This window comes from Janthinobacterium sp. SUN176, assembly GCF_030587335.1.
In the GTDB taxonomy this organism is placed as follows: domain Bacteria; phylum Pseudomonadota; class Gammaproteobacteria; order Burkholderiales; family Burkholderiaceae_D; genus Janthinobacterium; species Janthinobacterium kumbetense.
Map to the genome: position 1 here is coordinate 112,947 of NZ_JAPWIA010000002.1, position 57,671 is coordinate 170,617.

A 57,671-nucleotide genomic window follows, 5' to 3' on the forward strand; every position below is an offset into this window, starting at 1 on the left:
GAACTTGCATCCCCATTTTTTCGAAATATTCATCCGTCGAGGAAAATTCATTCTGTTGATACTCGACGCCCAGGATGGGGTGCTGATTTTCAGTGCGCTGGTAGGTCTTGCTGCTCGAGGCGCTGATGCAGATAACGGGCGCCTTGTTGAAGTGTTCCTTGTAAGTATTTGACCTGACAAAGTGCTTGAACAGCTTGCCATGAAAATCGCCGAAATCCTCCGGTGCGCTGAATGCAGATTGATTGTTGTTGTGCTCTGGCAGCAACACGCTGAAGTCGTAATCGCGGACGTAAGAGGAGAAGTTATTTCCTGCAATGCCGGCGATGCGTTCGCCGGTTTTTTTGTCGATGATGGTCGGCTTTAATATCTCGATCAAGGGGATATTGCCGCCTTTGACATCAATATTCAATTCGACGGAAATGATTTCAAGCTCGACAGAGTAGCGGTCCGCCTTCGGGTTATCCCAATGCGCCAGGCTGTTGAAACGGCTGTCGATCATTTTCAGGGTGTTGCGCAAGTTCTCCTGGCGGCTCGTTCCCCTGGCCAAATTGGCAAAGTTGGTCGTCAGGCGCGTATTGTCCGATGGATGATAGTTTTCATCGAAAATAATGCTTTTGATGCTGAATGCAAAATCTTTGCTCATGGTGATCTGGTGTCCTGAATTCTGCGAAAGGATGAATGGGGTAATTGCTTGGTGACCGTGGCGATGCGTATCAGGCTGCGACCACCTCTTCAGCGGTGACCGGGCTCGCATGGCGCGTCAATGCGATCAATGGCAATGCCCGTTGCACGGCCAGCGCGGCCCGCTGGATCAGGGCCTCGTCCTGCACGCGGTAGTCGGCGAAATCCTTGTCGGTGGCATACACGCCCAGCGGCAATGTGCGCGCCTGGAAAAAGCTGAACAACGGACGCAACTGGTGGTCGATCATCAGGGCATGGCGCTCGCTGCCGCCGGTGGCCGCCAGCAGGACGGGCTTGTCGATCAGGGCATCCTGATGAATGAAGTCGAAGAAATGCTTGAACAGTCCCGTGTAGGAGCCGCGGTAGACCGGTGTTGTCACCACCAGGATGTCGGCTTGCTCGACGGCAACAAGGTCCCGCTCCACCGTCTCGGGCAGGTGGGAGCGCCAGACCGCGCCGGCCAGCTGGGGGGCGAGCTGGCCCAGTTCGACCAGGCGTTGTTCGCACAGCACTTCCTCGGCGATCAGGTCCATCAGGTGCTCTGCCAGGGCGGCCGCCTTGGAAGGGCGTTGCAGCCCGCCGGAAACCGCGACTAAACGAAGTGGACGTGTCATGTTTGCTTTCATGTGAATGGATGCGCCAGGGCCGTAAAAGTGCAGGCAACAAGGGGATCGATGATAGCGGCGGGAATCGATGAAGTATAATGGTCTTATTTCATACATCCATGAACATGGCTCATCTCAATGCTTGAACGCATCCACCTCAGCATCGTCCAGCAGGTCGAGAAACAAGGGTCGCTGACGGCCGCCGCAGGCGTGCTGCACCTGACCCAGTCGGCCCTGAGCCACAGCATGAAGAAGCTGGAGCAGCAACTGGGCACCGACGTCTGGCTGCGCGAAGGGCGCAACCTGCGCCTGACGCAAGCCGGCCAGTATCTGCTGGCGGTGGCGAACCGGGTGCTGCCGCAACTGGACCTGGCCGAAGAGCGCCTGGGCCAGTTCGCGCAGGGCGAGCGCGGCGCGCTGCGCATCGGCATGGAATGCCACCCTTGCTACCAGTGGCTGCTGAAGGTGGTGTCGCCGTATCTGGCCGCATGGCCCGACGTGGATGTGGACGTCAAACAGAAGTTCCAGTTCGGCGGAATCGGCGCGCTCTTCGGCTACGAGATCGACTTGCTCGTCACGCCCGACCCGCTGTACAAGCCGGGACTGACGTTCGAACCCGTGTTCGACTACGAGCAGGTGCTCGTCGTGGCCAAGGGCCATGCGCTGGCGGCGGCGGCCTATGTGCAGCCTCAGCAACTGACGCAGGAAGTGCTGATCAGCTACCCCGTGGACATCGAACGCCTGGATATCTATAACCAGTTCCTCTTGCCGGCCGGTGTCACGCCCAAGCGCCACAAAGCCATCGAAACCACCGACATCATGCTGCAGATGGTAGCCAGCGGCCGCGGCGTGGCCGCCTTGCCGCGCTGGCTGGTCGAGGAGTACGCAGCCAAGATGGACGTGGTGCCTGTGCGGCTGGGCGCGCGCGGCATCGCCAAGCAGATTTTCCTGGGGGCACGCGAGACGGACACCGCCATCGACTACGTGCGCGCCTTCATCGCACTGGCGCGCCAGCCTGCCAGTGCGTAGTGACCGCAGCGACGCCATGGGTCATCTCTTGATGCCTCCCGCTCAGCTCGGGTCCGCTGGCCACATCGCGCACGCCTATTCCCTGGAAGTCAGTGCCAGGGACATGCCGGCGTTGAGCGCGGCGGCGCCGCGGATAGCGCCCGCATCCACCATTGCCATTCCCTACCTGCCGCGCGAGGACAACGCCGCGCGGCTGGCCGCGGCCCGCACCGTGCGCACGCTCGGCTTCGAACCCATGCCGCACTTGTCCGCCCGCCGTATTGCCTCGTTCGCCGAATTTGAGTCATTCATCCAGCGCGCCGTCGCCGAAGCAGGCGTCGAGCGCTGCTTCGTGATCGCCGGCGATCCATCCACCGCGATGGGGCCGTTTTCCGACAGTGCCGCGCTGATCGACACAGGCGTGTTCGAGCGCGCAGGCATGCAGGTGATCGGCGTGGGTGGTCATCCGGAAGGCCATCCGGTCATGAGCAAGGCAGAGCAGTGGGATGTGCTCGAACGCAAGTGCCGCAGCATCGCGCAGCGCGGCATGACGCCCTTGATCGTCACGCAGTTTGCGTTTGATGCCGATATCGTGTTGACGTGGCTCAAAGCGCTGCGCGAGCGGGGCATAGAGCATCCCGTGCGCGTGGGCGTGCCGGGTCCCGCCAGCATCGCGGTGCTGGCCCGCTATGCCGCATTGTGCGGCGTCAGTGCATGCGCCTCGATGTGGTCCAAGTACGGCGTGTCCATCGGCAAGCTGTTCGGCACGGCGGGGCCGGACCTGTTTGTCGAGCGCCTGGCCGCCGGGCTGACAGCGGCACACGGCGAGGTCAGCCTGCATTTCTTTCCCTTCGGCGGCATTGCACAGTCCGTGAAGTGGATCGAGCAGTACCGTTCCCGCGCCAACCCGGCCCCTGGCTGACGAGCGCCTCGCCAGCGGCAGCGCGCCGCCGGCGACTATTCTCGCCAAATATAGTCATAAATTAGTCAGGGGAAAGACTCGGTACTGCCCTGACGCGTGAGCTTGCTAAAGTCGTAAATTGATACCTCAGCAAGCTTCAATTTTTTGGGAATTTGTACAATAAAGTCGTAAATTCAATCACCTATTGCCCGCCGTCTTTATAGGCCGGCGGCAAGAAGTTGATTGAGCAGCCGGGCTCCGAGTTCGATTCTGTCCTCCGTATCTACATCGGCATCCTGGGAGACGGCCAGCAACTGGCGATCGTCCTCGGCAGGGACCACTGTGCATCGAAACAAAGTTTGACACAAACTACGCAACTACAAAGTAGAGCAGCGTTCTTGCAACAATAAAGTTTGACACAAACTTTCGGATCTCCGATATCGCCCTCGGCGCAACCAACTTCCCCACCTAAGCAAAGAAGCGGCCGGCTTCATGCCCCCGCGCCGCGCCGCTTAAAATCACTTTGCCGGATTCGCCCGTGTCTAATATTGTTCACTGCGCATTGGCGCGACCTGGTGACCTGCTCCCCGAAATTAGTAATGCAGGATGTAGAGTCTGCCTCTGAGAAGGCTACCCCGCAACAGCAAATCCAGGAAGCCTCTATAGCGATATAGTCCTACAGCTTCTTCTTTGTAGTTGCCGTCAACCGACGGTCGTCAGTCGGTTGAGCGCATGCTTTCCTTGCATGAACGCATGGAAGTCACCACGGTTCTTGAGAACAAGTTCTTCGCGGACGCCAACGGCCACCGCCAGCTGGGCGCTCAGCTCGACCATGTGCAGGTTGGCTTCTCGGTCGAACGACAGCTTCATCAGGTCGTTCAGCCGCCGGTAGCGTCTCGCCAGAATCTGCTGGGCCACCTCGTAGCGCGCGATGACCTTCTGCAGCTGCGTCTCAATTTCTGCAACCTTGGGCTTGAGGTCCTTGATGACGTTGCCAGCCAGCTGATAAAGAACCTTGCCGGCCAGGGACCCAATCATGGCGCCTACGACAGGAATCGGGATAAGCGTTTGGCCAGCCATGGAAGCCAAGCTTACGACCGCAGTTTCACCGCAGACGTACAGGCCGCTCTCTAAGAGCTGGGTCAGCGTCATTTTACCCTCAAGGTAGTCGATGACAAGGGAGCCAACGCCCTTGGCAGCCGACGCGAGGGCAGCCGCCAGCGGGGCCGCCATGTCGGCACAGTTGGTCAGCACGTAGATGCCGCCGGCGGTAACCGCTGCGATACCCGCGTTGGAGCCAACCTCGACCCCCATCTTCTTCCAGTCGGCCTTGGTCAGCTCGCCCTTGAAAATGTTCCGGCCTTCCTTGTGGAAGTTCCAGGCCTGGGTGACGAAGCTGACCCCGCCGGCGATGGCTGCGGCCGAGCCAGCTACCTTCAGCCCCTCGCTCCAACTGGCTTGGTGCTCGGTACGGATGTCATCCTTGCGCTCCTCGTTATCCTTCTTCAGGCGCTCCTCGTGGCCATCGGTCGTTTCCTGGGCCTTGCCCTGCTGAACTTCGGCGTAGGTCGAGCGAGAGGTGGTAACCACCTCTTCGAACGACTTCCCGGTTTGCGCCTCGATTTCCTTAATGTGAGCGGCGAGGTTTCGCACCTTCGTGTCGCTCAGCCCCTCAATCTTGGTTTCGCCGGTGGCGATGCGCTTCAAAATCTCAAACTGGTCCTTCGGAACCGCGTACTTGCCGCCGTTGGCCACAAAGTCCGGATATTTCGCTCGGTGCTCGTCGATGTGGCCCAGCCCCTTGCGGACGCCGTTGATGAACTTCGATTGGTAATCGGTGTCGCCTATCCGATAGTCGGTCTTGTCAATGCGACCTTTTTCCAGGTCCAGGGTCGCGGACGGCTTGTTTCCGGCAAGAGCGTCCTCAGCGTTGGTGATGTGCACCTCAATCGCCTCGGCAATCTCGCCGTGCTTGGTCTTGTCGCTGCCGATGATTTTCGACGGGTCGCCCAGAAAGTCGTAGACCTTCTGCACATGCCCCATAGCGTCTGCCATACAGGCGTCCTGGCGAGCGAGCGCTGCCAGCTCGTCGGCGATGCGCCGAGCGTTGACAGCATCGACGCCAGCGCCGATAACCTGGTCGACTACAGAAGAGCCTTTCGTCTTGGTTTTGCTCATGCCTCCGCAGCCTCTCGCTCGGCTTCTCCGGCGGCCTCTGCGATAGCGTCGTCAGCCGTCTTGGTCATCAGCGCCGACAGCGTCAGCACGTTGTTGATGATGCCCGCCAGCAAATCTTGGTTTTCCTCGGCCATCATCCGGTAGTTCGTCGCCTCGTTCTTACGCAGCAGCTTCCTGAGATCCTTGTTGATGGCCTTGATAACTTCCGAAGTCTGCTCTTGCAGGTGCACCACATACTGGCCTTGCAACGTCAGCTTGGCAGTGTACTCACTGACTTCGGCACAAGCCGATGCAGCGTCCTCCGCAATCTTGGCGTTCTTTTGGGAGGTGTTATAGAGCGACCAGGCCGAATACGCCAACAGGCCCAGGCCAATGACTTGGCCGACGACAGGAATAGCCGTCGTTGGCGCCATCACGGCTCGCGCAGCAAGCCCAGAGCCCAGCGTACCGGCCAGAGACGCAGCCACGGCCGACGAGATGCCCATCGACAGCGCGGGACGGGCCAGCGTAAGTGCAAGGCTCTTGACCGTACTCACCCCCAACGCAGAAAGCAGCGCCTCCGATAGCAGCGCGCCATACAGAGCAGAGGTGCTGATGCCCAACAGCGTGGCGAGCGAGTCATCGTCAGCCTTCGCTGCCTTCTTGAGCGCCTCGTCGTAGACCGAATTCGCTCGCATCTTGGATTCTTGCGACCAGAACTTCCGGATGGCTTTGGAGAAAAACTGTGGAGCATCCGCCAGAGAATTGACGACCTCATCTACTGCCGTGATTGCAGTCACTGCGTTTACCGACCGCGCCATGTGCAGCGTGTCAGAAGAACTGCCGAGGGTAATGATGGCCTCGCGAAATTGTTCAAGAGCGGCTCGCAACTTTTTTTGCTGGGCCTTGGCTTCGTCGGAATTCAGCATTGTTCTTTTTCAATCATGAAGATCAAAATGGATAGAGCTCACGTCCCTGAACTTCACGGTTTCCCTTTCTTTCCGTGCTTCTCTTGTGTTCGCTTCTCGATCGTTCCGGACAGCTTCTTCATAGCGCTCAAGCACGTTTCAAAATAATCCTCTTTGACTTTTAGGCGGTCGCCCAGCTCACCGCGCGCAAGCGCCCCCGCCTTTTTTCTATATAGCTCATTCACAAGCAACGAGTTGTGCACTATAAGATCTCTCGTCGCCTTAATCTCGAAGAACTGCTCAAACGATTTTTCGGGAATCTCCAGCTCCGAAATCGTGTTGAAGTACGCGCAGTATTCCTTGGGTTCCGCATAGAAGATCGATTGAATCCGCTGCTCAATCAGCCCCTCATACAGATCTTCAAGGTCATCAGCGTCCACGACCATTTGCAATGGCACCGGCCTCCCAGAGTCCCCGCCCTTAGGACCTCTCAATAGCTTTTCTGGGTCTCTACGCAGGAACTCGCCAAGAACATCTGCAAGGTAAAACTCGAATCGCGATACAGCGGTCACCAGTAGGTTCGCGTAGAGCTCCTCATTCGCAAAGCGTTTTAGCAGCGCGCTAAGCTCCGTTGAGTTGCGACGTGCGATTCCGGGACGACCGTGTTTTCCTGGAACGGACAACTCAATGTCCTCGTCGGGATCTATGAACTCACCCTTGTGTTCGTCCGCGGCTGCCTTGAGCAGCGGAGAGGTCCGGGTTGCGAAGATGTGTAAATCATTGAGCTCCCGGTACAGCCGAATGTGGCGCCGGTAAATTTCTTCGTACGTGGTCCGTTTGCTCTTGGCCGCCATCTACTGAGTCCTAACGTGATTAAGTTAATCGGCGCGCTTTAGCGCGTCCGGGTTGAATGCTTGATTGCGCAATACCCGCTGAGCAAGAACTACAACAACGCTTTCCTCGCCACGCAGTGAGAGACCAATATAGGTTTCAGAAACCGCCTCGATCTCTCCCTGAGGGAGCGAGATTACATAGGTAAGCGCTCGATTCCCAGTAGGGTTGTCCATAAAATCTAGATGGTAGTTGTTGAACGCATGCGCGGCATCTTATTTGTATTGCGTGAATGGCTTCTGGTGGCCGTTCTAGGCCTGTCGTGCCAGCATAGCATGTTGCCGGTAAGAAAATGTCGTGGCCGGCGCCGACATGCCGTTGTCGCCGGCCACCTGCAACGAAAGTCCCAGCTGCATTTTCAATTTTTTATTAAAAAGACCAGCTATCCCATTCAGGTTTCTTTTCCGCTGTTCAAGTTTCTACTCCAACGTAACAGCAAGCTGCTTCATACGGGTTCTATGTTCGACGGTTAGCATGGTGTTTTCCTTGGGCGTTATTGCGCCAGTTCTTCGTTCAAATCTTCACCGACCTCGTAGCCGCGATTCCACCAATACGCCTCTTCCGATCCAACCGCATATCGGCATGAGTGCGGTTCCGCGCCGAACGCTGCCTTCTCGCCTTCCAGGTACTACTTTCGATATTGGTCAGGAACTTCTATCACGATATTTTCCTTTATTTTCGGCCAAGAGCCGTGTCGATGGCATATTGAGCCTCGCGGAGCCCGTCAGCTAGCGGCACGACCACCTGACAACCTTAGCCCGTCCGCTCATTTCGCGCGCACGCATGAGTGCCTTCAGCGAGAGCGCTCGATGCAAGCCTCGATGTAGTGTCCAATCTAACCATGTCATAATCTAATCTATCTTGCAATAATTTAGGCCCAGTTATCGCATACGGATTTTTGCCAGAATAGGCCAGCACCTCATCGACGAAATTTGGTCGTTCCGGCCAATACCGATAATTGGATCGTAACTCTTCAAGATACATATCCGGAGCTGCGAAACGCATATAAAGGTCAAGTTCTGCTTTTCTTAGATCTAGAGCGTACGGATTAACCGATGGTAGGTAAATTCTGTCTGTATAATCGAATTCGCCGTCGCTAACAATGCTTACTCTATTCGGCAATCTCTCCAGAATGTGGCGCAACATATCATCGGGTGACGTATCGAGAAATTCTGATTCGTGTCCATCGGGGAAGTGTATGCTCACGATGCGTGACTTCCAAGCAAGATATTTTTCAACATCACGCAATTCGGCTCGACTCATTTCGGGCATATGGAACGCCGCAAATAGCACGTAATAAGGATTTGTCGTCGTTTGTCTAACTCTAGAGAAAACGCTCCGTGTTGTCGTGCCGATTTTCGTCTGTCCGAGACGATGATAATCGTAAGCTAAATAAAGCCAGCCGCTCATAGTGGGGTTTGGGCCTCCAAGATGTGAAGGTTGATCGGCGTTCAGGTAAAACATAATATTCCTTGCCGGCTACCGGCCGGACTTTCGGGCGCCACTAGGCGCGATTTCCTTGCGCCAGGCACGCTCGATCGCCCAAATCAACTCGTATAGATCTGCGCCGTGTGTCACAACCCTTGCCTCACTACCGAGGTCAATAAGGTATTCCCGATTGTCGCCCTTAATGGAGAAATATATGTCACCTCCCGACTTCCGGAAACTTACTTTGCTTCCGTCGAGATTGTTGCTGGTTGCCATGTCGCTTCCTATCAATAATACGTCCAGAATCGGATGATTCTACTCAAGTTCGCAACCACCCTTTTCGTCATTGGTCAGCACCACGCCGACTTTCCCTACCCCGAAGCCAGCTCGTGGCTGGCTTCGGTCACAACTGTGGGCATTTTCCTCTATCCGGCCGTGCCGAGATATGCTTGCATCCAGCGGATCAATGCAGCTTCACGCAGCCTAACCCTTGCCATGAAAGCGTCTACCCCACCACGGCCACGTAGTTCAAAATTAGTCGGCACCATATCCTCAGAACAAAACCCGTAGTCGTTGACCAGTCTGCCGCCGACGATTCGCGTCTCGTTCGTCGTAGGCTGTTTTCTTCTGCCCGAAAACGAGAAATAGACGCCAGTGTCGTAAAGGACGTTTGTACTGGGTCCTGGCCCATGCCATCTTCCTTTGGCATCGGTAGCGCGATCTGATTAACGTGATTGCCGTACTGAACCATGAACATCAGGTAGCAAACTCATGGCGATTCAGCCAAGAGGTTGCCTAAGAGGCATGAGCGGTGTCACACTATATATTGTAATCAAACACCACCAAAAGTTCCGAGGCAGCCTGAGCAGAAGGTCAATAGGAGACTTTCGGGAAAATCACGAGAATCGGTCCAGCAAGCATGCAAGAAGACAATTTGGAGACACTCCTTGTGCTCCCCCCGGAATTTCCTTACTCGCAATTGCGTGAAATCGCGACTCTACTTGAGGAAGCGGATATTTTTGTTCCCGGCTATATACCGCCAGAAGTAGGTTTATACGAGGTCGATGGGTTTATCCATCGCGCTTGGGTCGATAGTTTCGAAACCATCTTGCTGCCGGACCGGAACATTGTGTCCAGGTTGGCCCAGGCGGCCAAGGGAGAGCAGCTAAATGGCACCGATAGCGCACAACGAAAAACGTGTGCAGCGATATTGGCATTTTCGCAATGCCTAGACATCACAATTGAACCATCTATTGCGTTCCATGAACTAGCCCCTAATCAGGGTAACACTGCGGCACATGATGAGCTTGCATGGTTCCGGGTTGCTGATAACGGTAAACCTCAAGAATGGGTCGACGTGGCACTTGGGTTAGCTGATCAGGTTCGCACTGTTGGGATCCCCGTTCCAAATTCCGTTGGCCCTATTGACCTAGCTAAACCCTTAAGCCGGTGGCGACGTAATTACGCTGTGTTGCTGAAGATTGCTAAGCTTGAGCTCACGCAGGGACTTTCACCTGTTGATCGAGCGCTCGCACTGTTTCAATGGATGCATTCAGATTTCATAATGGCCGGACCAGCAGCGATACTTGCATGCGTTTATTTCGCCCCTCTCAATCCGCCACGACAGGGTCTGCTAAAGAGCCTACGATCAACCAATCGAGAAAAGGCCCTCGCTGGAATAAGAAATGCTGCGTGGGATATCACTCACATAAGCGATTTTGTTAAACGTATCAATGAAGCGCCAATCGAAGGAAATACTCAGTTCATCTTCACTACGTTGGATGAAGGGCTACGTACGATCGCGCGATTGGTGGTCGAAGAGAATCCCGATGATTCTCCATCTGAAGGCCTCGCCTCATCGCTTAAACGCTGGTGGCCTGACAAGAATGCTAAGCGGGTTGCAGATACTTTGCATGGTTACTTAAATCGAAATCGCCCATCGGATTGGTGGGAGCCGTACAAGGGACGGGACTATGTTGGAGAGTTGATTGATCAGGGAGAACGGGAAATCCTCGCTTACCGTCCATAACAGGTGCATCGAAATCTAATATAGATGAAAGAGCCAGCAAGCATCATCGGGATAGGTGTGTTCGATAACGCCTTGGCGACCGACAGCTAGGGAAGCGCTGATTAAATCAATTTCTGGAATTTTTCAGCTTTAAAAATCAAAGACTTACCTTTGATGTTCAAGTGAAAACCCGAATAAATCAGCAGTTCCCTAGGCCCCTTCCTGCAGCTTTTTCTCGACCAGCGAAATAATTTTGGATGCAGGGACGCCAAGGGTCTGAGCAAGTTTGAAGACCACGCTTATCCGAGTGAGGGGGAAACCGCTGGAGTGTTCCTTTTGACGTCGCCGCCTTCTCAGATGTTGCAGCCAGGCGCCTCCACTTTTGCTGGTGAGATTTCGCGTATTTTCTAGATCGGCTAGATGTTATGCTCTATGGTTAACGGCCAAATTAGGCCATATCGACGCTCAAAATTTTTTGAAACTTCCCCTCCAAAACACAAGCTCGAAAAAAATCTAGGAAATACGTGGATCGATACGATATCAGTGACCTGCTGACCAAGGCTCCATTGGAGGACGTAGTAAGACGACTCGGTATAGACACTGAGCGACGCGGCTCGCAGACTCTGGTACTTTGCCCGTTTCACCAAGACACACGGCCATCGCTGACTTTGTATCGAGCTGATGGCACTTCTCCCGCGCACTTTCATTGCTTTGCTTGTGGTACCCATGGTACTGCCATTGACCTAGTCAAGCAGGTTGAGGGACTGGAATTCCTGCCGGCGGTAGCGTGGCTGGCCCAGCAATTCGGTGCCAAGCCTTTGCGCCTGAGGTCAGGGCGACAGGATGAGCGAAAAGCTAGCAGTGAAACCGCACTGGACTTTGCACTACGCACTTTTGATGCGCAACACGACGCCGAGCGATTCAAGTCTTGGTGCTTTGAACGTGATTTCAATGACGGATTTCTCTACCGCCAAGGGCTGCGTTGCATCACGCGCAGTGTCTTGGTTGAGGCCTTGCAGGGCAAGGATGTAGGCGAACGTATCGAGCTGCTTGATGGGCTGGAGAACCTTGGGCTGATCAAACGCTTGCGTTCCCGATCCTCTTCCAGCCAATGGAAGCTTGATTTGCTCGACCAGTTTCAAGACTGCTTTCATGATGGACGCGTGATCATCCCCATTCGTAGCTCCGATGCCAATAAGCCCAAAGTAGGCGGCTTTGCGGGGCGCGCACTACAAAATGTGCCCCAAGAAGGTGTGGCGAAATACCTGCTAACGGCGGGCTTCGATAAGAGCAGTCATCTATTCAACGCGACAGATGCATTCAAGGCAGTCAAAGAAGCATTGAAGAACAACCAACAGGCCACGCTTTATCTGGTTGAGGGCTTTCTGGATGCGCTACGACTTCTGGCACTGGGCCAACCCGCAGTGGCGCTGATGGGGACCAGCCTGAGTAATCAACAACTTGGTCTGCTGAAAGCGCTAGCAGAGAACGCGCCCGGTAAAGGCGAATTGGTGTACAGCGTTTTTTTAGACAGCGACTCTGCCGGTTTCGGTGGTGCCGGTCGCTTGGTGCGGAGACTGCTTGACCTCCAAGGCGTGGATCTACGTTGGGTAGGTCTGCCCTGGCGAACTGATCCGGGCGTGGGAAAAGACCCCGACACCAGTCTGCGCAGCTTGGCCTCGTCCGAGCAAGCCACCGCTTGGTTGCGGAGCTTCGAGCTGCCTGCCGAAGGGCTGCTTCTTGCAGCTGAACTGGGAAGTCAAGACGCATCAGAGCTTCAAGCATCCCGCTGGAATCAGTTGGCTACGACCAGCCGCGAAAGGGCTTTATTTAGAACTGCTCTTACCGTTAAGAGGCTCTACGGCCACCGCTTGCCGGAAGTGCCTGCGACAAGGCTTCGCGACAGCCAGTTGCCATGGGCGCAGCAACTTCATGGGATGCTGGCAGTATCCAATGAAGCCAAGCCGCCCATGCAACGCAGCTTGTACCTCGACGATGTCCTTCCGCGCGCAGCATTGGCCAGAAGGCTTGCCTATCACGGCGCGCGGCGCGGCGAACTACCTTGCGATGAGGAGGCTTGGCAAACTTTAAATAGCAATGAGTACCTGTTCGATCAAACAGCGTTGCACCGCTTGGAGGCCACTCTTCAGAAAAATTCATGGCACCAGGCAGCACCCTTCGATGCAGTGCATCTGCCACGCAAGCTCACTGGGGACAAGAACGTACTGGACGATCCACGTCTAAAGGTGATGCCTCACCCGGCAGACCTGCATGCGCAGCAGCTGCTTCTCAACGAGTTGCTCACCTTACGACACGATCGCTTAACCGCGGGAGGCCAGACGTTCTCAGCGTGCATTCCCGCCGTGCGCTGGTACGCATCTCGGCAGGAAGTGGTAGTTACGGGCACTTATGAAGAGCTCAACGAGCCCGATCTTGAATTGGATGAGCCTAAGACCTTAAGCTTCGGCTACCAGATCGACATGGACGTTCTGGAGGGCGATAGGATCCCAACAGACCAGGGAATGTTCCGGCCGTTCGGTCAATGCTGGCGTGACTTCATGACGAGCTTGGCGCATCAGTGCCACGCCATCGGCCCCCGGGTGCATGTACTGCGCCTGGACGCCAAGCGCTACTATGATTCCATCCAGCGCTACGTAGTTAGAGATGAGTTACTCAAGCCGCTGTCAGCCGCATTGCGCGACCACAATCCGGAAGGCTTCAAGAGCATGTTCGGCCTACCGGCCGATTCGCCTGAACTGGATGGAGCACTTGAGCGCCTTCTGACCGGACTCATTTTTGGTTACGAATACCACGATCCCGAGATAGTGGAGCGAACCCGACAGAGCAAAGAGACAGTCGGCATTCCTCAGGGACCGGTGCTGTCAGCCTACATTGGCACCATTGCGCTATTTCCTGTGGACCATGCAGCTCGCAAGTTCATCCGCCGAACGCGCTCCGAAGAAGCCGGCTCCGACGGCAAGCGACGCCCGCGCGCTGGCTACGCGCGCTACGTGGACGATGTGGTGCTATTCGCCGATAGCGAGGAACTGCTGAAGGAGTTGCGCGAAGTGCTGCAAGCGAAGGCCGCTGAGCGTTCCATCGCATTGATTCACAAGGGTGAACGTGTCCGCTCAGGGACGCCCATCCAAGTGATGCGTCAGCTCAACGACGGCCGTGGCTTAGCAGCGTCTGTACCGGCTTGGGCCCACCCCATTGTCGGTGACGGCGAGGCTGACTGGAGTCTCGGCGACGACCTGCCCAAAGTTGATCGTCAGTGTGCCCTTCAGATGTTGCGAGACCCAGCGCTCATGGAGCGACCTGAGGACATTGCCAATCACGTGAAAGCGGCAATGACCGCGCCCGATCTGCGAGCCAATGACTTGGGCCTCTGTGCGCGGTGGCTATGGTGGTATGTGGCGGCAGTGCGCCAACCGGCCGATCCCGAGTCCGCTTGGGCATCCTTCCGAACGCTTTGGGACGACGTGTGTGAGAACCACGACTGGGCTGCAGCTTTTGCGAAGTGTGGCTACGACATGCTCTTTGCGGTCGAAGGTCTAGACAGGCTGCTAGATCCCAACCCTTGGCAGGCGAACGGTCAGTTCCTGGCTGAAGTTGACAAGAACCGGAACCACCGTATCGCTCTGGCACGCTTGGTTTGCAAGGACGACTTTTTTCGAAGCGTAAGACCGGCTACGAACCGTGACCACGTAGCACGGCGGGCGCGGCTAATAGCCCGTAAAGCTCGGCGTTTGGCTGGCGAGGGGCCGGTGCCCCCTGTTTTGACGCCGCAAAGCGAACGTAGTGTGACTGACATCGAGTGGCTGTGTCTGGCAGGTACGGTTTTGATGAGCCCGGAGGGTGATCGACCGTTGGCTGCACTTCAAGACCGCGAACTTGTTTCATATGATGAGCTAGGACTCGCGCATGGCGTCATTGAGCAGTTGAGGAAGCACGATAGTGATGTAAGCGCTTGTGCCGAAGCCGGTCTGGCTATCGACTTCGTCGTGAGAAGCGCACCTCCCCAAGAGCGACTGAACGTATTGTCCAAATTCCGAGGGCTGCTTTCGAACCTCGGCAGTGACCAGGAGCGCAGGCTGATTTCGCACCTGCCTGTCCTCAGTCACCAAAACGCCGCGTTTTATGAGATCGACGCAAAACCTGGAACTGACGGCAGGTATCTGTACCGTTGCGCGCTGCGCCAGGCGACTCAAGACAGCCATGAAGTAGCGTCTCAATTCGTACATGCTGCACTGTTTGCGGGGCCGTCAGGCGGCACTGAGACAACGCAAGTCAGCTTCGAGTTGATAGGAACCATTGCCTCTACGGTTTCCTGGGGCAGGAGCCTTACACCTCAGGCATGGAACGAGGTAACTGCAGTGGGAACAACGGGTGCAGAAGCCCGAACCCATCAAGCGGCACACCTGTTCCTAGCGCTGCTCTCCATGCACCAAGTGCAAGGGGACGAGAAAGGGGAAACGACCTATGTCCCGTTCTTGCCTCAGTTGTTCCGAGAAGGCGAGGGAGATCAGACGACGCTCCATCTGGTAGCAGACCCCGTTCCGCGCAATCTGTTGGGCGTAAGCGCTTGGTACCACGACCGAGATGAAAGAGTTCAGTCGGAGAACGTGCCACTGGCTGATGCAGATCTTTGGCGTGTAGGTTGGGCTGTCGCCGATATACTAGGTGTGGCGGCTGATATGGCGGGTGAAACCGGAGCGCGCGACGAGCTACTCGACGAAAGCGAAAGGTTTGATGACGAAGCGCATGCCAAGCATGCACTGGAAGGATATGTGCTGCGACAGCAACTGCGCAAGCTGCAGGGTAGCTACCTGTCCGGGGCTCCCACCTCAGTTATAAGCGACAAGGCCTTTTCGTTGCCAGGAACCGTAAAGCGGGCATTGAAATTGTTGCTGGACTTCCCAGCAGACAAAGGGTTGGACGCGCAGGTGCGCCATGCAATTCTGGTGGAAACCGAGACCCGGGCCATGGCCATGCGGATGCAAGCGCGCAGCGGGGACGACCTGCGACACGTTCTGCATCGCACGCTCCCAGATGCGTTGAACCGACTGCCATTATGGGCTCTAGAGGGACTTGAGTTGCGGCGCCCAACGAGCCAATCAAGCGAATTGCGCCCAGATTTGGCACTGATGTTGGCGCTGTACCGAGCGTTATATCCAATATCGGCGGAAACTGATATAGACAGGACGGCATCATCACTGCGCATGGCGCTGGCGTTGGCGGCCGTCGGTGTAGGCCTGCGCGGCAGCGTGGCAGCGCTTTGGGGATACGCTGCTGATCTCGGATCGCGCCGCATGGAAGAAAACCTGAGCCTGCCGGCGAAATGGGCAATGCCCGATATGGCGCGCCTGGACCCTGAGGGCGATTACAAGGCCATGCGGAAACTGTTGTTCGATGGTAATTGGCCGGAACTGAGCAAGGCCAGTCCCTGGAAATGGATGTTGGCCTTGATAGGTCTGTTGAATACCAGCTTTGCACAGGCTTTCGATCTTCCGTCGTTGGAAGCGCTCTACAAAATCCTCAGTGCTTGGCAAACCACCCCTGCCAGCGCCGATGACTCTGACCCAGCGAATGAGCCTTGGCCATTCGACGCTTTGCCTAGATTTACGCTGCAGCAATGCGAGGACTTGATGCAAGCGCTGCCATCGGCGATGTGCGACCTCGATCAGAAGCGGGGTATGCGCGTGGTGTGCGTTCAAGGAAGGACGTTTGGTCGTAGCCGGGACACCAACGAGTTTAGGGATGCTGTTGGAGCGGGCTGGCAAATGACCAAGCCGCAATACACCAGTCTTTACGCCAACTCGCTGGAAGAGCACCGTCCGTTTGACGGCAACCGGATATTCAAAGTCTGGACTGAGACACGCCGTATTGCTGACAATGATCTGCTGGCCGTGCATACACTAGACAACAAGCTGGGGAAATGGCTGCCATCTCAACCGGTGGCAGTCGAAGTAATTCCAATGGACGAGGCGGTTTCCTTGCAGCCAGTTCGCCAGCAAGATTTTCCGTCGGTGATAGATCAAGTAGCCGAAAACCCTGAAGCACTGGCGGATTCTCAACTAAAGCCCATAGCGGAGCAGCTTCCAGCCACTCAGCAAAATGATGCAATACCCAATGAAGGTTCGCCCCAGTCTAGATCTGGCACGACGGATGGTGTGGAAGAAGGCACGACCGAATCAATGCATTCAACAGGTGGAAACGATTCGTCGATGCATATGGATCGTGCAGCTGGCGATTCGCCGATACCACTGAATACTCAAGAAGAGATCGATTTATCCCAGAAAGCTAGTAAGTCGAATCACGAAACTTCAACCGTGCCGCTTCTCGATAGGTTGGGAGAATGGCAAAGTGAGTCGTGGAAAAATCGTCTTGGAGGCGAGACTAGCCACGACCAGGAAGCACGTATAAGCTCCCACTTTCGGGTCGCGTTATTCCAATGTCGCGTCGAGGAAAGTTACAGTCATCCAATAGCCGAAGTCGGGTTAGGTGGTTTGCCTTTAGCCAAGGCGTCTCAAGAAGCACTCCGTGCCCATCTTGAGGACAAGAGCCAGTTCAAGGACTTGAGCAAGGCGGCCCAGCGGCATTCTGAGTTTCGTTGGCAAGATGAACGGCGAGTTATCTCATGGCCCGAGCATCGGCGCCGGACACTTTTACGCCAAGCGTTGAGGGCGTGTCGAGACCTCAAAGTGCAACTTCTAGTCTTGCCTGAGGTATCGGTAAGACCGGATACGGTCGCGTGGTTGAAGGAGCAACTTCGAAATTATCCGGGATTGGCCGTGCTGGCGGGCACGTACCGGCAGTTCGAGCAAGTCGATAATAGCAATCACTTGACGGAGAAACTGACCCTGTTATGGCAGCCGGACAAAGCTTTGGAAGTGCCGTTTGGATTAGAAGGCGATATGGGAGTAATTGAACTGCAGCGCGGCAAGAAATACCGAGCCGTCGCAGCTCATGAATTGTTCCGGCCTGATACCAAGACTTTGGAACCACTGTACACCGAAGAGAAGATTGTGGAGGCCTTACGTGGCATCCGAGGTCGCGCGAAGAAGGGTGAATGGTCAGCGGACCAGCTGATTCCGCTGCTTGGCACTTTGATCCATGGTCCTCAGAAGCTGCGTTACTGCATGGAATTAATTTGCTCTGAGCTATTCATGCTGACAAGTCCGGCCAACCGATCACCGTTAGAGCAAGAATTGGCCAAAATGCTGCAATTGTTTGGAGGAAATCCTTCAGAAGCTAAAGAGCTTGTCAACGCAGACATTCTCGCACTCGGCGAACTACTGACTTCCGCTCAGCGAAATCGTGAGAGACGATCCGTGCTGATAGTCCCTGCCTGTACAAGCCGCAGCAATGATTATTGGCATGCAGGCCAGGCCAGCGTCCTAGCATCGGGTACAGCTACTGTATTTTGCAATGCCGCCAACAAGAAGCTTGGTGTCGGAGGCAGCTGCTTTATCGGCATTGACTCTGTCACCCACTTGAAACCTGATCACGCTGGCACGGTACGCCTCTTGACGCCTTACCACGGGTGGAGCAAGGGAATCCTGCAACCCGATTGCAAAGGGGCCCTTTCTACAACTGATCAAGCCTTAGTAGTTGTAGATATCGATCCTGTTCACGTAGTTAGTGGCAAGCCTCGCCCGCAATTGCTTCCCGAACCTATGTCGCTTGTAGCGTATCTGCCTATAGTAGAAGTGATTGACAAGATAAAGAATGCAAAGGGACTTGAGTATGCGCTGGGCGACCAATTGACTGTGGAAGGGGGCAAGCGGTTGCATGAGATGTTGACGAATGAAGTCTTTCCGGAAGCATGTGGATTATTGCACGACCGCGACAAATTCTTGAACGCATTCGAGAATTTGCTCGACGATAAAACGAACAACATCTTGAGTCCGGAGACAGGCGGAGAGAAAGTCGAGATATTCAAGGACTTTTTTGGTGATCCAAGTGCCGTGCGCGAGCGCATTCTTGCCTGGATCAGGGACCGTCATCAGCAGCCTGCACCAAAGGCTGGTGAGAGGAATCTGGAGCCGGCTTGGCTGGATTTTTTGATCGCGGATCTGACGTGGAGACCCAGCGATGATCCGCCAAAAATCCGAGTTCCACCGTGGATTGGCGGGCTGTCAAGTGCTTCTACAAAAACGTAAATTTATTTGAGTGGTGGCTTCGGGAGTAAGCCGCCGGTCAGGTTGGGTACTCACACAATCTCGTCTCCGCTATGGAGAGTCTTTGAGCGACAAGTAAAGGTTGACGGTCTTTCTATTTCACCTGGACTAACGACCATGACACCGCTTGTACTTTACGCCGCTGCCACACGAACAAAGATCATTCCGCCCCGGTTTTTTTATCTTCGCAGGAAGGATGACATTTTTCGGTTGGTTGAGATTCACCGCCCGCGAGGGTTGAGACATTCGCGTGGCGTCTTCGTAAATGTGGACGTTTTCTTCCGTTTGAGCGGTCGGTATGTTGACCGTGAAAAACTGCGCCCGGTAGTATGTTCCATGAGCGTCAACCTCTGCCACGACCCCGATGACATTTGAAGCCTTGACGGCCAATCCAGCTGCGCTGGCCTTGTCATTCACCTTAGTCCAGTCAATTTGGTGGTCGTATTGTTGAAGCCAAACGAAGAGTGGCCCACCGTCCCCAGACAGAAGAAAGTAGCGAGCGGGATGCTGGTTCAGGGTTTGGCGAAGGTCGCTCAGCATCTTGGCCAAATTACACCGGCCTTCCTCTCCCAGGTCTCGGAGATGGCTTTCCGCTGAAAGCCATCTGGATGCTCGGGTGGCGTCGAGCGCTCCAAGCAGCTTCAGCACCTCTTCAGGGAAGTCCTGAGCTGGAAATGGCCGGCTTTCCCAGTCTTCGCCTTCAAAACTTTTGTCGACGACGTCGCTCATGCCGTTCCAGATGACCATGCTCGTCTTGCCGCCCTTCAGTTGGTCGGCAATGTCCTGATCGAAGCGGTTCTTCTTCAGGTATGCGCCCAAGTGGTCGAACTCATCGAATAAACTAGAGCGGCGCATCCCCGCCACAGCCTGCCGCACCTCCATATAGTGAGCGAACTCGCCTGGTGTCGGCAGGAGCCGCTTGAGCACAAACAGGTCGTCGATGGACAGAGAAATGAAGGCATGCTTTCCAAGTAGCGGCTCAATCTGCGGCAGTTCCTTGCAATACGTGGAAAAGGGCGAGAACGATTCCACCGTTAGCCCGATCGGTACCATCACGCGGTAGTCGGCGCGGCGGACGCGGCCGCACTCTTCGTACTTGCCGTCCACCAAGTAATAGAGGGGCACTTCGTCCGCCGAATTCAGATAAATGAAGAAGCGCTCACATTGTTTATAGGCCTTAAGTACCAAGTCCTGTACGGACTGGGCGTGGCGGCCGAAATCAAGTGCTGGCGACGCGATGGTGGCCGCCGCGCCGGCCTTGGCTTCAACTAGGAACAGTACGTCATCGACTAGGATGAGGGTGTCGTTTTCCGACCACTGCCTGCTAGCAGAGTCCTTGTAGTACACCTCCTGGAAAATCGTGGCACCTGAAAGCTGGGCGGCCAGAATGTCGGCGAATGCAGCCTCGCTCATCGTCTTCTGCCGATTTTCAAAGGTCTTCTTGTAGTCCGGTTTTCGCTGAAGGAGGTTATAGAGAAGTGCACGATATCCCGCATCGCGGGTGAAGCACGGGTCTACGGCGTAGTAGTCCGATCCAAGCTGGATTAATGGTTTTTTCCGGGCAGGCAATGTCCGGTAGGGTGTCCCCGCATAATCGCCCGCTGCGAAGAACTCGGTTTCTTCGCCCCGCTGGTACGCCAAGTCCGCAAGCAGCGTCGGCGGCAGCTTCGTGTGACGGCTCACGTTGGCAATACCGCCCCGAAACATGTCCTCCATTGCCTGCCCGGCGGTTTTTGATTGCTCCACATTGGCAACAACCCACGCCTGCATGACATCTTCCAAAGGCTTGTCCTGTGCAGCCGCGAAGGCCTGTGACGCCTCAAATTGCTTCATCATCACCGAGATAGCGTCAGCATGCCCAGAGCGCGTGGCGTTTGCCATGGACTGGAAGCCTTCGGCGATATCGATGGCACCGACGCCATACACTTCTTTCAAAACATCATCGTGAGGCGCCAGGACGTAGCGGTAGAACTCACCTTCCAAGACTTGGTAGCGGTTCCCGCGTAGCATGACCCAAGTAGATTTCGCGTGGAATTCAATATCGCCCGTATTGGGACCAAAGGCGCCGTCTTTGATATCAGCTGACGTGGCCATAGCAAAAAACAAGGCCTGCTCTCGCAGTTTGCTGCCTAATTCATACAACTCGGCGCACTGGGCTTCGTCGAATGCGACGTCCGCTGAGGCGACATCTGACGCGAGAACCGCGTGCACGTACTCCAAAAGGAACTGGTTTTCGTTGATCAGATCATCCGTACCATGCGATTCGGATTGCTCCTGATAGGCACTTTGCTCTGCTATTGCTTTCATCGTGTGCTGGGAGTAGATGTAGCCGAGCAGGTCGTGCGGAGGCATTGCGACAATTAGCTCACGCATGTGGGCGGCAGTGGCTTCCATGTCTTTTAACAAGGAAACGGTCGCCTCTTTTCGTTTTTTTTTGTCCATAGTTGGCCTCACCTTGAGGTAACAAAGTCACGTGTTCGCCAGCGGAGAGGCCAACTCGCCAAAGCATTTATCGTTTCAGGTAAAGAGTGGCGGATTGGATGTGAATACTACACATAAGGAGTGAGTTGGCCCGCCTTAGCTTCCGCGATTCCTATAGCATGTCTTGAACAAATTGGCCGCTACGTTCCGTTCTCCTCATCATCAGCTTCTTACGCTCTCGGTTTTTCATATTGCCCCTTCCCTCAAATAACTTGCACATTTACCGAGCGGGGCTGCTCCTTAGCCCCTGCGTGGCAGCCTATTTTAAGCCGGAAAACACGTCTGGCATCGATCAAAAGTCTTGGTCTAAAAGTAAGACACGCTCACTGATTTTTACAAAAAACTAAATTTTATTTTGTGTTGCAATTATTGTCCGAATAATATACTTGCTTTCATAGAAAATTTGGACGAAAATTTAAATGGCGCGCCTTCTAATGCCACCGGCGCGGCACGTTACAACTTTTGCCACAGACCCAATGACCCCTGATCAATCTGCAAAAAATTACTTTCGTATTGCCGGTGTGACCGTCGCAGATTGGGCGGTAGCGAACGGATTTAGTCCGGCTCTTGTCTACGCTGTGCTGAGCGGCCGTCGCAAGTGCTTACGCGGCAAGTCTTATGAGATTGCAATGGTGCTACGGGCCAAAATTCAAGAGGTCGAACAGTCGGAGGAGAAACAGGTGGACTAGTACTCTGTAATAGAAAAGCGCCGCCGGTTTGCAGACCAGCAGCGCTTGGGGATTGATAACTTCTGTCCGTAACAGAAATTTACGCGCCGGTCCTCGGCACGTCAATCCCCTTTTTGTTCGTTTTTGTCTAGTGCTCGCGCCGGCAAGGCCCCAGCACGCCCATTCGATCGAAATAAGGGAGAAATTATGTATCAAAAGTACTTATTAGGATGCCAGCTAACTGTGTGGCACAAACCAAGTTCTGCAGCTCGGTTGAGCAATAAAATTTCCTGCGTTTTGCCGGTGCGCTAAAGGAGCGTCGGCATGCGAACACAAAAACGATTTACGCCAGCGCTACTGGAGCGCTTTGAGAAGCTGGGACGAGGAAAAGGGGTCTATGGGAACTACGTTCCGTGGCACCGGGTTAGTAGAAGCGACCCATCAAGCATTGGGACCTCTCACTGCCCGGTATGGCTCGGGCGACATATGGAGCTGCTAAGCACCTTAGAGCGGATAACTTTCTACTTCTCCACAATGGCAACCGGCGTCATCGACATCCGTGATCAATTTCCGCTCAGTACTCAGCCGTCTGCACATGAGCTATGCGCGTATAAAGATGGCTATTGCGCAACTGAGCTCTTTGCCGGAACCATAGAGATTGCTGACGAGCTTGAGATAGCACATCCACTCGTTCGCGGAGATGGCCGCACCGCACATTGGGTGATGACAACTGATCTATTAGTAACAATCAAGACGCCCACGGCGAAACAATTACTCGCTATTGCAGTCAAACCGAAGGGAGCTATCGTCGATCCTCGAACAAAGGAAAAACTGTCATTAGAACGCGCATATTGGATGAAACGAGGGGTCGAGTGGATCCTCATTACTCCTGAGTTATACGAAGAACTCGTTGTAGACACTCTCATGAACACGTCCGCATGGGCCCTTGATGAAAAATGCGATGACAATCAACTCCAGTTCGTCGCGGCAAATCATCGCAAGCTTTCCGGCAAGTCACTCACAAGCGCGTTGAATATCCTCGTCCAGGAATTTCAGGACATCGATGTAGCGCAGCGTGCCCTTTGGCAAACGGTTTGGTCGGGGTTAATGCCGATGGACTTGCGGCGAGGCTGGCGGCCTCATCTGCTCTTATCCTTGTTGGAACCATCGGTGTTTTTTGCATTGAATCCTGTTGAATCGCGGAGGTCAGCGTGGGCCTCCTAATGCACAATCAATTAATCCGAATTGCCAGTCCTGCATGGGAAGGGCTCTTCAGGGTCGTCTTTGACTTTCCGTGCATAAGCAAAACATGCCTGGTGAGATTATCGCCCCCTCCGCCTGACCAGCCACCGCGCCGCGGCCGCGCTAAGTCAACGTCTACGCGCTCTAAGAAACCACCACCACTGCCATTAGTGGGGACCCTGATTTGGGCAGAGCGAGAGGAATTGCTTTCTCTGGAAAAAGATAGGTTGCTTGTTGCAGTAGAACTTGAGCGGGATCAGATCAACCTCTCGGAAGCCAGTAAAAAGCAGTTTGAGAAGCGAGTAATCGCTATGGCACCATTCCTCGATTTCGATCGACTGCGAAGTAACATCTTGAGTGATGCGCATATCGGCGCTCTCGTTAATTCAATTGTAAATGCTGACGTACTCGCAGCGCCAACAGTTTACAAATTATGGTCTTTGATGTGCAGATTCGGCTTTACTGCCGAAAGCCTGAAGCCTCGCATCAATCGTTGCGGCGCCCCCGGCAAGATTAGACCATGCGATATGAATGGCCCTCAAAAAGCCGGTAGAAAAACAGATAGGCAACGCATAGCCATGGCAGCCGGCGAAAATCTCCCCCCGGCTCAACCAGGTATGAGCAGCGACTGGCGCGCACGAATTATGATGGCGGACAAAAAAATCCCATGTCCAAAACCCAAGTTCCCAGATCGGTATATCAAAATCGTTGACCCGCAGTTCGTGACGCGCTTTAAAGACGAGAACGGAATTCTCGTTCCAGGTGAACTGACGCAAGGTGAGTACCCGAACCGCGAGCAAGTACGCCGCGTTCTGATGACGGAGGTCCCGCGTCTACAGCAACTTTTGGAGAGCACGACGGCCGGGCATTTCGCACGTAGTCACAGGGGCCTGCTGAAAAAGAATTGGAAGAGGGTCCCTGGACCTGGCCACACTTGGGCCATAGATTCGACAATTGGGGACATATATCTGAGATCCAGTATCAACAGAGCCTGGATCATCGGCCGGCCAGTCGTTTACGTGATCGTGGACTACTGGTCCACGGCAGTCGTTGGCTTTTACGTCTGCCTTGCTGGCCCAAGCTGGGATATGGCAAAACTCAGCTTATTTTCCGCCGCCGCAGATCCACTATTGATCGCCGATCTCTGGCAGTACCAGCCAATGCTGAGCCTCTTCCCAGCGCCAACGCTACCTGCGGTTCTGTTGTGTGATCGCGGTGAATACTTATCTCATGGTGCAAAGTTGACGAGCTTGAAGTTGAAAGTTTTAATGAGTTATGCGCCACCTTACCGCCCAGATCTCAAGGGACTAGTGGAGGTGCTGCATCGTATCGAAAAAGACAAGCAGTACCACTGGGTCCCTGGCGCAATAGATGCTCGCAAAAAAGAATTCGAGCTGCGTCGATTCAATCCACACGAGGCGGTATTCACAATCCGCGAATACGTCGAGTACCTTCAGATCATTTTTTCCGAATACAACCTCACAGCAGATCGTTCTAAACGGCTTGATCCACATATGATCGCAGCTAATGTAACTCCGTCACCGGCCGGCTTATGGCGCTGGGGACACGAGGTGGGAATCGGTACGCGCAAAGCCATTAGTCAATCCGATCTGATCACGACGCTTCTTCCACAAAACACCGCAGCGGTAACACGCTCAGGAGTCAACTTCTGTGGCCTCACATATGAGTCTGAAGTAATCAATGATGCGCAATGGACGGCATATGCAAGAAACTACGGTAGTTGGAATATCGAAGCCCGTCATTTTCCTGGCTCTGTATCGCGGATCTGGACACCTCATATTGGCAGCACTGGATTGTTAGATCTACGTTTATCTGAGCAGGCACGGGCATCAAAAGAGCAGACTCTAGAAGAAGTTCTGGACGCCTTCATGTATCGCAACACCAGCAAGGCTGACATCGAACACGCGACCACTGTGTTAAAGGTCGAGGCGGCTCAACGCGTCAGAAAACTGGTCGCTGGTGCGAAGAAGGAAACGCAAAGTGCACTTGAAAACTACGATGGTGAAAAGCCTACTATTTCTGAGACGCGCAAAATGGAGCAGCAGGGCAACGACGCTAGCGCTAAACCGCCAACTGCAGACACCTCGAATGACGAATGCGACGAAGCCTACGTCGAAATGATGCGAGGCGTTATTGCCAAAGCCACCCGAGGCGCGAATTTATGAATTCGCATAATTCAAACGATCCATACGCAGACAATGTGTTGGTTAAGGGACTCGGCCCTATCCTTTCGCCTCCCGACACATTATTGGCCTTAACGTATTTCCCAAATCACCCACCAAACAACATCGCTGACATGCCTGTGCATATTCGTCTACACCATCTCATGGCACTCCGTGACCTGCACATTCCGTCGCAGGAAGGAGCGCGGTTACACCAGACAATCGATCTCATGATACGCCAAAGCTATCGCTATCGGAATCCAGAATCAGCGGAAACCTGGAGGGCAATAGGTGGAGAGGCCGGTGCGAATAAACTACTTCGCGCGCCGGCGGGCGCGGCTATGGTGACGGGATTTTCTGGTACTGGAAAAACCCAAGCCGTGCTGCGCAGTTTTGCTACCTATCCAACGCAAGTTATTTATCACGAGCGCTTCCGCCATATGGCGGCGGGGCTGCATCAATTAGTGTACTTATCGACCGACGTCCCAGCAAGCGGGAAATCAGGTGACCTCGCAGCGAACCTAATGATGAGTTTTGATCAGGCCATGAACAGCTCGCGCTTTAGCGCAACGCTACAAAGAAAGCGGAACGATGGAATGAAGATGTTGGATGAGTGGAAGCAGGTTGCTTCGTCTCATTTCTTGGGTATCCTTCATCTCGATGAAATTCAGAATTTTTTTAAAATCCCCACACTTGAGCGGCGCCGTGCTGCAAAAAATTCTGAGCAGGGACTTGAGCTCAGTATCGTGGAGGATTCACTGCTGAAGTCGATACTGAACTTCACTAATACCTCCCAGATTGCACTACTGTTTTCCGGCACCCCAGATGGCGTCGGTGCCATGACTAAACGTGTCGCCACTACCCAGCGATTCGTGGCTCAGGGTTACCACGCATTCCCTCAATTTTCGGGAAGTGATGATCTGGAATTTCGCGAATTCTTCTTTCCAGCTCTTTGCCGATACCAATATGTGAAGAATCCGATTCCACATTCGGAGGACTTTGCGAAACTCATCATTGAGCTCACTGCAGGAGTTCCACGGATCATCATAGCACTATGGATTGCTGCCCACCGCGTCGCCTTCGGCCGGAGGAATGACGACCTCAGGCCAGAGGATTTCAAAAAGGCGGCGAACACGTACTTATCGCCACTACTGCCAGCCATCACCGCATTGCAGTCCCAGGACACAAAGCTGATGCGGCACTTTGAAGACTTGATGCCTCGGGAAGACGGATTCTGGTCTACGTTTTGGAACGATGTAAGACGAACTTAATGCAAGCATTATGCACCAGGCTCAACACAATTCTCATTCAGCATTTTCATACGCCTAATTATTTCCGTTCGACGCAGTTTTCTGGAGCAAAAATGGCCAGCACACCACATCTATTTTCTGAAAGCCCGCTACTCACCTGGATAGGCAGCGAGACCCTTTTCAGCCTAGCCAGCCGATACCACTGTTTCAGTGGAAGCAGGTCCGCTGATGCGACCAGTATTGCATTATTCGGTAGCTCTCGCAGAGGCTGTCAGCATGACCTGCCAGCAGGAATTGATGAGTTCAACCGGCGCACCGAAGGACTTCTCGGCACTGCATTTGAAATTTGCACCACACGTACGCTGCTGCGTTTCTACTCGAAATTTATAAGTTCAGAAGACGAGCTGGCAGCAGTATCTGCAATGCGCGGTACAACAGTTATAGGATTAAAGTACCGACTAGGAATTCTGACTAGCAGGTTCCGTGCACATCATCCGTTGAAAGCATGCCGACAATGCATGGCTGAAGATCTCGCAGCGACAGGGTGGTCGAATTGGCACATCGAGCACCAGTTTCCTGGCGTCTGGGTCTGTGCAAAACACGATCAATTTCTTCTAGAGTCGAAAGTAAAATCGAACGGCGTTGAGCGTTTCCTCTGGCATCTGCCGAATGCTGAAAACTTGTTGCCGGCGCCTGAGTTGCCGGCCGATGCTATTAGCGATTTGATGAAAGATCTTACTCGTTTAGCTCTTCTCACGAACGATCTAGTGACAGCTAAAGAGATTGCGCGAGTAGATCTATCTCGCCTTCATCTTCTTTATCAGGCAGAGCTACGCCGCCGCGACTCGTTACACTCGAACGAACGCTTACCTCTGTTAAAAATTGCAGCAGAATTTGAGGCACACATCAGACTGTTTCGAAACGTGCCTGAATTAGCCGCTCTGCCGGCCGATACAGATCAAGCTTACACACAGCTATCAAGGTATCTTCGCTGTCCCCGCGCCGGTACCCACCCTTTGCGCCACCTCATCATGATCGACTGGCTGTTTGGCGATTACGGGAAATTTCTCGAAGCATACCGCGCGGGCACGTCACCGAGCCTCATAGATACAAAGCTACCACACACTGCGTTGCTATCCGAGGCGACAGCGGATACCCGTAGGGAAGAATTTTCAGCCGCGGTTCTACGCGATCTTAGGTCTGTAAGCAGCGCCGCGAAAAAGATTGGGATAGATGTGGCCACCGGCATGGCCTGGGCCACACAGCTCGGCATTGCATGCGAACGCCGTCCTAAAAAGCTCGTGCCTACACGACGCGCATCTTTAATCGAAGAGTTACTACTAGGGATAGATAAAGCCGAGGCTGCAGTTCGCTATCAAATCTCAGTAGGCACGGTCACACACGTCTTGCGCACAGAGATCGGCCTCCACGCGACCTGGAAAAAAATCCGGCTTGAGTCGACTTTGAATTCTGCCCGAACGAGTTGGTCAGATTTGATTTCGGAGAATGCCGGCTTGGGCGTTAAATTTATCCGCAAGCTCGAACCTGCTTTGTACGCTTGGCTTTATCGAAACGACAGGCATTGGCTCTCAGAGAATTCCAATCCACGATTCAATCCTGATTCGGCTGGAATTGGAATTCTACGTGCACCATGGAACGCACGGGATATGGCCCTCAGTTCTGCCATCACAAGTGCAGTTCTTAGGTTAGTGCCCGGTCTCGGGCGCAAGCAATTGCGATTGTGGCACTTGTACCAGGAGATTCCGGAGTTGCGCGCAAAACTCTCGGCCCTGCATCGGTTACCTCAAACGGTGATAGCGCTAGACAAGGCTCTGGGACGCAAATCGAGGCAAACTCATATCAGCATCTCCGAAGCCCAGTCAAACATGCCGGGATTTCTTTCGGCCTCAATGAATACCCCTAAAAGAAAATAACTTTGTTAATTCGACTCATCCCTTTTCACGACGAACTCGACCGGTCCTATTTAGGTAGGCTAATGCGAGCAAACGGTTTACGTACTGCTACAGAGATACAGATTCTCATCGCACAATGGGCAGGTTTAGCGAATAAATCTCGTCGCGAAGCACCTGCCATAGAACTGTTAGCGCTTGCTGCCGGGATCAAATTAAACGAATTTGTTCTCGCTCATTCGACCTTACCCTTCCGTAGATCAATTACCTCCTATCGTCCGGAAGTAAAACATGGATGCACAGAAAACAAAGATACGCTGTTCATTTCTGGAATGCGAGTCGCACGAGATGAAGCGTACTTCTGCTTATCTTGCGCCCAGACAGATATTGACGAACATGGGATGACCTATTGGCGTCGAAGTCACCAACTGCCAGGCCGTATGGCGTGCGAATTTCACGAGTCACCACTGCGCTTTGTCAATGAAAAACTAAAGTTCTACCAATCACCAATGGACTGTATAGAAGAGAGCATTTCAGTTTCACAAGGGCTGGCGAACGTAACAATGGCACATGACGGTATAAAGCGTTTTTTGGGAATTTCAAGCGCACTAATGTCCAACCGCAGCCCAATCTCCCCCAAAGAGCTGCAGCTAGGTCTACGCTACAGGATAACTATGCTTGGGCTTCGCACGCACTGCAGTCAATCTGGGGCCCCGTTACTAAGTGATCATTTGACGAACAGCTTTCCAAGAGAGTGGCTCCTATCCGTATTCCCGGATTCGGCAAATAAGCGTCATGGCGAAGTCATGGCAAAAGTTGATGCTATGCTTCAGCTTTCCGTGTCGACAACATCGGCAGTACCATATTTGTTGGTCTACAGCGCATTGTTCGACTCTATCGAAGAGGGATTATCGGCACTAAAGGGCGCTACGCCAGCCATTCCCATCAAACGAACAAGAAATCATAGAAGGAAACCAGACGACAATTTGCTTAACGACTATGTTCAGACAAGAGGCGTGCATAAATTGATGCAGAGGCAAGAATTTATTGATAAATTGGTTATCTCTGCATATTTGGACAATGTTGGACTACCCGATCTTATCGAGGATGAAACCGGTTTAAACCTTTCAGCAGTTCTTTCGTTCTTCTTGAACCGGAAGTCATTATCAGAAAGCGCGAAGATTGGTGGTTTATCAATAGACGCTTTCGAAGACATCGTCAGAAAAATCGGATGCCATATACAGCCAATATTGAAGAAAATAGCAGCCAACGTTGTTGTCGAATGTCAATCACCGCAACAGCCATCATGAAGTTGCTGCGCGATAAAAATGTCGGCCCGCCCTACATCTGTAAGTACCAGCAAGGACTGGCCACATAGGGCGCCTTCGGCTGACCAGCAACTTCGGTTGGCCTGACCATCTTTATCAGGCCTCATTCGGTACATGCGACAGCTTCCGGCCATGTAGGCCGATACGTGCAAACACAGTATTCTGGCCTCGGTGACCACCCAGCGTCGCTCAAAATAACCAGCGTAGGAGGCCATGTACTGGAAGTGCACGCTGGCTAAGCGATAGTAACTCAGCAATTTACGACTTTAATGGGCAATTTACGACTTTAATGAGCAATTTACGCCTTTAATTGGACGGAATAGCGACAGGCGCCATCCGTCCTGCTTACTCCACCGTCACCGACTTGGCCAGATTGCGTGGCTTGTCCACATCCGTGCCGCGCGCCAGGGCCGTGTGATACGCCAGCAATTGCAGCGCGACCACGTGCAGGATCGGCGACAGGTCGCCGTAGTGCTCGGGCAGGCGGATCACGTGCAAGCCTTCGCCGGAGCTGATGCGCGAATCGACGTCGGCGAAGACGTACAGCTGGCCGCCACGGGCGCGCACTTCCTGCATGTTCGATTTCAGCTTTTCGATCAGAGCGTCGTTCGGCGCGATGGTAACGACCGGCATTTCATTCGTCACCAGGGCCAGCGGGCCGTGTTTCAGTTCGCCGGCCGGATACGCTTCGGCGTGAATATACGAAATTTCCTTCAGTTTCAAGGCGCCTTCCAGAGCGATCGGGTAGTGCATGCCGCGGCCCAGGAAGAGGGCGTTTTCCTTGCGGGCGAATTCTTCCGACCAGGCGATGATTTGCGGCTCCAGCGCCAGCACGGACGCGATGGCGACGGGCAAGTGACGCATGGCTTTCAGGTGCGCCGCTTCCTGTTCTTCGCTCAAGCGGCCATTGACTTGCGCCAGGCACAGGGTCAGCAGGAACAGGCCGGCCAGCTGCGTCGTAAACGCCTTGGTCGAGGCCACGCCCACTTCCACGCCGGCGCGCGTGATGTAGGCCAGCGCGCATTCGCGCACCATGGCGCTGGTGGCCACGTTGCAGATGGTCAAGGTGTGCTGCATGCCCAGGCTGCGCGCATGTTTCAGGGCGGCCAGGGTGTCGGCCGTTTCGCCGCTTTGCGAAATCGTCACCACCAGCGTGTTCGGGTGCGGCACGCTGTCGCGGTAGCGGTATTCGCTGGCCACTTCCACGCTGACGGGCACTTTGGCGATCGACTCGATCCAGTATTTGGCCGTCATGCCCGCATACGAACTGGTGCCGCAGGCGAGGATCAGCACGCGGTCGATCTGCTTGAAGATGGCATAAGCGTTGTCGCCGAACAGTTCCGGCATGATGCCCGTCACGCCTTCGAGCGTGTCGCCGATGGCGCGCGGCTGTTCAAAAATTTCCTTTTGCATGTAGTGGCGGTACGGACCCAGCTCGGCCGCGCCCGTGTGGGCGTGCACGGTCTTCACTTCGCGCTCGACGGGCTTGCCATCCACGTCAACGATCCAGCAGCGCGACAGTTGCAGGTCGACCACGTCGCCTTCTTCCAGGTAGATGATCTGGTCCGTCGTGCCGGCCAGCGCCATGGCGTCGGACGCGACAAAGTTTTCACCATTGCCCAGGCCGACGATCAGGGGCGAGCCCTGGCGCGCCGCGACCACGCGGTGCGGTTCGTCGCGGCAAAAGACGGCGATCGCATACGCGCCGTCCAGGCGTTTCACGGCCTGCTGCACGGTTTCAAACAAATCGCCGTTGTACATGTGCTCGACCAGGTGGGCGATCACTTCCGTATCCGTCTGGCTCTGGAAGACGTAACCCAAGGCCGTCAGTTCGGCGCGCAGTTCGTCGTGGTTTTCGATGATGCCGTTGTGCACCAGCGCCACGCGGGCGTTCTCTTCCGTCGGGGAGAAGTGCGGGTGGGCATTGAAGGAGACAGGGGCGCCATGCGTGGCCCAGCGCGTGTGGGCGATGCCCGTGAAACCGCTCAAGCCTTCTTCCGCGATCTGCTTTTCCAATTCCGCCACGCGCGAGGTGGAGCGCGAACGCTGCAAGCGGCCATCCGCATGCAGGGCGATGCCGCAGGAATCGTAGCCGCGGTATTCCAGGCGCTTCAAGCCTTCGAGCAGGATGGGAGTGATATTACGTTGCGCTACCGCGCCGACGATGCCGCACATGGAAACCTCTGTATAAAATTTAATCAATGCAAGCATGCTAATGCAGAGTGAATGAAATATGCTTTCTAAATCTGTGCATTTTTGACTGAATATTTCACACCCATTTTGTGATGAAATATTATTTCATTTAGAATCGATTTATTTTCCAATTCATCAAAACCATGAGCGATAGCAACATTACCCTCGACGAGATCGATCGTCGCATCCTGAACGCCTTGCAAATTGATGCATCGCAAACCAACAGTGAGCTGGCGCAAGCGGTGCACGTTTCGGCGCCCACCTGTTTGCGGCGGGTCAAGCATTTGCGGGAAAGCGGCGTCATCGAACGGCAAGTGGCCATCGTCGCGCCGCAACTGGTGGGCGCGCGCCTGACGGCCATCGTGGAAATCACGCTCGACGTGCAGGCGGCGGAACGCATGGCGGAATTCGAGCAGCTCGTGGCGCAGGAAGCGGCCGTGCTGCAATGCTACCGCGTCTCGCCCGGCCCCGACTTCGTGCTGATGGTGCAGGTGGCCGACATGCCCGCGTATCACGCGCTGGCGCACCGCCTGTTTGCCGCGCACGCGAATGTGCGTAACGTGAAAAGCTATTTTTCCACGTTCCGCAGCAAATTCGAGACACGCATCGCCGTGTGATTTTTGACTTTCATTTATCCACTGCTTGCCCACCGCTTGCCCACACACTTATACGGTGCTTTTCCACCGCTTATGCCGTACTTGCCCACAGACTTATGCACAAGCATGATGCGGGCAAGCCATGACAGGAGAGCAAGGGATGCGCGGGGAAGCAGCGTCAGGCGGCCCGCGACGGTACCGCACCGGCACGCAAAGAGTAGACAAGCTACTGCCAGCTTGACTTGTACACCGGCTGCACACAGCTTGCCAACAAGTTAGCAGCCCAGTTATCGACAGGCTTATCCACAGCCTGTCCGCGGCGGCAGACGGGCAAACTCAGGGGCGCACTTCCGCTTCGGCATAGAAGCGGTAGCCGGCGTTGCGGGCGGTATTGATGGGCAAGGCCAGGCCCGCCGCCTGTTCGGCCTTGCGGCGCAAGCGGCTGATCTGGGTGTCCAGGCGACGCTGGTCGTAGGTGAGAAAATCCTCGCCCAGCGATTGTACGATCTGCTGGCGGCTGACGATGCGTTCCGGCTCGGCCATCAGCACGTGCAGCACGGTGACGTCCTGTTGCGACAGCGCAATGGCGCCGCAGCCGGGCGGCAAGAGGCGGCGCGGTCCCAGTTCCAGCACCCAGGCCGTGGAAGGCGGCGGCGCGTCGGCGGGCGGCGCACCCAGGCGCCGGGCCAGCGCGCCCAGGGTGGCGGCCAGCTCATCGAGGTCGGCGCTCTTCGGCAGGTAATAGTCGGCACCACCGCCCAGTCCGTTGACCTTGTCCTGCGTGGCCCCGCGCGCCGTAAACACGACGATGCCGATGGGCTGCCCCTGCGCGCGCAAGGCGCGCACCAGCACCATGCCTTCGCCATCGGGCAAGCCCAGGTCGATGATGGCAATGCGGTGCACGGCCGGCGCGTAGCAGGCGTGGAAGGCGGCCAGGTCGGCCACGGCGCTGACGCGGTAGCCGCAATCGCCGAGAAATTCGGTCAACTCGTGGCGCAGCACGGCTTCGTCTTCAAGCAGGATGAGGTTCAACATGGCGCAAGGATAACCGATCGCCGTGGGGCCGGGAAGTTGTCTTTCTGACTCCCATGCTGGCCGTGGTAAGCTGCCTCGCCATGAAAATCCTGCTCGCCCTTTGCCTGTTGTTCACCGCCCTGTTCCCCCATGCCGCAGCTGCCGCGCCCGTGCCTGCGCCGCTGCTGCTGCCGGCCAGCGGGCAGCCCGTATCCGCCAGCGGCCACTTGCAGATGCTGCGCGATGCCACGGGCCGGCTGGGGCCCGATGCGGCATTGGCGGCGCCAGGCTGGCGCACCTTGCCTGGCGCCGTCAGCGCCGGTTACACGCAGGATGCCGTCTGGCTGCGCCTGGACGTGACGCGCGCGGCAGCCTCCCCCGATGAATGGGTCGTGCGTTTCAGCAACGCCGTGCTTGACGACGTGCGGCTGTACCGCTGGGACGCGGCAGGCCACTGGGTCTTGCAGGAAGCGGGCGCCGACGTGGCGCGCGGCAACTGGCCCATCGATGCGCGCCAGGTGGTGTTTCCGCTGCGCCTGCAAGCCGACACGCCGCAGCGCTGGCTGGTGCGCCTGCACAGCAAAAAGGCCATGTCGACGGAGCTGACCTTGCTGCCCAGCGATGCCTTCGACAACGCCTCGCGCCGCGAATACCTGTACTACGGCTTGCAGTTCGGCAGTTATTTGCTCTTGATCCTGTTCCATATCTTTTTCTGGCGCATGACGCGCGAAGCCCACAGCGGCTGGTATCTGCTGTACGTGCTGACGAATGCCACGACGGAAGCGCTGACGATCGCCATTCCCCAGCAAATATTCACCATGCCGAACTGGCTGTCCGATCCCATGCTGGGCGTGTCGATGGCGATGTCCATCGCCGTCGGCGCGCGTTTTTCCACATTGCAACTGGAACTGCCCGCCCTGTATCCCCGTTTCAGCCGCGTCGTGGTGGGCTTGACGGCCGCTGCCGCGCTGTGCGGGGCGCTGCTGGTGCTGCACGGCGACTATGCCGCCGGCGTGCTCGTCGTGCAAATGACGGCCTTGCCATTGATCGTGCTGTTCATCGCCCTGGCCAGCTGGCTGGCGCTGCGCGGGCATCGTCCGGCGCACGCTTTCCTGTTTATCTTCGGCATCTTTTACGCGGGCGTGGTGATCAGTTTCCTGCGCAATATGGCCATCGTGCCGCCGAACTTCTGGACCAACCATGCGGCCACCCTGGGCGCCTTCGTGCACATGATGCTGATGAGCCTGCGCCTCAACCGCCGCTACGCCGAATTGCGCCGCGCCAAGGACCGGGCACAGGCGGAGGCCGTCAGCGCCGTGCGCGCCCTGAATGAACGCCTGGAAGAGCAGGTGGCGCTGCGCACCGTGGCGCTGCGGCAGGAAATCGGCCGGCGCGCCGTGCTCGAAGGCGAATTGCGCGCCGCGCTGGAAGTGGAAACCCGCACCCGCGAGGAGCAGCAGGATTTCGTTGCCATGGTGTCGCATGAATTCCACACGCCTTTGGCCATCATCAATACCACGGCCCAACAAATTGCCCGCAACACGGACGCGCCGCGGGAAAAAACCCTGCAGCGCTGCCAGAACCTGCGCGAAGCGAGCGGCCGCATGACGGCGCTGGTGGATGAATACCTGAGCGCCGACCGCATGGAAACGAGCGCGGCAACCTTCCGGCCCCTGCCATGCGACTTGCCCGCGCTGCTGACGGCCGTGCTGGCCGAATGGCCGCCGGGCCGCATCGAAGCCAGCGTGCAGGCGCTGCCCGCCAGCGCCGTGGTGGACGCCAGCCTGCTGCGCGTGGCCCTGCGCAACTTGCTCAGCAATGCCGACCGGCACGCGCCGCAAGCCCTGGCGATCCGCGTGCAAGCCGGCACGCTCGAGGACGGCCGCGTGCAGATCGCCGTCAGCAACGAAGGCGAGCCGCTGCCCGCCGATGAAATCCCGCGCCTGTTCCAGAAATACTTCCGTGGCCGCATCGCCCAGCACAAGCCCGGCGCCGGCCTGGGCTTGTACCTGGTGCAGCGCATCGCCGAATTGCACGGCGGCCAAGTGATACTGGCCAGCGCCGGCAACAACGGCACCATCAGCTTCGCCCTGCGCCTGCCCGTCTGACGACCGCGCGCATTCCCGACTAAATCAGTCGGGAATCGCTCAGGTTTGCTCAATTTTAAATTTCCCCGTTCTGATATCTTTCCGTTCAGAAATCTTTGTAGCTTTTTATAACGATTGTATTTAAAAAAGCAACAAAAGCCGCAACGGACGCCGTCCACGCACAGCACAGGGAAAACATGCACCGCAACCAACTCGCCAGCCACCTCACCGGCCTCTCCTTGTTCGCGCCGCTTTCCTGACCCGTTCTTTCCCCATTTCCCGCTCGCGCCAGCCCGGCCAGGTCCGCAGGCGCGCGGGCGTCTCCCTATTCAAATCAACAAGGACATCGCATGCATCGTCACGGATCGTTGAACCACATCTACCGCCTCGTCTGGAGCCACGTCTTGAACGCCTGGGTCGCCGTCGCGGAAACGTCGCGCGGACGCGGCAAGGGCAGCCGCCGCAAACTGGCCGCGGCAGCGGCCGCCATGACGGCGCTGGCGCTGGGAGGACCAGCGCAGGCCGCGCCCACGGGTGGGCAGGTGGTGAGCGGCACGGCCAGCATCAGCCAGCAAGGCGGCACCACCACCATCCATCAGGGCAGCGCGCAGGCCGCGCTGAACTGGAACAGTTTTAACGTGGGCGCCAAGGAAACCGTCAACTTCGTCCAGCCCTCGGCCAGCGCACTGGCCGTCAACCGCATCTTCGACAGCAACGGCACGCAGATCCTCGGCAGAGTCAACGCGAATGGCCAGGTGTACCTGATCAATCCGAACGGCGTGCTGTTCGGCCGCGGCGCGCAAGTCAACGTGGGCGGCCTGGTGGCTTCGACGCTCGACGTCGACAGCGCCAGCCTGGGCGGTTCGAAACACGCGTTCGGCGGCCAAGGTACTGGCAAGGTCGTCAATGAAGGCACGCTGCGCGCGGCCGATGGCGGCTATGTCGCCCTGCTGGGCCGGCAAGTGAGCAACCAGGGCGCCATCTCGGCCCGCCTGGGCACGGTCGCCCTGGGCGCCGGCAGCGCCGCCACCCTGAGCTTTGACGGCGCGCGCCTGCTGCAACTGCGCATCGAACAAAGCACCCTGAACAACCTGGCCGAGAACGGCGGCCTGATCCGCGCCGATGGCGGCCAGGTGCTGATGAGCGCAGGCGCCCGCGATTCGCTGCTGGCCAGCGTCGTCAACCACACGGGCGTCATCGAGGCGCGCAGCGTGGAGCAGCGCGATGGCAGCATCGTCTTGCTCGGCGGCATGGCCGCCGGCACCACCCATGTGAGCGGCACCCTGGACGCCAGCGCCCCCGCGGGCGGCAATGGCGGCTTCATCGAAACGAGCGCCGCCCACGTGAAGATCGGCAACGACGCCCGCATCAGCACGGCCGCTGCCCAGGGCCGCGCCGGGACCTGGCTGATCGACCCCGTCGACTTCACCATCGCCGCCAGCGGCGGCGATATCAGCGGCGCCGCCCTGACGGCCAATTTGCGCAACGGCAATGTCGTGATCCAGAGCACGCAAGGCAGCCACGGCACGGCCGGCGACGTGCACGTCAACGACCAGGTCAGCTGGTCGGCCAATGAACTGACCTTGCATGCGCAGCGCAACATCAATATCAACGCCAACCTGAACGGTTCCGGCACGGCCAGCCTGGCGCTGGAATACGGCCAGGGCGCCACCGCTGCCGGCAACACGGCCGTGTATCAGCTGGGCAACGGCGCGCAGGTGAGTTTGCCCGCCGGGCAAAACTTCAGCACCAAACTGGGCGCGGACGGCGTGCGCACCGGCTACACGGTGATTACCCAGCTGGGCGCTTACCGCAGTGTCACGGGCACCGACTTGCAAGGGATAAATGGCAAACTGAACGGCAATTTTGTGCTCGGCGCCGACATCGACGCCTCGGCCACCGCTTCGGCCGCCTGGAACCCCAATTGGTGGGATGCGGGCTTCGTGCCGCTGGGCAGGGATGCGGCCTTTGGCGGCATCTTCGACGGCCTCGGCCATTCCATCAATCAGCTCAGCATGATGTCCGGGTCCGGCGGCGGCAGCGGCTTGTTTTCCATTACCACCAAGGATGCCCTGATCCAGAATGTGGGTTTGAATGGCGGCCGCATCAAGACCCACTATTACGCCGGTGGGCTGGTGGGCGATAACAAGGGCACGATCAAGAATAGCTATGCGGCGCTCGACGTCATCGCCGACGGCTTCATCAGCGGCGGCCTGGTGGCGCGCAACAGCGGCACCATCGTCAACAGCTACGCCTCGGGCGCCGTCAGCAGCAATACCCAGAGCGGCGGCCTGGTCGGCATCAACCAGGGAACGATCAGCAACAGCTATGCCACGGGCAGCGTGGCGGGCAAGACCGAGATCGGCGGCCTGGTGGGCACCAACTGGGGAGCGGGATCCGTCAATACCAGCTACGCGGCGGGGCGCCTGCTCATCGCCGACGGCGGCACCAACTTCGGCGGTTTGATCGGCAGCAACAGCGCACCCCAGCAAATCAGCAACAGCTTCTGGTCCATCGACGGTACGGGCCAGGCGACCTCCAAGGGCGGCACCGGCCTGACGGACACGCAGATGCGCACGGCCAGCAGTTTTACGGGATTCAATTTCACCACCACGCCTGGCGCGCAGGGCAATAACTGGGTGCTGGTCAACGTGGACGGCAACTTGAATAATGCCGGCCATGGCGAAGGCGGCACCTATCCCATGCTGGCATCCGAGTATTCCACAACGATCTACAATGCGCACCAGCTGCAATTGATGTCCATGGCACTCAATGGCAGCTACGTGCTGGGCGCCAACATCGACGCCAGCGCCACGGCGGGCGGCAAGGGCGTCTGGGGCAAGAATGGATTCATTCCTGTCGGCATGGCAAACGGCCTGGGCGGCGGCATAGAAAATATCTTCACCGGCAGCTTGAACGGCCAGAGCCATACCATCAGCGGACTGACCATCGCGTCCGACTTCGATATCGTCGGCTTGTTCGGCTATGCGGATAGCTCCTCCGTCATCAGCAATATCGGCTTACTGGGCGGCAGCATCAGCGGCGTCATCCACGTCGGCGCCCTGGCAGGCTACGGCAGGGGCCTCATTTCCAACAGCTACAGTAGCGCAACGGTCAATGGCCGCGAGTCCGTTGGCGGCTTGCTCGGCACGAACGACGGCAATATCAACAACAGTTACGCCAGCGGCGCCGTCAGCGGCAGCACGTCCGTGGGCGGCTTGATCGGCCTCAACATGAGCGGTACCGTCGAAAACACGTACGCGACGGGCATGGTCAAGGGCGAGACCAGCAAGGGCGCGTTGATCGGCACCAACTTCAGCCAGGTAAACAACAGCTTCTGGACCAGTACTGACGGCGTCTCGGGCATCGGCAGCGGTGGCGGCGCGCAGACGAACGTGCACGCCTTGAGCGATGCGCAACTGCACTCGAAATCGAGTTTCGGTGGCTGGGACATGGCCACGAACGCCGGCAGCGGCGCCATCTGGCGCATCTATGAAGGCCAGACGGCGCCGTTGCTGCGCAGTTTCCTGACCGCCCTGACCGTCACCTCGGATGCGGTCAGCAAGACTTACGATGGCCAAAGCTATGCGGGGGGCCTGTCCAATGCCCGTTACTCGATCGCTGGCGCTGCCGACTCCGGGCAAGTCTTTTCCTCAAGCAACAGCGTGTACGGCGCCATCCGTGATGCCGGTCTCTACAACGCCGCCGGCACCTACCTGTATTCCGGCCAACAAGGGTATGACATCGACCTGCAGGCGGGCGCCCTGACGATCAACCGGGCCGTCATCAGCCTGAACGGCACGCGCACCTATGACGGCAGCGCCAGCATGGCGGCCGGTCTGCTGACACTGAACGGCTTGGTGCAAGGCGAGAGCCTGTTGCTGTCGGGTAACGGTATCCTCGACAACAAAAACGCGGGTGGAAAAAAGACCATGGCCAACGGCACGCTGACGCTGGCTGACGGCAGCACGGGCCAGGCCAGCAACTACACCTTGGAAGGCGGCAGGCACAGCGCCACCGTCAACCGCGCCACGCTGAATGTGCAGGGCGTGGGGGCGGCCAATAAAGTCTATGACGCCAGCACGGGCGCCACCTTGACGGGCAAGGCCAGCGTGCAGGCGCTGGGCGACGACCAGCTGAACGTAAGCGGAGGCACCGCCCGTTTTGCCGACAAGAACGCCGGCATGGGCAAGGCCGTCACCCTGAGCGGTTTTACCTTGCAGGGCGCGGATGCGGCCAACTATGTGCTGGTGCAGCCGAACAACGTCACGGCCGACATCGGCAAGGCCAGCGTGGTCGTCGCCGGCGTGGGTGCGGCAAACAAGGTGTATGACGCCACCACCGGCGTCATCCTGACGGGCAAGGCCAAGGTGCTGGCGCTGGGCGACGACCAATTGAGCGTGACCGGCGGCACTGCCCGCTTTGCCGACAAGAACGCAGGCAAAGGCAAGGCCGTCATCGTCGATGGCTACAGCCTGCAAGGCGCGGACGCGGCCAACTATGTGCTGGTGCAGCCGAACAACGTCACGGCCGACATCAGTAAAGCTACTGTCAGCGTGAGCGGCGTGGGTGCGGCCAATAAAGTCTATGACGCCACCACGGGCGCCACTTTGACGGGCAAGGCCAGCGTGCTGGCGCTGGGCGACGATGAACTGCGCGTCGCCGGCGGCAGCGCATCTTTTGCCGACAAGAATGCTGGCATGGGCAAGACCGTCACCCTCGACGGCTTTGCCTTGCAAGGCGCGGATGCGGCCAACTATGACCTCGTGCAACCGGGCAAGGTCACGGCCGACATCAGTAAAGCTACTGTCAGCGTGAGCGGCGTGGGTGCGGCAAATAAAGTGTATGACGCCACCACGGGCGCCACCCTGACGGGCACGGCCAAGGTGCAGGCGCTGGGAGACGACGAACTGCGCGTGGCCGGCGGCGCTGCCCGCTTTGCCGACAAGCACGCAGGAACAGGGAAAACCGTCATCGTCGACGGCTACACCTTGCAGGGTGCGGATGCGGGCAACTATGACCTCGTGCAACCGGGCAACATCACGGCCGATATCGCCAAGGCCAGCTTGCTGTACACGGCCACGGCCACCAGCCTGACGGGTGGCCGCGCGCCGGAAGGCTTGAGCGGCAAGGTCAGCGGCCTGCTGGGCGGCGACACCCTGACGGACGCCACCAGCGGCACCGTGGTCTGGACCAGCCCGGCCACGGCCAGCAGTCCGGCTGGCAACTACGCCATCACGGGCAGCGGCCTGGCCTCGACCGACTATGCCTTCGTGCAAGCCGAGGGCAATGCCGGCGCGCTGACCTTGACGTCGGCAACCTTGCCGCCGCCGGCCAGCCTGCCACCACCAGCCCAGGCAGCCGTGGTGCAACTGCAGGCGCAAGTGCTGGGCAGCTTTGCCGACACGCGTCCCGGCACGCTGGCCGCCGCGCCCACCATCACCGTCACGCAGACGGATGCCCCGGCCGGCACTGCCGCCGCCAGCAATGCCTTGCCAAACACCAGCATGCAGATCGGCAGCCGCGGCCCGGCCCTGCAAGTCGTCCTGGGCGGCGTCAAGCTGCCCGCCAACATGCTTAACGTAAATCAATAACACCATGACTCATTCCTTGACTCCGCGACACCTGATGCAACAACCGTTGCTGTCCCTGCTGCTGCTGGCCTTTGCGCCATGCGCCGTAGCACAAACCACGCCGGTCGTGCCCGATGCGGGCGCCATCCTGCGCCAGTTGCAGCCGGCCACGCCCGCCAATGTTGCTCCCGGCGCGCCGGCGCTGCGCATCGAACAGAAAGAGGGCGCGCCGCTGCCCGCCAGCGCGCCATTTCTCGTCACGCAGATCGATATCGCCGGCAACCGCGCGTTCGATACGGCCACCTTGCAGGCGCTCGTCGCCAACGCCCACGGCACGACCTTGTCCCTGGAGCAACTGGGAGAACTGGCGGCCCGCATCACCAGTTACTACCGCGCCCATGGCTATCCGCTGGCGCGCGCCATCGTGCCCGCCCAGACCATCCGCCAGGGCATCGTGCGCATCGACGTGCTCGAGGCGCGCTACGGCAAGGTGGGCATCGACAACCGCAGCGACGTCAGCGACGCCTTGCTGAACGCCACGCTGGCGCCGCTGCAAACGGGCCAGACCATCAGCCAGGCGGAACTCGACCGCAGCTTGCTGTTGCTGTCCGACATACCGAATGTCGCCATCACGGCCACGCTCACGCCCGGCGCCGAAGTCGGCGGCTCCGACCTGCTGGTCGATGCCTGGTCCGGCCCGCGCATGGCTGGCGCTGCCTTCCTCGACAACAATGGCAACCGCTACACGGGCCGCGCCCGCCTTGGCGCCACCGTGTACCTGTACAACCCGCTGCACCAGGGCGACGTGGCCAGCGCCAGCGTGCTCAGCTCGGGCACGGGCATGTCGTATGCGCGGCTCGGCTATGACCTGCTGCTGAACGGCGCCGGCACGCGCGCCGGGGTGGCCATGTCCGCCCTGCGCTACCGCCTGGAAGGCGCCATGCACCCGCTGCACGCACATGGCACGGCTCAGGTCGCCAGTGCCTGGCTGCGCCATCCGCTGCTGCGCAGCCGCGATGCGAACATGTCGATCCAGCTGCAATATGACCAGGTGCACTTGCGCGACCGCATCGACGCCAGCGCCATGCGCAGCGACCGCCGCCTGGATAACCTGAGCGCCACCCTGGGCGGCGACGTGCGCGATGCGGCCTTCGCTGGCGCCATCACCAGCTGGAGCGTGGCCGCGACGGCTGGCAAGCTCGACATCAGCGACCCGCTGACGCGCCTGAACGATGCCTTCAGCGCCCGCAGCCATGGCAATTTTGCGAAATGGAACGTCAACCTGTCGCGCCTGCAAAACCTGGACCAGCGCAACGCCGTGTACCTGGCCTTCGCGGGACAGTGGGCGGACAGCAACCTCGATTCCTCCGAAAAGATGAGCGTGGGAGGCCCGTACACGGTACGCGCGTATGACGTGGGCGCGGCAGCTGGCGACCTCGGCTATTTCGGCAGCGCCGAATGGCGGCATGAACTGAGCGCCAGCGACGCGGGACAATGGCAAGCCGTGGCCTTCGTCGACAGCGCACGCGTGACGGTGAACCAGCAGCGCTGGACGCCGGGACCGAACAGCGCGCGCCTGCACGGCGCCGGACTGGGCGTGAACTGGGCGGACGGGCAGCAGTGGAATGCCCGCGCGTACGTCGCCAAGCCCATCGGCGGCACGCCCGTCCTGCTGGCGGCGCGCAGTTCGGCCCGCCTGTGGGTCGAACTCAATCACCGCTTCTGATGCGGCGGCAACAGCCGGAAGCCCGACTTTCGGCTGTTGCTTGATCCAACGCAAGACTTACCCACCAACTATCCACCGTCTGTGCACGGTTTTTCCACAGGCTTACCCACAGCAATATGTGGGAAGCAGGTGGCAAAACTGCAGTTATCCCCACTTGTACCCACGCTATCCAGCGCTTATCCGCAGGCTTATACACAGAGTTATCCACAATCCGCAGGAAAAGGCGATTACATCGCTGGCAAGCTGCTGGAATCAGCGGAAAAGGCAGCGACAAGCGCATGGCGGGCCAGATTACAAAACTTGCCAACAGCTTATGCGCAGGCTTGCACACAGGCTTATGCCCCACTTGTGCAGTGGCTTGCCCACAGAGTTATCCACATACAAAAAAGGCAGGCCATGCGGCCTGCCTGTGTGCAAGGGCTGACTGCGCCGCTTACTTCTTGATTTTCACGGGGCGCGTCCAGCCATCGATGGTCACCTGGCGCGCGCGCGACACGGTCAGCTTGCCGGCCGGTGCATCTTTCGACAAGGTCGTGCCCGCGCCCAGGGTGGCGCCCTTGCCGACGGTGACGGGGGCGATCAGCTGGCTGTCGCTGCCGATGAAGGCGTCGTCTTCAATGACCGTGCGGAACTTGTTCACGCCATCGTAGTTGCAGGTAATCGTGCCGGCGCCGATGTTGACCTTCGAGCCGATGGTGGCGTCGCCGATATAGGCCAGGTGATTGGCCTTGCTGTGCGCGGCGATCTGGCTGTTTTTCACTTCGACAAAGTTACCGATATGCACGTCTTCCGCCAGGACCGTGCCCGGGCGCAGGCGCGCATAGGGGCCGATGATGGAAGCGGCGCCGACGATGGCGTCCTCGATATGGCAGAAGGGCTTGATGTGTGCGCCAGCGGCCACCGTGGCGTTGATGAAGACGTTGTTGGCGCCCACGCGCACGCCGTCACCCAATTCCACCCGGCCTTCGAACACGCAGCCCACGTCAATGGTGACATCGCGGCCGCAAATGAGTTCGCCGCGCACGTCGATGCGGGCCGGATCGAGCAGGGTCACGCCCCGTTCCAACAGCGCTTGCGCGATATTGTTCTGGTGGATGCGTTCCAGCTGGGTCAGCTGCACCTTGCTGTTGACGCCCGCCACTTCCCACACGGCAGCCGGGTGGGCCGAAGTGACGGCCACGCCATCGGCGACGGCCTGGGCGACGATATCGGTCAGATAGTATTCCCCTTGGGCATTGTCATTCGACAAGGCCGACAGCCATTGCTTGAGCTGCACGGTGGGCGCGACCATGATGCCGCTGTTGATCTCGCGGATGGCGCGCTCGGCGGGTGTCGCATCCTTTTCCTCGACGATGCGCACGATGGTGCCGTGCTCGCGCACGATGCGGCCCAGGCCAAACGGGTCGTCCTGTTCCACGGTCAGGATGGCCAGCTTGTCCTTGCCGGCCGCCTGCACCAGTTGCTGCAGGGAAGCGGCACTGGTCAGCGGCACGTCGCCGTACAGGATCAGGGTCGGCACGCTGTCATCCAGCAAAGGCAGCGCTTGCTGGACGGCATGGCCGGTGCCCAGTTGCTGCGCCTGCTCGGCGGCGTCGATCTGCACGCCATGGTTCACCTTGTAGCCGTCGAGCAACTTCAGCACCGCTGCGCCCCCATGCCCGTAAATCACGCATAATCGGGACGGCGCCAGGCCGCGCGCCGTGTCGATGACGTGCGACAACAGCGGCTTGCCCGCCAACGGGTGCAATACCTTGGGCAGTGCCGACTGCATGCGTTTGCCCATACCGGCAGCGAGAATGACAACGTTCATAGACCGTCTTTTATAAGTTAAGAATATGAAAAAGTTTAACACGCAGGCCCCGTCTTCCACGTCTTCCAGCCGCTTGACGTATGCCTTACTGGCCATCCTGCTCGTCGTCATGGCCGGTTGCAGCGGCTTGCGCCTGGCCTACAACAATGGCGATACCGTGCTGTACTGGTGGCTGAACGCGTATGTCGACCTGGACCGCGACCAGAAGGGCTGGGTGCGCGACGATATCGACAAGCTGTTCGACTGGCACCGCAAGACGCAATTGAAGGATTACGTGGAAATCCTGCGCACGGGCCAGAAGCAGTTGCAAGGCAATGCCACGCAGGCGGACCTGCTGGCGGATTACAGCGAGATCAAGCAGCGCACCCAGGCGCTGTTGCTGAAGGCGGCGCCCGAGCTGGCCGACCTGGCGCGCTCGCTCAAGCCCGAGCAGATCGCGCAGATGGAAAAGAAGTTCAAGTCGAACAATGAGGATTACCGCAAGAAATACCTGAGCGGCGACCAGGAAAAGCGCCAGAAACTGCGCTACAAGAAAGCCATGGAGCAATTCGAACTGTGGTTTGGCAGCTTCAGCAGCGAGCAGGAAGCCCTCATCCGCAAGGCGTCCGACGCGCGTCCGCTGAACAACGAGATCTGGCTCGACGAACGCATGCGGCGCCAGCAGAATGTGTTGAGCCTGGTCAAGAAAGTTCACCAGGAAAAACTCGGCAAGGAAGCCACCGTGGGCTTGATCACGACCCTGATCAAGGACAGTTTCGAGCGCCTCGAGCATTCCGAGCGCAAGGCCTTCTTCGATGCCTACGAAAGCAGCACGGCGCAGATGGTCATGACGGTGATCAAGATCGCCACGCCCACGCAAAAAGCCCATGCCGTCAAGCGCATGCAGGGCTGGATCGACGATTTCAATTCCCTGGCCACGCAACCCAAATAGAGCGGCAGCGCCAGCAGGGGCGAGGGGGCCATATGCTATAGTGGCCGCCATCAAATTGAAGAAATGAAACGCCTAACAAAACCGTAGCGAGCGGCAGTGAGTTGTGGCTAAGAAGCGCAGCTGTGCGAATGCACAGTGAGCATCGCAGGCCGCAAATCGCGACGCGCAGTAGGTTTTGTTAGGTGTTTTAAATGCCCATGCAAAAGAAAATTAAGAAACCCGCCAAAGTCCCCGTCCACCACGCGCCGCCACCGAACCAGGTGCGCATCATCGGCGGCCAGTGGAAGCGCTCCGTGCTGCCTGTTTTGCAGGCACTGGGCTTGCGCCCGACACCGGACCGCGTGCGCGAAACCGTGTTTAACTGGATCAACCACTTGCGCGACGGCGACTGGGCCAATGCCCAGGTGCTGGACCTGTTCGCCGGCAGCGGCGCACTCGGCTTCGAGGCGGCCAGCCGCGGCGCCGCCGCCGTCACCATGGTCGACACCCATACGCCCGTGATCCGCCAGCTGGAAGAAAACAAGACGAAATTGCGCGCCGACAATGTCCAGCTGCTGCGCGGCGACGCCTTGCTGACGGCGCAAGGCCTGGCATCGCGCGGCCAGCGTTTCGACCTGATCTTCCTCGATCCGCCCTACCAGCAGGATTTCCTGGCGAAAGTGTTGCCGCTATGCGCCAACCTGCTCAAGGAAGGCGGCATGGTGTATGCGGAATCGGGCTTGCCGCTCGTCTTCGATGCAACCAGCGCCCTGGAAAAACCGGAGTGGATGGCGCCGTGGGAAGTCATCCGCGCCGACAAGGCGGGCACCGTTTATTATCATTTGCTAACTTACAACAAAGTGCCGGCTACTGCCTGAATCTGCCTATAAATGAGGCAAAAAAGCTCCCTGGCCCGAGGCGCAGCACCAAGGTGGTCACCAATTTCAGGCATAATGCGCGTCTATATTGGTGCATCGTCAGGGAGCCGCAATGGTTGTAGCCGTTTATCCAGGAACATTCGATCCGCTCACGCGCGGTCATGAAGATTTGGTGCGCCGCGCATCGGGTCTGTTTGACAAGCTGATCGTCGGTGTGGCCGACAGCAAGAACAAGCAACCGTTTTTCTCGCTCGACGAACGCCTGGAAATCGCCAACGAAGTGCTCGGCCACTATCCGAATGTGCAAGTGGAAAGCTTTTCCGGCCTGCTCAAGGATTTCGTGCGCAAGCATGAAGCGCGGGTCATCGTGCGCGGCTTGCGCGCCGTCTCCGACTTCGAATACGAATTCCAGATGGCGGGCATGAACCGCTACCTGCTGCCCGATGTCGAAACCATGTTCCTGACGCCATCCGACCAGTACCAGTTCATTTCGGGCACCATCGTGCGCGAAATCGCGGCGCTGGGCGGCGACGTCTCCAAGTTTGTCTTCCCCTCGGTGAACCGCTGGCTGCAAAACAAGATTGCCGCCAACGCTGCCTCATCGCAATAAGTAAGAGTGAAATCATGGCATTACTGATCACCGACGAATGCATCAATTGCGACATTTGCGAGCCCGAGTGCCCGAATGACGCGATCTACATGGGCGCGGAAATCTACGAAATCGATCCCAACAAGTGCACCGAATGCGTGGGCCACTTTGACGAGCCGCAATGCCAGCAAGTGTGCCCCGTCAGCTGCATCCCCTTCAATCCCGCCTGGCGCGAAAGCCCGGAGCAATTGATGGCCAAGTACGAACGCCTGCAGGCGGAACTGCCCGCCGCCAAAGCCTGAGCTTTTCTCCCGCGCCACTTCCGGGCCACGTCTGCGTGGCGCCAGCTTCTGCCAACTGTTCTACACTGTGTGCTGACTTATCCACAGCCCATGGTTTCCACGGAGGTAGAAGATGCAAATAAGCACATCCCGTTTGGGCCGCTCCCTGGCCACCGCCTGCCTGTGCGCCGGCCTGTGCGCCGCCGTGGCAAGACCGGCGCTCGCCGTCGAGGTGGGCGGCGTCAAGCTGGACGACACGGTGCAGCTGGCCAGCCGCGAATTAAAACTCAACGGCGCCGGCGTGCGCTACAAGGTCATCTTCAAGGTGTACACGATCGCGCTGTACCTGCCGGAAAAGAAAACCCAGCTGGCCGACATCCTGGCGCTGCCCGGGCCTCGCCGCCTGGAAATCGTCATGCTGCGCGACATCACTTCCGACGAGCTGGGGCAAGCCTTCATGCAAGGCTTGAAGCGCAGTTCCGACCAGGCCGACCGCACGCGCCTGCTGAGCCAGACGATGCAGTTCGGCGCCATGTTCGAAATGGTGCCCGGCCTGAAGAAGGGCGACATTCTCACCGTGGACTGGCTGCCGGAAGAGGGAACGTTGTGCAAGCTGAACGGCAAACAGGTGGGCGACACGGTGCCGGACCTGGCTTTCTATAATGCGCTGCTGAAAATCTGGATAGGTGCCCATCCGGCCGACACCATGTTGCGCGCGCATTTGCTGGGCGACATGGCGTAATCGGCTGGCGGCAGGCGTAAAAAAAGCCGGCGCAGGCCGGCTTGTCATTCTGCAACAGTTGCTCGCTCACGCACGCGTCGACAGGGCGCGCAATTCGGCGGCATTGCTTGGCGATACGCCATCCATCTTGCCAAGCGTGCGTTTCAAGGCTTGCGCTTCGCGCATCTGCTGGCGCGCCAGGCGCTCTTCGCGGCTCAGCTTGGGACGCACCACCAGCATCATGGCGCGGGCGATGCCCACCAGCAAAGGCTTGAACAGCAGGGCGAAGGCGCCCACGGCGACGATCACCAGCACGAGTTGCAGGGCGTTCAGCAGGGAAATCTCCAGCACGGGTGCGGATACTGCGTACAGGGCGGAGGCGAAGGTAGACATAGTGTTCCAGTGCATTATAGAATTTGACAGTACTATAGTGCAGTGCAACATATAAATCTAATTCCATTTCTTGATACCAATTATATGAATCGTGAATGGAAAACTGTAATATTTTTTTACGAGTGAAAATATTCGTGCCCGGCGCGGTTTACACTCTTAAGTAATCAATTCAACTTTTATCTTGGGCTTTCCATGAGTTTTCTGACGCTGGATCTGAACTTGCTGCGTGTTTTCGACGCCGTCATGACGGAACAAAACCTGACGCGCGCAGCCGGCCACCTGGCGATGACGCAGCCGGCGGTATCGAACGCCATCAAACGCCTGCGCGAGAGCCTCGGTGACGAATTGCTGATCCGCACGGCCTATGGCGTGAAACCCACGCCCCGCGCCGAAGCGCTGTGGCCGTCCGTGCGCTCGGCCCTGGCCAGCCTGGAAGCGGCTGTCACGCCGGAAACCTTCGACGTATCAAAAACGCATGCCACTTTCCGCATGGCCATGGCCGATGCGACGGCCGCGTTCTGGCTGCCTTCGCTGATGCGCTCGATCGAACGGGAAGCGCCCGGCGTCAACGTGCGCATGATGCCGCTGACCACGCGCGAACCGCGCCCGATGCTGCTGCGCGGCGACATCGACCTGGCCGTGGGCTTCTTTCCCGGCGTGGCGGCGCAATTGTCCAGCGAAACGGGTTCGCCCATCCGCCACGAGCGCCTGTATTCCGGCAAGTATGTGTGCGTGATGCGGCGCGGCCATCCGCTGGCCGACAAGGAATTGACCCTGGATAACTACTGCGCGGCCAACCATTTATTGGTGAGCTTTTCCGGCCGCGCGCATGGCTTGATCGACGAAGCGCTGTCGCAGATCCACCGCGAACGGCGCATCTTGTTGACGGTCAACCAGTTCTTCACGGCCGGAAGAGTCGTCGCAAATTCCGACCTGATCACCGTCTTGCCGCGCCATTTGATCGCCTCGACGGGCATGACGGAATCGCTGCTGTACAAGGATTTGCCGTTGACCTTGCCAGCCGTCCACCTGGACATGCTGTGGCACGAGCGCGACGCCCGCAGCCCCGCCCACAAATGGCTGCGCAACCACCTGGAAAGCATGAACACGCCAACCCTGCGCACGGCCACGGCGGCCGGCGGCGGCGTGGCGCCGAAACCGCACGTCGAGTAAGACTTGCGACAGGACAAAAAAACGCCTGATATCTCATCAGGCGTTTTTTTTATGCGTGGTTACTGGAGCGGTAACCGATTCTAAAACCGCCCCAGTGCTTGCCCTCGACGTGGATAGGCACGGATAAATCGTGCATGACTTCGCCCGTGTCGCGTTTATAGGTCTGCAACAGGAACGCCTTGGTGTTGCTGCCGCAGCGCTTGCCCGTGCGGTCGCTGAAGATGCGCTTGGTGCGGTTATTCACGATATCGGTGGCGTAATCGCCCGTCAGCGGCTGGGAAAACTTCTTGTTGTGCGTTGGAAAATATCCATTGTTGTCGACGGCGCCCGCATACGCCAGGTGGGGCAATGCCGCCAGCACGCCTTCCTGCAAGTCGGGCAGCACCTTGTCCGTGAACGCGTCGAATTTCGTGTTGTGCTTGGGTGGATCGGTATTCGGGATGGGACGGTAATGGCGGTCGAACAGGGCGTCGCGCGTGATGCGCCCCGAGGCGATCGCTTGCTCGAAGAGTTTGCCCACGTCGCGCGCGGCGCGCTGGGCCGCCTCGCGGATCTCGTCGTGCGGCGTGGCCACGCTCGATTCGCCCAGGGCGCCGGCGATCACTTCGGCCCGCTCGGCCAGGGCCATGGCCGATTGCGTGGCGCGCGGCAATTCGGCATTCGTCGACAGCATGCTGTCGCGGATTTGCCCGATGGCGTCGGCGATCACTTGCGTCGTCTCGACGTGTTCGCGCGAGGCGCGGGCGATTTGCCCGATCTCGTCCTCCGACTCGCCCGATGACTGCTCGATATGGCTGAGCGAGGCGTGCACGCTTTGCACATTGCGCGCCGCTTCCGTGACGCCGGCCGCCAGCGAACTCATGCCGCGTGCGGCTTTTTCCGACTGTTCATTGATTTCGCGCACCATCACGCTGATTTCATCGGAAGCTTCCTTGGTGCGCTGCGCCAATTGCCGCACTTCCCCGGCCACCACGGCAAAACCGCGCCCATGTTCGCCGGCGCGCGCCGCCTCGATGGCGGCGTTCAGCGCCAGCAAGTTGGTGCGCGCGGAAATATCGGAAATGGCTTCCGTAAAGCCCGTGATGCGTTTGGATTTTTCCTGCAAGCTCAGCATGTTGCTGGAAGCGCCTTGCGCTTCCTCGCGTGCGTTATTGATGCGCTGCAAGCCCTGGTCCACTTCGGCGCGCGCCGCCACGCTTTCCACGCGCACGCCGGCGGCCACCTTGGCGGCCCGTTCCGCATTGGCGGCGATCTTTTCCGTCATCGCGGCATTTTGTACGGAGCTGTCGGCGATGTCGCTGGCCGTGCGGACATCGAGTTCCACCTTCTGTTTGACGGAATCGACAAAATACGAGGTTTCCGCCGCGCCGATCATGATGGCATCGATGGCGTTGCCCACCGTATCGGCGAACTGGTGCAAGCCCGGCTCGCCGCGCGGACGGCCGGCAAACGCCAGCAGCGCGGCGCCGATGGCGGCGGCCACGCAGGCAATCAGATAGGGATGGTCGCCGCCCGAGAGCAACAACAGATAGGCCAGGCAACAGGCGACGGCCATGGCCAGGATCGTGAATACAAAGAAACGCACCAGCTGATGCTGCAACTGCTTCATTTGTCCCCCGCTGCGCGAACCCGTCACGCCCCCGCGGGGACGTGCCGTAACCGTATGCGGGTGGGCACGATTGCCCACTTTGCACCCTGAAGTGACCGTCTGCGCGGCGTTTCAGGCGGCTACCGGATAGCAGAATTGTAGTTCTACCCTACAACATTTGTTCCGATAGCTCAATCAGAAAAGTGGGGCGGCTACACCAGGGTCACTTAATTGGCAATTTGGTCGTGTTTTTGACCTCTTCCATGACGGCATAAGTGTGGGTTTCCCGCACACCTTTCTGCAACAGCGTCTTGCCCAGGAATTCGCGGTAGGCGGCCATGTCCTTGACGCGCGCCTTGACCAGGTAATCGAAACCGCCGGCCACCATGTGACATTCCAGTACCTCTGGAATGATTTGTACGCTATGCTTGAAGGCGTCGAACACTTCCGGTGTCGTGCGATCGAGCACCACTTCGATGAACACCAGCAGCGACACGTCGAGCAGCTGCGGGTTCAACTGGGCCGTATAGCCCATGATGTAACCGGATTCGTGCAACTTGCGCACGCGCTCCAGGCAGGCGGCCGGCGACAGGTTCACGCGCGCGGCCAGCTCCACATTGCTGATGCGTCCATCGCTCTGCAATTCCATCAAGATTTTCTTACTGATCTTGTCCAGCATTACCATCACCCCCAAATTAATATTATTTGGTTAAATTGTCGCATCAAAAACTATCTATTGCTAGTCCCCTGTATTACCAGAATTAATCCATAAGAATCCCCTTTACAATCGAATCATCTTAACGTCCGACTTTCTGTATTTTTTTGCACCAAAAAAGAGCAAGAATTACGTCAGTTTTCGTCCCCTTTTCCTTGTAAAGAGCACTTATGCACCCTGCAGGCCCCTCGGCTTTTACCCCGATTCCTTTTGCTGCGTTCCAGGCAGAAATCCTGCCCGAAGCGACACCACAACGCGCCGCCGTCACCGCCGCCTATAGGCGCGATGAGGTTTCCGCCGTGCAGTGGCTGTTGCAACAAGTCCGCCCCAGCAGCACCGAAACGATAGCCGAAGGGCAAGCCCTGGCGCACCGCCTGGTCTCGAACGTGCGCCAAAAACGCACACGCGCCTCCGGCGTCGATGCACTGATGCACGAGTTCTCGCTATCGTCGGAAGAGGGTGTTGCATTGATGTGTCTGGCTGAAGCGCTGTTGCGTATACCCGACAGTCAAACGGCCGACCGTCTGATCGCCGACAAAATCAGCAAGGGCGACTGGAAGAAACATCTGGGCGAATCGCCGTCGCTGTTCGTCAACGCGGCCACCTGGGGCTTGCTGATCACGGGCAAACTGGTCAGTACCAGCAGCGAATCGGGCCTCGGTTCGGCCATGACCAAGCTCATCGCCAAAGGCGGCGAACCGCTGATCCGCAAGGGCGTCGACCTGGCCATGCGCATGCTGGGCAACCAGTTCGTGACGGGCCAGACCATCGAGGAAGCGTTGAAGAACAGCCGCGACAACGAAACGCGCGGCTACCGCTACTCGTACGACATGCTGGGCGAGGCGGCCCTGACGCAGCAGGACGCGGCCAACTACTACGCCTCGTACGAGACGGCGATCCATGCCATCGGCAAGGCCTCGAACGGCCGCGGCATCCGCAACGGCCCTGGCATTTCCGTGAAACTGTCGGCCCTGCACGCGCGCTACAGCCGCGCCCAGCGCGCCAGAGTCCTGGAAGAATTGTTGCCGAAAGTCAAAGCGCTGCTGTTGCTGGCCAAACAGTACAACATCGGCTTCAACATCGATGCGGAAGAGACGGACCGCCTGGAACTGTCGCTCGACCTGATGGAAGCACTGGCCTTTGATGCCGATTTGGCCGGCTTCGACGGCATCGGCTACGTGGTGCAGGCGTACCAGAAGCGTTGCCCGTTTGCCATCGATTTCCTGATCGACCTGGCGCACCGCAGCGGCCGCAAGTTCATGGTGCGCCTGGTGAAGGGCGCGTATTGGGATGCGGAAGTCAAACGCGCGCAAGTCGACGGCCAGGAAGGCTATCCCGTCTACACGCGCAAGGTCTACACGGACGTCTCTTACCTCGTGTGTGCGCAAAAACTGCTGGCCGCCAGCAGCCTGATCTACCCACAGTTTGCCACGCATAACGCGCAAACCCTGTCGACCATCTACACCTGGGCGAAACGCGACGGCATTACCGACTACGAATTCCAGTGCCTGCACGGCATGGGCGAAACCCTGTACGACCAGGTCGTCGGCCCCGACAACCTCGACAAGCCGTGCCGCATCTACGCCCCTGTCGGCTCGCATGAAACCCTGCTGGCCTACCTGGTGCGCCGCCTGCTGGAAAACGGCGCCAACTCGTCCTTCGTCAACCAGATCGTCGACGAAAGCGTGGCCATCGATAGCCTGATCCGCGATCCGCTGGAACAGGCACGCCTGCAGGGCGGCTTGCCGCACCCGTCGATTCCGCTGCCGCTGGACATGTTTGGCAGCGAACGCAGGAACTCGGCCGGCCTGGACCTGTCGAATGAAGACACTTTGCGCACCCTGGCCACGGGCTTGGCGCAGCAGCAGACGTGGCAGGCGGCGCCGCTGATCGATGGCGCCGTCAGCCTGAACGGCCCCACGCACATGCTGCACAACCCGGCCCAGCACGACGACGTCGTGGGCAAGGTCATGGAAGCCGGTCAAGCCGACGTGGAAACGGCCCTGGCCAGCGCCAGCACCTTCGCCATGGATTGGCAAACCACGGAACCGTCGCTCCGCGCGCAAGCGTTACTGCGCGCGGCCGACCTGTTCGAGGAACACCATATCGAGCTGATGGCACTGGCCGTGCGCGAAGCGGGCAAGTCCCTGCCGAACGCGATCGCGGAAATCCGCGAAGCCGTCGACTTCCTGCGCTACTACGCGGCGCAGGTGGAACACGCGCCGAATACCCTGGCGCTGGGGCCCGTCACCTGCATCAGCCCGTGGAATTTCCCATTGGCCATCTTTACGGGCCAGCTGGCCGCTGCCCTGGCGGCGGGCAACGTGGTGCTGGCCAAGCCGGCCGAGCAAACGCCGCTGATCGCCCACCGCGCCGTGCAATTGCTGCATGCGGCGGGCGTGCCGCGCGGCGCGCTGCAATTCTTGCCCGGCAGCGGCGAGATCGTCGGCGCCGGCCTGTGCAATGACACGCGCGTCAAAGGCGTGATTTTCACGGGCTCGACGGAAGTGGCGCAATTGATCAACCGCAACCTGACCGCGCGTGCCGTGGCCGAAGGCATCGACATTCCCCTGATCGCCGAAACGGGTGGCCAGAATGCCCTGATCGTCGATTCGTCCGCCTTGCCGGAGCAAGTGGTGCAAGACGTGATGTCGTCCGCCTTCGACAGCGCCGGCCAGCGCTGCTCGGCCTTGCGCGTGCTGTTCCTGCAAACGGAAATCGCCGACAAGACCATCCACATGCTGAAAGGCGCCATGCAGGAATTGCGCGTTGGCAATCCTGACCGCCTGGCCACGGATATCGGTCCCGTCATCGATGCGGAAGCGCAAGGTAACTTGCTGGCGCACATCAACAAGATGAAAACCATGGCCATCGACCATTATTCGCTCGATTTGCCGACCGTCAAAGGCACGTTTGTCGCCCCGACCGTGCTGGAAATCAAGTCGCTGGCGCAATTGACGCAGGAAGTCTTCGGCCCCGTGCTGCACGTGATCCGCTACAAGCGGGCCGAGCTGCCGCAACTGGTGCAGTCGATCAATGACAGCGGTTACGGCTTGACCCTGGGCATCCATACGCGCATCGATGAAACCATCGATTTCATTACCAAGCGCGCGCACGTGGGCAATATTTATGTGAACCGCAACATCGTCGGCGCCGTCGTCGGCGTGCAACCGTTCGGCGGCGAAGGCAAGTCCGGCACCGGCCCCAAGGCGGGCGGCCCCCTGTACCTGAAACGCTTGCAGCGCAATGCGCCAGCCGGCGCGCAGCACCAGCGCCAGGCACCGCCGGCCCTCGATGCGCTCACCGTGTGGGCGAAGATGCATGGCCACGACCAGGTGCAGCAACTGGCGCAGGACTATGCGCGCACCACCTTGCTGGGCAGCACCACCGTCTTGCCAGGCCCGACGGGCGAGCGCAATACCCTCAGTTTTGCCGCGCGCGGCACGATTCTGTGCGCGGCAGCAACGTCCGGCACGCTGATGAACCAGCTGGCAGCCGTGCTGGCCACCGGTAACCAGGCCCTCGTGCTGGCGCAAGCGCCGGATCTGATCCCCGGCGACTTGCCGGCCGCACTGAAGGATCGCATCCAGGTCGTCAGCAGCCTGGAGTCCGTCAAGCATGATTTCCAGATCGCCATGATCGAGCCTTGCCTCGATGGCCAGCTCAAACCGCTGCTGGCGGCACGGGAAGGGGCCCTGGTGGGCACCATCGCCACCACGCAAGAGGGTGTCATCCCCCTGTGGCGCCTGGTCGCTGAGCGGGCGCTGTGCGTGAATACGACGGCGGCCGGCGGTAACGCCAGTCTGATGATGCTCAGCGTCTAAAGGAACCCGAGAAAAAGTCCAGGGCGTTGTTGCCTTGCCTGGCCGTACATTCGTACTGCCTGCGGCAAGGCGCCTAGCCCTGAACATTTTTCAGATTACTTTGTTTTGAAATAAGAAGGGCGGAACCAGTGGTTCTGCCCTTTTTTTATGCACGCTAGCTGAAAAATCAGTTAGCCAGGCGCTGGCACAGCTGCTGGATCACCGTCAACGCGTACGGCGAAGCGACGGTTTGCACGAAACGCATGAAGTCGACGGCCGCCTCTTCGTTGGCGTTGTCGGAAATGGTGCGCATGACCGTAAACGGCACGCCTAGTTCAAAACACACTTGCGCCACGGCGGCGCCTTCCATTTCGACGGCCAGCAGGTCGGGGATATCAACTTTGAGCTGGTTCACATGCGCGGCGCTGCTGATGAACTGGTCGCCGCTGGCGATCAGGCCGCGGTGCACTTGCGCGTGTTGCAGACGGAATTGCGCAATATCCGCCGCCTTGAGCACGCTGGACACATCGTCACGCAGGAAATCTTCCGCGGCGGCAGCCAGTTGTGTGCTCAGTTGCAGGTCCGTGGCAAAGCGCTGCAGTCCCGTCAGCGGCACTTCAAAGCGGGGAAACAAAGGACGGGCATCCATATCGTGCTGCAACAGCGCTTCGGCCACGACGATATCGCCGACTTTCACGTGTTTATCCCCACTGCCGGCCACGCCGGTGAAGACGATGTGGGTAACTCCGTACTTTTCCACAAGGATAGAAGCTGTCATGGCAGCGGCAACCTTGCCCAGACGCGACAGGACGCACACAGCGTCGATATTCCACAGGGTTCCCAGGGTGTAGTCGCGCATGCCGTGCGAACGCCTCTGGGGGCCTTGCATGGCTTCTACCAGCCCCTGCTGTTCTTCGTGCAAGGCACTGATGATGCCCAAACGCATTTTTTTGTGTGAATTCATGCTGTTTTTACAGGTTTTTTGGATTGCCAAACGGTTTACAGGGTGAAAACAGCTATTTCGGTGACTTTTCCACCGTTCGCGTTTGTTTCTGTGTTTTAAATAAAGATGTATACATAAAAATAGTAGTGATAGTAAACGGCCATTTTTTTGTGGATAAGTCGGTATACCGTATAAAAATCATCGACTTGGCGCACAAAAAAGTAGGCGCACAAGCATTGTATCTACGGAGGACTTGTTTGGGATAAAAATCGGGCTGTGGACAAAGATCGACTTTTCCCACATCTCATCCTGTGGATATGCAGGCACTTATCCACAGCAGCAAGCAAAAATCACGGATTTTCTTGCCGTAGTGGCATGTTTGACGTGTTTCGTTTGCCTTGATCCTTGCCTGGCAATCCTGGTTGAGCAACCACGAGCGTTGTTCTTTCATGAACCTTGGCATCCAGGTGATTCCTGGAAGACGGTTTGGCAGTGGCTCGCGATGTCGCCGTTGGCTTTTTTTTTGGCGGTTTTTGCATGCTTTTTGGAAATATCCCCGGACTTCCGCTTTTTTTGTCGGTTTACAATAGATCTATATATAAAAATAGTAGTAATAGTAAACGCGTTTTTTTCTGTGGATAAGTCGCTTTTTTTCAACAGGATCAATCGTTTACGCGCAAAATAAAGCGTGCATAATCGCTGTATCACGCGAGGAGCAAAATTGTATAAAATGCGGGCCTGCGCAAAAGTTCGTGTTTACTCACAAGTCATCCTGTGGATATCAAGTGACTTATCCACAATCATCTCAAATTCCCCCTCTTTTTCACATCGAACCGCTTGCTGGCA

At 57.8% G+C, this 57,671-nt stretch carries 35 protein-coding genes (1 of these 35 only partly in view); 21 read left to right on the forward strand and 14 right to left on the reverse strand.

Annotation, left to right across the window (positions count from 1 at the left end; genetic code table 11):
- Positions 1 to 643, reverse strand: the 5' portion of a protein-coding gene (locus O3299_RS19815; protein WP_289906017.1) for a DUF1852 domain-containing protein. 335 nt of this gene lie to the left of the window's left edge; 643 of the gene's 978 nt are visible here — the first part of the coding sequence; the start codon lies at positions 641 to 643; its stop codon lies off the left edge, out of view.
- Positions 644 to 713: 70 nt separating this feature from the next.
- The gene (gene msuE, locus O3299_RS19820) at positions 714 to 1,295 is read right to left on the reverse strand and encodes an FMN reductase (protein ID WP_305053657.1); all 582 of its coding nucleotides are present in this window, start codon (positions 1,293 to 1,295) and stop codon (positions 714 to 716) included.
- 129 nt (positions 1,296 to 1,424) lie between these two features.
- Here msuE and O3299_RS19825 point away from each other — a divergent pair, with 129 nt between their 5' ends.
- The gene (locus O3299_RS19825) at positions 1,425 to 2,315 is read left to right on the forward strand and encodes a LysR family transcriptional regulator (RefSeq protein WP_305053658.1); all 891 of its coding nucleotides are present in this window, start codon (positions 1,425 to 1,427) and stop codon (positions 2,313 to 2,315) included.
- Between the two features lie 16 nt (positions 2,316 to 2,331).
- Positions 2,332 to 3,216 carry a methylenetetrahydrofolate reductase gene (locus O3299_RS19830; RefSeq protein WP_305063039.1) on the forward strand — a complete coding sequence of 295 codons (885 nt, stop codon included), beginning with the start codon at positions 2,332 to 2,334 and terminating at the stop codon, positions 3,214 to 3,216.
- Positions 3,217 to 3,897: 681 nt separating this feature from the next.
- Here O3299_RS19830 and O3299_RS19835 read toward each other — a convergent pair.
- From O3299_RS19835 to O3299_RS19850, 4 genes are all read right to left on the reverse strand, one after another.
- A complete protein-coding gene (locus tag O3299_RS19835; RefSeq protein ID WP_305063040.1) occupies positions 3,898 to 5,373 on the reverse strand; it encodes a hypothetical protein in 1,476 nt (491 codons plus the stop codon).
- Complete coding sequence (locus tag O3299_RS19840) at positions 5,370 to 6,281, reverse strand: hypothetical protein (RefSeq protein ID WP_305063041.1); 912 nt, start codon at positions 6,279 to 6,281, stop codon at positions 5,370 to 5,372. The genes O3299_RS19835 and O3299_RS19840 overlap by 4 nt, the downstream gene beginning before the upstream one ends.
- Before the next feature lie 53 nt (positions 6,282 to 6,334).
- Positions 6,335 to 7,114 (reverse strand): hypothetical protein, encoded by a 780-nt coding sequence (locus O3299_RS19845; RefSeq protein ID WP_305063042.1) that lies wholly within the window; start codon positions 7,112 to 7,114, stop codon positions 6,335 to 6,337.
- Between the two features lie 790 nt (positions 7,115 to 7,904).
- The gene (locus O3299_RS19850) at positions 7,905 to 8,615 is read right to left on the reverse strand and encodes a hypothetical protein (protein WP_305063043.1); all 711 of its coding nucleotides are present in this window, start codon (positions 8,613 to 8,615) and stop codon (positions 7,905 to 7,907) included.
- Positions 8,616 to 9,498: 883 nt separating this feature from the next.
- Between O3299_RS19850 and O3299_RS19855 the strand changes: the two genes are divergently transcribed.
- A complete protein-coding gene (locus tag O3299_RS19855) occupies positions 9,499 to 10,608 on the forward strand; it encodes a hypothetical protein (protein WP_305063044.1) in 1,110 nt (369 codons plus the stop codon).
- Positions 10,609 to 11,111: 503 nt separating this feature from the next.
- Entirely contained in the window at positions 11,112 to 18,752 is a 7,641-nt protein-coding gene (locus O3299_RS19860) for a CHC2 zinc finger domain-containing protein (RefSeq protein WP_305063045.1), read from the forward strand.
- Between the two features lie 126 nt (positions 18,753 to 18,878).
- On the opposite strand, the gene O3299_RS19865 is transcribed toward O3299_RS19860, so the two are convergent.
- Positions 18,879 to 21,212: a YecA family protein gene (locus O3299_RS19865; protein WP_305063046.1), complete on the reverse strand. Its 2,334-nt coding sequence runs from the start codon at positions 21,210 to 21,212 to the stop codon at positions 18,879 to 18,881.
- A 515-nt stretch (positions 21,213 to 21,727) separates the two neighbouring features.
- On the opposite strand from O3299_RS19865, the gene O3299_RS19870 reads away from it, so the two are divergent.
- From O3299_RS19870 to O3299_RS19895, 6 genes are all read left to right on the forward strand, one after another.
- Positions 21,728 to 21,940 (forward strand): DNA-binding protein, encoded by a 213-nt coding sequence (locus O3299_RS19870; RefSeq protein ID WP_305063047.1) that lies wholly within the window; start codon positions 21,728 to 21,730, stop codon positions 21,938 to 21,940.
- Positions 21,941 to 22,243: 303 nt separating this feature from the next.
- A complete protein-coding gene (locus O3299_RS19875; protein ID WP_305063048.1) occupies positions 22,244 to 23,143 on the forward strand; it encodes a TnsA endonuclease N-terminal domain-containing protein in 900 nt (299 codons plus the stop codon).
- A 221-nt stretch (positions 23,144 to 23,364) separates the two neighbouring features.
- Positions 23,365 to 25,347 (forward strand): transposase, encoded by a 1,983-nt coding sequence (locus tag O3299_RS19880; protein WP_305063049.1) that lies wholly within the window; start codon positions 23,365 to 23,367, stop codon positions 25,345 to 25,347.
- Positions 25,344 to 26,615 carry an AAA family ATPase gene (locus O3299_RS19885; RefSeq protein ID WP_305063050.1) on the forward strand — a complete coding sequence of 424 codons (1,272 nt, stop codon included), beginning with the start codon at positions 25,344 to 25,346 and terminating at the stop codon, positions 26,613 to 26,615. The genes O3299_RS19880 and O3299_RS19885 overlap by 4 nt, the downstream gene beginning before the upstream one ends.
- Before the next feature lie 92 nt (positions 26,616 to 26,707).
- Complete coding sequence (locus O3299_RS19890) at positions 26,708 to 28,528, forward strand: TnsD family Tn7-like transposition protein (RefSeq protein WP_305063051.1); 1,821 nt, start codon at positions 26,708 to 26,710, stop codon at positions 28,526 to 28,528.
- A 2-nt stretch (positions 28,529 to 28,530) separates the two neighbouring features.
- Positions 28,531 to 29,814, forward strand: a complete 1,284-nt coding sequence (locus O3299_RS19895; protein ID WP_305063052.1) for a TniQ family protein — start codon at positions 28,531 to 28,533, stop codon at positions 29,812 to 29,814.
- 363 nt (positions 29,815 to 30,177) lie between these two features.
- On the opposite strand, the gene glmS is transcribed toward O3299_RS19895, so the two are convergent.
- Positions 30,178 to 32,007, reverse strand: coding sequence for a glutamine--fructose-6-phosphate transaminase (isomerizing) (gene glmS, locus O3299_RS19900; RefSeq protein WP_305063053.1), 1,830 nt, complete (start codon positions 32,005 to 32,007; stop codon positions 30,178 to 30,180).
- A 161-nt stretch (positions 32,008 to 32,168) separates the two neighbouring features.
- Between glmS and O3299_RS19905 the strand changes: the two genes are divergently transcribed.
- Positions 32,169 to 32,642, forward strand: coding sequence for an Lrp/AsnC family transcriptional regulator (locus O3299_RS19905; RefSeq protein WP_099665964.1), 474 nt, complete (start codon positions 32,169 to 32,171; stop codon positions 32,640 to 32,642).
- Between the two features lie 315 nt (positions 32,643 to 32,957).
- Here O3299_RS19905 and O3299_RS19910 read toward each other — a convergent pair whose 3' ends face one another.
- Positions 32,958 to 33,656, reverse strand: coding sequence for a response regulator transcription factor (locus O3299_RS19910; protein ID WP_099665963.1), 699 nt, complete (start codon positions 33,654 to 33,656; stop codon positions 32,958 to 32,960).
- A gap of 80 nt (positions 33,657 to 33,736) precedes the next feature.
- Between O3299_RS19910 and O3299_RS19915 the strand changes: the two genes are divergently transcribed.
- The 3 genes from O3299_RS19915 to O3299_RS19925 all read left to right on the forward strand — a co-directional run bounded on the left by O3299_RS19915 (position 33,737) and on the right by O3299_RS19925 (position 43,021).
- Positions 33,737 to 35,743 carry a sensor histidine kinase gene (locus O3299_RS19915; protein ID WP_305053661.1) on the forward strand — a complete coding sequence of 669 codons (2,007 nt, stop codon included), beginning with the start codon at positions 33,737 to 33,739 and terminating at the stop codon, positions 35,741 to 35,743.
- A 329-nt stretch (positions 35,744 to 36,072) separates the two neighbouring features.
- Positions 36,073 to 41,316: a YDG domain-containing protein gene (locus O3299_RS19920; protein WP_305063054.1), complete on the forward strand. Its 5,244-nt coding sequence runs from the start codon at positions 36,073 to 36,075 to the stop codon at positions 41,314 to 41,316.
- A 34-nt stretch (positions 41,317 to 41,350) separates the two neighbouring features.
- Positions 41,351 to 43,021: a ShlB/FhaC/HecB family hemolysin secretion/activation protein gene (locus tag O3299_RS19925; RefSeq protein WP_305063055.1), complete on the forward strand. Its 1,671-nt coding sequence runs from the start codon at positions 41,351 to 41,353 to the stop codon at positions 43,019 to 43,021.
- 433 nt (positions 43,022 to 43,454) lie between these two features.
- On the opposite strand, the gene glmU is transcribed toward O3299_RS19925, so the two are convergent.
- Positions 43,455 to 44,831 carry a bifunctional UDP-N-acetylglucosamine diphosphorylase/glucosamine-1-phosphate N-acetyltransferase GlmU gene (glmU, locus tag O3299_RS19930; RefSeq protein WP_305063056.1) on the reverse strand — a complete coding sequence of 459 codons (1,377 nt, stop codon included), beginning with the start codon at positions 44,829 to 44,831 and terminating at the stop codon, positions 43,455 to 43,457.
- Positions 44,832 to 44,856: 25 nt separating this feature from the next.
- Between glmU and O3299_RS19935 the strand changes: the two genes are divergently transcribed.
- The 5 genes from O3299_RS19935 (at position 44,857) to O3299_RS19955 (ending at position 48,231) form a co-directional block, all read left to right on the forward strand.
- Positions 44,857 to 45,762, forward strand: coding sequence for a DUF6279 family lipoprotein (locus O3299_RS19935; protein ID WP_305063057.1), 906 nt, complete (start codon positions 44,857 to 44,859; stop codon positions 45,760 to 45,762).
- A 197-nt stretch (positions 45,763 to 45,959) separates the two neighbouring features.
- The gene (rsmD, locus tag O3299_RS19940) at positions 45,960 to 46,619 is read left to right on the forward strand and encodes a 16S rRNA (guanine(966)-N(2))-methyltransferase RsmD (RefSeq protein ID WP_289899693.1); all 660 of its coding nucleotides are present in this window, start codon (positions 45,960 to 45,962) and stop codon (positions 46,617 to 46,619) included.
- Positions 46,620 to 46,731: 112 nt separating this feature from the next.
- The gene (gene coaD, locus O3299_RS19945; RefSeq protein WP_034752633.1) at positions 46,732 to 47,229 is read left to right on the forward strand and encodes a pantetheine-phosphate adenylyltransferase; all 498 of its coding nucleotides are present in this window, start codon (positions 46,732 to 46,734) and stop codon (positions 47,227 to 47,229) included.
- Between the two features lie 14 nt (positions 47,230 to 47,243).
- A complete protein-coding gene (locus O3299_RS19950; protein ID WP_077398358.1) occupies positions 47,244 to 47,510 on the forward strand; it encodes a YfhL family 4Fe-4S dicluster ferredoxin in 267 nt (88 codons plus the stop codon).
- Between the two features lie 112 nt (positions 47,511 to 47,622).
- Positions 47,623 to 48,231 (forward strand): chalcone isomerase family protein, encoded by a 609-nt coding sequence (locus O3299_RS19955; RefSeq protein WP_289899692.1) that lies wholly within the window; start codon positions 47,623 to 47,625, stop codon positions 48,229 to 48,231.
- Between the two features lie 66 nt (positions 48,232 to 48,297).
- Here the strand turns inward: O3299_RS19955 and O3299_RS19960 are convergent, their stop codons facing one another.
- Entirely contained in the window at positions 48,298 to 48,603 is a 306-nt protein-coding gene (locus O3299_RS19960; RefSeq protein ID WP_034752641.1) for a hypothetical protein, read from the reverse strand.
- A 192-nt stretch (positions 48,604 to 48,795) separates the two neighbouring features.
- On the opposite strand from O3299_RS19960, the gene O3299_RS19965 reads away from it, so the two are divergent.
- Positions 48,796 to 49,776, forward strand: coding sequence for a LysR family transcriptional regulator (locus tag O3299_RS19965; RefSeq protein WP_034783859.1), 981 nt, complete (start codon positions 48,796 to 48,798; stop codon positions 49,774 to 49,776).
- A gap of 49 nt (positions 49,777 to 49,825) precedes the next feature.
- Here O3299_RS19965 and O3299_RS19970 read toward each other — a convergent pair whose 3' ends face one another.
- Together O3299_RS19970 and O3299_RS19975 are read right to left on the reverse strand one after the other, a co-directional pair.
- Positions 49,826 to 51,385: a methyl-accepting chemotaxis protein gene (locus tag O3299_RS19970; protein WP_251349598.1), complete on the reverse strand. Its 1,560-nt coding sequence runs from the start codon at positions 51,383 to 51,385 to the stop codon at positions 49,826 to 49,828.
- A gap of 202 nt (positions 51,386 to 51,587) precedes the next feature.
- Positions 51,588 to 52,043, reverse strand: coding sequence for an Lrp/AsnC ligand binding domain-containing protein (locus tag O3299_RS19975; protein ID WP_010393827.1), 456 nt, complete (start codon positions 52,041 to 52,043; stop codon positions 51,588 to 51,590).
- Between the two features lie 206 nt (positions 52,044 to 52,249).
- Here O3299_RS19975 and putA point away from each other — a divergent pair, with 206 nt between their 5' ends.
- Entirely contained in the window at positions 52,250 to 55,903 is a 3,654-nt protein-coding gene (gene putA / locus O3299_RS19980; RefSeq protein WP_305063058.1) for a trifunctional transcriptional regulator/proline dehydrogenase/L-glutamate gamma-semialdehyde dehydrogenase, read from the forward strand.
- A 166-nt stretch (positions 55,904 to 56,069) separates the two neighbouring features.
- On the opposite strand, the gene O3299_RS19985 is transcribed toward putA, so the two are convergent.
- Positions 56,070 to 56,846, reverse strand: coding sequence for a 5'-methylthioadenosine/adenosylhomocysteine nucleosidase (locus O3299_RS19985; RefSeq protein WP_289899689.1), 777 nt, complete (start codon positions 56,844 to 56,846; stop codon positions 56,070 to 56,072).
- Between the last annotated feature and the right edge of the window lie 825 nt (positions 56,847 to 57,671).

Bases quoted from the DNA above. Each gene is read 5' to 3' on its own strand.
- coaD (WP_034752633.1), top strand. From the start codon at position 46,732: ATGGTTGTAGCCGTTTATCCAGGAACATTCGATCCGCTCACGCGCGGT.
- O3299_RS19890 (WP_305063051.1), top strand. From the start codon at position 26,708: ATGGCCAGCACACCACATCTATTTTCTGAAAGCCCGCTACTCACCTGG.
- glmU (WP_305063056.1), bottom strand. From the start codon at position 44,831: ATGAACGTTGTCATTCTCGCTGCCGGTATGGGCAAACGCATGCAGTCG.
- O3299_RS19975 (WP_010393827.1), bottom strand. From the start codon at position 52,043: ATGCTGGACAAGATCAGTAAGAAAATCTTGATGGAATTGCAGAGCGAT.
- O3299_RS19915 (WP_305053661.1), top strand. From the start codon at position 33,737: ATGAAAATCCTGCTCGCCCTTTGCCTGTTGTTCACCGCCCTGTTCCCC.
- O3299_RS19850 (WP_305063043.1), bottom strand. From the start codon at position 8,615: ATGTTTTACCTGAACGCCGATCAACCTTCACATCTTGGAGGCCCAAAC.
- O3299_RS19840 (WP_305063041.1), bottom strand. From the start codon at position 6,281: ATGCTGAATTCCGACGAAGCCAAGGCCCAGCAAAAAAAGTTGCGAGCC.
- O3299_RS19835 (WP_305063040.1), bottom strand. From the start codon at position 5,373: ATGAGCAAAACCAAGACGAAAGGCTCTTCTGTAGTCGACCAGGTTATC.
- O3299_RS19985 (WP_289899689.1), bottom strand. From the start codon at position 56,846: ATGAATTCACACAAAAAAATGCGTTTGGGCATCATCAGTGCCTTGCAC.
- O3299_RS19920 (WP_305063054.1), top strand. From the start codon at position 36,073: ATGCATCGTCACGGATCGTTGAACCACATCTACCGCCTCGTCTGGAGC.
- O3299_RS19845 (WP_305063042.1), bottom strand. From the start codon at position 7,114: ATGGCGGCCAAGAGCAAACGGACCACGTACGAAGAAATTTACCGGCGC.
- O3299_RS19865 (WP_305063046.1), bottom strand. From the start codon at position 21,212: ATGGACAAAAAAAAACGAAAAGAGGCGACCGTTTCCTTGTTAAAAGAC.
- O3299_RS19905 (WP_099665964.1), top strand. From the start codon at position 32,169: ATGAGCGATAGCAACATTACCCTCGACGAGATCGATCGTCGCATCCTG.
- O3299_RS19910 (WP_099665963.1), bottom strand. From the start codon at position 33,656: ATGTTGAACCTCATCCTGCTTGAAGACGAAGCCGTGCTGCGCCACGAG.
- O3299_RS19970 (WP_251349598.1), bottom strand. From the start codon at position 51,385: ATGAAGCAGTTGCAGCATCAGCTGGTGCGTTTCTTTGTATTCACGATC.
- O3299_RS19830 (WP_305063039.1), top strand. From the start codon at position 2,332: ATGGGTCATCTCTTGATGCCTCCCGCTCAGCTCGGGTCCGCTGGCCAC.
- glmS (WP_305063053.1), bottom strand. From the start codon at position 32,007: ATGTGCGGCATCGTCGGCGCGGTAGCGCAACGTAATATCACTCCCATC.
- O3299_RS19855 (WP_305063044.1), top strand. From the start codon at position 9,499: ATGCAAGAAGACAATTTGGAGACACTCCTTGTGCTCCCCCCGGAATTT.
- O3299_RS19885 (WP_305063050.1), top strand. From the start codon at position 25,344: ATGAATTCGCATAATTCAAACGATCCATACGCAGACAATGTGTTGGTT.
- O3299_RS19955 (WP_289899692.1), top strand. From the start codon at position 47,623: ATGCAAATAAGCACATCCCGTTTGGGCCGCTCCCTGGCCACCGCCTGC.
- msuE (WP_305053657.1), bottom strand. From the start codon at position 1,295: ATGACACGTCCACTTCGTTTAGTCGCGGTTTCCGGCGGGCTGCAACGC.
- O3299_RS19870 (WP_305063047.1), top strand. From the start codon at position 21,728: ATGACCCCTGATCAATCTGCAAAAAATTACTTTCGTATTGCCGGTGTG.
- O3299_RS19925 (WP_305063055.1), top strand. From the start codon at position 41,351: ATGCAACAACCGTTGCTGTCCCTGCTGCTGCTGGCCTTTGCGCCATGC.
- putA (WP_305063058.1), top strand. From the start codon at position 52,250: ATGCACCCTGCAGGCCCCTCGGCTTTTACCCCGATTCCTTTTGCTGCG.
- rsmD (WP_289899693.1), top strand. From the start codon at position 45,960: ATGCAAAAGAAAATTAAGAAACCCGCCAAAGTCCCCGTCCACCACGCG.
- O3299_RS19965 (WP_034783859.1), top strand. From the start codon at position 48,796: ATGAGTTTTCTGACGCTGGATCTGAACTTGCTGCGTGTTTTCGACGCC.
- O3299_RS19935 (WP_305063057.1), top strand. From the start codon at position 44,857: ATGAAAAAGTTTAACACGCAGGCCCCGTCTTCCACGTCTTCCAGCCGC.
- O3299_RS19875 (WP_305063048.1), top strand. From the start codon at position 22,244: ATGCGAACACAAAAACGATTTACGCCAGCGCTACTGGAGCGCTTTGAG.
- O3299_RS19960 (WP_034752641.1), bottom strand. From the start codon at position 48,603: ATGTCTACCTTCGCCTCCGCCCTGTACGCAGTATCCGCACCCGTGCTG.
- O3299_RS19825 (WP_305053658.1), top strand. From the start codon at position 1,425: ATGCTTGAACGCATCCACCTCAGCATCGTCCAGCAGGTCGAGAAACAA.
- O3299_RS19950 (WP_077398358.1), top strand. From the start codon at position 47,244: ATGGCATTACTGATCACCGACGAATGCATCAATTGCGACATTTGCGAG.